Annotated in this window: 44 protein-coding genes and 1 tRNA gene (1 of these 45 running past the window's edge); 21 read left to right on the forward strand and 24 right to left on the reverse strand. The window is 64.4% G+C overall.

Going from position 1 to position 48,022, the window contains the following annotated elements:
- A protein-coding gene (glpX, locus tag NYR54_RS15715; RefSeq protein WP_261516648.1) for a class II fructose-bisphosphatase crosses the window boundary here: on the reverse strand, positions 1-670 show its 5' portion. 308 nt of this gene lie to the left of the window's left edge; the window shows 670 of its 978 coding nt (coding positions 1-670); its start codon is at positions 668-670; the stop codon falls past the left edge of the window.
- 168 nt (positions 671-838) lie between these two features.
- A complete protein-coding gene (locus NYR54_RS15720) occupies positions 839-1,162 on the reverse strand; it encodes a hypothetical protein (RefSeq protein WP_261516649.1) in 324 nt (107 codons plus the stop codon).
- 159 nt (positions 1,163-1,321) lie between these two features.
- On the opposite strand from NYR54_RS15720, the gene otsB reads away from it, so the two are divergent.
- From otsB to otsA, 3 genes are read left to right on the forward strand one after another with little or no spacing between them, the layout of a single operon-like run.
- Positions 1,322-2,113, forward strand: coding sequence for a trehalose-phosphatase (gene otsB / locus NYR54_RS15725; protein ID WP_261516650.1), 792 nt, complete (start codon positions 1,322-1,324; stop codon positions 2,111-2,113).
- 2 nt (positions 2,114-2,115) lie between these two features.
- Positions 2,116-3,897 (forward strand): glycoside hydrolase family 15 protein, encoded by a 1,782-nt coding sequence (locus tag NYR54_RS15730; protein ID WP_261516651.1) that lies wholly within the window; start codon positions 2,116-2,118, stop codon positions 3,895-3,897.
- The gene (otsA, locus tag NYR54_RS15735; RefSeq protein ID WP_261516652.1) at positions 3,894-5,279 is read left to right on the forward strand and encodes an alpha,alpha-trehalose-phosphate synthase (UDP-forming); all 1,386 of its coding nucleotides are present in this window, start codon (positions 3,894-3,896) and stop codon (positions 5,277-5,279) included. The genes NYR54_RS15730 and otsA overlap by 4 nt, the downstream gene beginning before the upstream one ends.
- A gap of 181 nt (positions 5,280-5,460) precedes the next feature.
- Here otsA and NYR54_RS15740 read toward each other — a convergent pair whose 3' ends face one another.
- Positions 5,461-5,643, reverse strand: a complete 183-nt coding sequence (locus NYR54_RS15740) for a DUF3008 family protein (RefSeq protein ID WP_261516653.1) — start codon at positions 5,641-5,643, stop codon at positions 5,461-5,463.
- Between the two features lie 122 nt (positions 5,644-5,765).
- On the opposite strand from NYR54_RS15740, the gene NYR54_RS15745 reads away from it, so the two are divergent.
- On the forward strand, positions 5,766-6,617 hold the full coding sequence (locus NYR54_RS15745) for an SDR family oxidoreductase (protein ID WP_261516654.1): 852 nt from the start codon (positions 5,766-5,768) through the stop codon (positions 6,615-6,617).
- Between the two features lie 31 nt (positions 6,618-6,648).
- Here the strand turns inward: NYR54_RS15745 and NYR54_RS15750 are convergent, their stop codons facing one another.
- Together NYR54_RS15750 and NYR54_RS15755 are read right to left on the reverse strand one after the other, a co-directional pair.
- A complete protein-coding gene (locus NYR54_RS15750) occupies positions 6,649-8,766 on the reverse strand; it encodes a 3-hydroxyacyl-CoA dehydrogenase NAD-binding domain-containing protein (RefSeq protein WP_261516655.1) in 2,118 nt (705 codons plus the stop codon).
- A complete protein-coding gene (locus NYR54_RS15755; RefSeq protein ID WP_261516656.1) occupies positions 8,766-10,154 on the reverse strand; it encodes an acetyl-CoA C-acetyltransferase in 1,389 nt (462 codons plus the stop codon). The genes NYR54_RS15750 and NYR54_RS15755 overlap by 1 nt, the downstream gene beginning before the upstream one ends.
- Positions 10,155-10,673: 519 nt before the next feature.
- On the opposite strand from NYR54_RS15755, the gene NYR54_RS15760 reads away from it, so the two are divergent.
- From NYR54_RS15760 to NYR54_RS15770, 3 genes are all read left to right on the forward strand, one after another.
- Positions 10,674-12,602, forward strand: a complete 1,929-nt coding sequence (locus tag NYR54_RS15760; protein ID WP_341484317.1) for an autotransporter assembly complex protein TamA — start codon at positions 10,674-10,676, stop codon at positions 12,600-12,602.
- A 23-nt stretch (positions 12,603-12,625) separates the two neighbouring features.
- Entirely contained in the window at positions 12,626-17,215 is a 4,590-nt protein-coding gene (locus NYR54_RS15765) for a translocation/assembly module TamB domain-containing protein (protein WP_423738627.1), read from the forward strand.
- A gap of 255 nt (positions 17,216-17,470) precedes the next feature.
- Positions 17,471-17,800, forward strand: coding sequence for a hypothetical protein (locus NYR54_RS15770; RefSeq protein WP_261516658.1), 330 nt, complete (start codon positions 17,471-17,473; stop codon positions 17,798-17,800).
- A gap of 32 nt (positions 17,801-17,832) precedes the next feature.
- Here the strand turns inward: NYR54_RS15770 and NYR54_RS15775 are convergent, their stop codons facing one another.
- Both NYR54_RS15775 and dusA read right to left on the reverse strand, forming a co-directional pair.
- The gene (locus NYR54_RS15775) at positions 17,833-18,066 is read right to left on the reverse strand and encodes a hypothetical protein (RefSeq protein WP_261516659.1); all 234 of its coding nucleotides are present in this window, start codon (positions 18,064-18,066) and stop codon (positions 17,833-17,835) included.
- A gap of 118 nt (positions 18,067-18,184) precedes the next feature.
- A complete protein-coding gene (gene dusA, locus NYR54_RS15780; RefSeq protein WP_261516660.1) occupies positions 18,185-19,231 on the reverse strand; it encodes a tRNA dihydrouridine(20/20a) synthase DusA in 1,047 nt (348 codons plus the stop codon).
- Between the two features lie 180 nt (positions 19,232-19,411).
- On the opposite strand from dusA, the gene gpt reads away from it, so the two are divergent.
- The 3 genes from gpt (at position 19,412) to NYR54_RS15795 (ending at position 22,160) form a co-directional block, all read left to right on the forward strand.
- A complete protein-coding gene (gpt, locus tag NYR54_RS15785) occupies positions 19,412-19,909 on the forward strand; it encodes a xanthine phosphoribosyltransferase (protein ID WP_261516661.1) in 498 nt (165 codons plus the stop codon).
- 97 nt (positions 19,910-20,006) lie between these two features.
- Positions 20,007-20,492: an NUDIX hydrolase gene (locus NYR54_RS15790; protein WP_261516662.1), complete on the forward strand. Its 486-nt coding sequence runs from the start codon at positions 20,007-20,009 to the stop codon at positions 20,490-20,492.
- Positions 20,493-20,603: 111 nt separating this feature from the next.
- The gene (locus tag NYR54_RS15795) at positions 20,604-22,160 is read left to right on the forward strand and encodes an inorganic phosphate transporter (RefSeq protein WP_261516663.1); all 1,557 of its coding nucleotides are present in this window, start codon (positions 20,604-20,606) and stop codon (positions 22,158-22,160) included.
- Positions 22,161-22,223: 63 nt separating this feature from the next.
- Here the strand turns inward: NYR54_RS15795 and NYR54_RS15800 are convergent, their stop codons facing one another.
- The 14 genes from NYR54_RS15800 to tpiA form a co-directional block, all read right to left on the reverse strand.
- Entirely contained in the window at positions 22,224-22,685 is a 462-nt protein-coding gene (locus NYR54_RS15800) for a type II toxin-antitoxin system RatA family toxin (protein ID WP_261516664.1), read from the reverse strand.
- 7 nt (positions 22,686-22,692) lie between these two features.
- Positions 22,693-23,661 carry a lipoyl synthase gene (gene lipA / locus NYR54_RS15805; RefSeq protein ID WP_261516665.1) on the reverse strand — a complete coding sequence of 323 codons (969 nt, stop codon included), beginning with the start codon at positions 23,659-23,661 and terminating at the stop codon, positions 22,693-22,695.
- Between the two features lie 99 nt (positions 23,662-23,760).
- On the reverse strand, positions 23,761-24,015 hold the full coding sequence (locus NYR54_RS15810) for a GlsB/YeaQ/YmgE family stress response membrane protein (RefSeq protein WP_261516695.1): 255 nt from the start codon (positions 24,013-24,015) through the stop codon (positions 23,761-23,763).
- Positions 24,016-24,096: 81 nt separating this feature from the next.
- Positions 24,097-25,560, reverse strand: a complete 1,464-nt coding sequence (gene lpdA / locus NYR54_RS15815) for a dihydrolipoyl dehydrogenase (protein ID WP_261516666.1) — start codon at positions 25,558-25,560, stop codon at positions 24,097-24,099.
- 10 nt (positions 25,561-25,570) lie between these two features.
- The gene (locus NYR54_RS15820; RefSeq protein ID WP_261516668.1) at positions 25,571-26,209 is read right to left on the reverse strand and encodes an SGNH/GDSL hydrolase family protein; all 639 of its coding nucleotides are present in this window, start codon (positions 26,207-26,209) and stop codon (positions 25,571-25,573) included.
- Positions 26,210-26,263: 54 nt separating this feature from the next.
- Complete coding sequence (locus NYR54_RS15825; protein WP_261516670.1) at positions 26,264-27,649, reverse strand: pyruvate dehydrogenase complex dihydrolipoamide acetyltransferase; 1,386 nt, start codon at positions 27,647-27,649, stop codon at positions 26,264-26,266.
- A 12-nt stretch (positions 27,650-27,661) separates the two neighbouring features.
- The gene (locus NYR54_RS15830) at positions 27,662-29,062 is read right to left on the reverse strand and encodes a pyruvate dehydrogenase complex E1 component subunit beta (RefSeq protein ID WP_261516671.1); all 1,401 of its coding nucleotides are present in this window, start codon (positions 29,060-29,062) and stop codon (positions 27,662-27,664) included.
- A 13-nt stretch (positions 29,063-29,075) separates the two neighbouring features.
- A complete protein-coding gene (gene pdhA, locus NYR54_RS15835) occupies positions 29,076-30,176 on the reverse strand; it encodes a pyruvate dehydrogenase (acetyl-transferring) E1 component subunit alpha (protein WP_261516672.1) in 1,101 nt (366 codons plus the stop codon).
- 213 nt (positions 30,177-30,389) lie between these two features.
- Positions 30,390-30,728 (reverse strand): FtsB family cell division protein, encoded by a 339-nt coding sequence (locus NYR54_RS15840; RefSeq protein ID WP_261516673.1) that lies wholly within the window; start codon positions 30,726-30,728, stop codon positions 30,390-30,392.
- A gap of 157 nt (positions 30,729-30,885) precedes the next feature.
- A complete protein-coding gene (gene eno / locus NYR54_RS15845) occupies positions 30,886-32,166 on the reverse strand; it encodes a phosphopyruvate hydratase (RefSeq protein WP_261516674.1) in 1,281 nt (426 codons plus the stop codon).
- A gap of 134 nt (positions 32,167-32,300) precedes the next feature.
- Entirely contained in the window at positions 32,301-33,131 is an 831-nt protein-coding gene (gene kdsA, locus NYR54_RS15850; RefSeq protein WP_261516676.1) for a 3-deoxy-8-phosphooctulonate synthase, read from the reverse strand.
- An 88-nt stretch (positions 33,132-33,219) separates the two neighbouring features.
- Positions 33,220-34,848: a CTP synthase gene (locus tag NYR54_RS15855; protein WP_261516677.1), complete on the reverse strand. Its 1,629-nt coding sequence runs from the start codon at positions 34,846-34,848 to the stop codon at positions 33,220-33,222.
- 132 nt (positions 34,849-34,980) lie between these two features.
- Positions 34,981-35,430, reverse strand: a complete 450-nt coding sequence (gene secG, locus NYR54_RS15860) for a preprotein translocase subunit SecG (protein WP_261516679.1) — start codon at positions 35,428-35,430, stop codon at positions 34,981-34,983.
- Positions 35,431-35,563: 133 nt separating this feature from the next.
- Positions 35,564-36,331, reverse strand: coding sequence for a triose-phosphate isomerase (gene tpiA, locus NYR54_RS15865; RefSeq protein WP_261516680.1), 768 nt, complete (start codon positions 36,329-36,331; stop codon positions 35,564-35,566).
- 129 nt (positions 36,332-36,460) lie between these two features.
- On the opposite strand from tpiA, the gene NYR54_RS15870 reads away from it, so the two are divergent.
- The 6 genes from NYR54_RS15870 (at position 36,461) to lexA (ending at position 42,712) form a co-directional block, all read left to right on the forward strand.
- Positions 36,461-38,347 (forward strand): peptidyl-prolyl cis-trans isomerase, encoded by a 1,887-nt coding sequence (locus NYR54_RS15870; RefSeq protein ID WP_261516681.1) that lies wholly within the window; start codon positions 36,461-36,463, stop codon positions 38,345-38,347.
- A gap of 4 nt (positions 38,348-38,351) precedes the next feature.
- Positions 38,352-39,368, forward strand: coding sequence for an anthranilate phosphoribosyltransferase (trpD, locus tag NYR54_RS15875; protein WP_261516682.1), 1,017 nt, complete (start codon positions 38,352-38,354; stop codon positions 39,366-39,368).
- 13 nt (positions 39,369-39,381) lie between these two features.
- A complete protein-coding gene (gene trpC, locus NYR54_RS15880; protein ID WP_261516683.1) occupies positions 39,382-40,200 on the forward strand; it encodes an indole-3-glycerol phosphate synthase TrpC in 819 nt (272 codons plus the stop codon).
- A gap of 6 nt (positions 40,201-40,206) precedes the next feature.
- Positions 40,207-40,719 (forward strand): cyclic pyranopterin monophosphate synthase MoaC, encoded by a 513-nt coding sequence (gene moaC / locus NYR54_RS15885; RefSeq protein WP_261516684.1) that lies wholly within the window; start codon positions 40,207-40,209, stop codon positions 40,717-40,719.
- A complete protein-coding gene (locus tag NYR54_RS15890) occupies positions 40,697-41,902 on the forward strand; it encodes a molybdopterin molybdotransferase MoeA (protein WP_261516696.1) in 1,206 nt (401 codons plus the stop codon). The genes moaC and NYR54_RS15890 overlap by 23 nt, the downstream gene beginning before the upstream one ends.
- A gap of 96 nt (positions 41,903-41,998) precedes the next feature.
- Positions 41,999-42,712: a transcriptional repressor LexA gene (gene lexA, locus NYR54_RS15895; RefSeq protein WP_261516685.1), complete on the forward strand. Its 714-nt coding sequence runs from the start codon at positions 41,999-42,001 to the stop codon at positions 42,710-42,712.
- 122 nt (positions 42,713-42,834) lie between these two features.
- On the opposite strand, the gene gor is transcribed toward lexA, so the two are convergent.
- The 3 genes from gor to rpiA all read right to left on the reverse strand — a co-directional run bounded on the left by gor (position 42,835) and on the right by rpiA (position 45,658).
- Positions 42,835-44,220, reverse strand: a complete 1,386-nt coding sequence (gene gor, locus NYR54_RS15900; protein WP_261516686.1) for a glutathione-disulfide reductase — start codon at positions 44,218-44,220, stop codon at positions 42,835-42,837.
- A 132-nt stretch (positions 44,221-44,352) separates the two neighbouring features.
- Positions 44,353-44,892, reverse strand: coding sequence for a DUF2059 domain-containing protein (locus NYR54_RS15905; RefSeq protein ID WP_261516697.1), 540 nt, complete (start codon positions 44,890-44,892; stop codon positions 44,353-44,355).
- Between the two features lie 55 nt (positions 44,893-44,947).
- Positions 44,948-45,658: a ribose-5-phosphate isomerase RpiA gene (gene rpiA, locus NYR54_RS15910; RefSeq protein ID WP_261516687.1), complete on the reverse strand. Its 711-nt coding sequence runs from the start codon at positions 45,656-45,658 to the stop codon at positions 44,948-44,950.
- A gap of 118 nt (positions 45,659-45,776) precedes the next feature.
- On the opposite strand from rpiA, the gene NYR54_RS15915 reads away from it, so the two are divergent.
- The 5 genes from NYR54_RS15915 to NYR54_RS15930 all read left to right on the forward strand — a co-directional run.
- Positions 45,777-46,481, forward strand: coding sequence for an HAD family hydrolase (locus NYR54_RS15915; RefSeq protein WP_261516688.1), 705 nt, complete (start codon positions 45,777-45,779; stop codon positions 46,479-46,481).
- A gap of 74 nt (positions 46,482-46,555) precedes the next feature.
- Positions 46,556-46,630 (forward strand) — tRNA-Val (locus NYR54_RS15920).
- 416 nt (positions 46,631-47,046) lie between these two features.
- Positions 47,047-47,238 (forward strand): hypothetical protein, encoded by a 192-nt coding sequence (locus NYR54_RS15925; RefSeq protein ID WP_261516689.1) that lies wholly within the window; start codon positions 47,047-47,049, stop codon positions 47,236-47,238.
- Between the two features lie 104 nt (positions 47,239-47,342).
- Complete coding sequence (locus NYR54_RS19370; RefSeq protein WP_423738625.1) at positions 47,343-47,642, forward strand: MerR family transcriptional regulator; 300 nt, start codon at positions 47,343-47,345, stop codon at positions 47,640-47,642.
- A 165-nt stretch (positions 47,643-47,807) separates the two neighbouring features.
- Positions 47,808-48,022, forward strand: a 215-nt coding sequence (locus tag NYR54_RS15930; RefSeq protein ID WP_261516690.1) for a hypothetical protein, incomplete at its 3' end; no start/stop codon positions are given.

Raw genomic sequence — 48,022 nt, forward strand, 5'->3', positions numbered from 1 at the left:
CCTCCGGCGCGCCGCCGATGCCCATATAGATGTCGATGCCCGTCTCGTCAGGATCGGTCGTGTGGATGACACCCGCCACGTCGCCGTCACCAATCAAACGGATGGCGGCCCCCGTCGCGCGCACGTCCTCGATCAGGCGCGCATGACGCGGCCGGTCCAGAATGCAGGCGGTGATCTCGGAAACAGGTACGCCCTTCGCTTTGGCGAGGTTTTCGATGTTCTCGGCCGCCGGCGCGTCGAGATCGACCGTGCCCGGCGGATAGCCCGGCCCGATGGCGATCTTCTCCATATAGACGTCCGGCGCGTAAAGCAGGCTGCCGCGCTCGGCAATGGCGATCACGGCCAGCGCATTGGGAAGGTTCTTGGCACAAATGGTCGTGCCTTCCAGCGGGTCGAGCGCGATATCGACCGCTGGCCCCTCGCCTACGCCCACTTCCTCGCCGATGTAGAGCATCGGCGCTTCGTCGCGCTCGCCCTCGCCGATGACCACGGTGCCGGCAATCGGCAGGCGGTTGAGCTCGGAGCGCATGGCGTCAACGGCGGCCTGGTCGGCAGCCTTCTCGTCGCCGCGCCCGCGCAGCCTCGCGGCGGCCACCGCCGCCCGCTCGGTAACGCGCACAAGTTCGAGCGTAAGAATCCGGTCAAGGCCGGCCTGGGAATTTTTGGGCATGAAGGTCATCTCAGGGTCCCGGGAGAAATCGTCGCGGAGCATCCGCGGATCATCATGAGAAACGTTCTGACAAAGAAGAACGGCGACGGCAAGAGCCGGGAAGGAAAGCTAGCTGATTGAATCGATTGAATATTCGCAGCGTTGGCTTATGCGCGGCCTCGACCCCCATCAGTGCCGCCGCATCCACCACCAGCGGTCCTCCAGCGGCCTCTCCGGCACACAGACATAGCCCACGAAGCAGGAGGGGGTATCGCGGGTCGCGATCCAGGCACGTTCGATTGTTTCGGCAAAAGCGCAGTGGCGCTCGCTGGCGACGTAACGGTCGTAGGTGTAGCGGCCCGTGGTCAGCACCACTGCGCCGGATTGCTGGACCAGCGCCCTCGCCTGGCCGCATGTCATCGTGCGCGCATCGGGGCGCCCCTGGGCAGCGGAGGCTCCGGCCGACAGCGCCAGCACCGTACCCGCCAAGGCCCAAACGGTCAAACTTCGCATGTTTCACCCTCAAACTCTTGCCGAAACGCTTCAAGCACTTTATGTCCGCGCAGCATTGGCCGACCTGTTTGCCGTGGCACTCTTCTTCAATTCGGGACGGCCATGCCTTAGCATCGTCACTGTCCTCGGCTCGATGATTCTCCTTGTTCCAGAGACGACATGGCCGGCCAACCAGCACCTTTGACAACCTTTGACCACACGGCCCTCGAACCGGATAACACAGCTCTTTTCCTGGATTTCGACGGCACGGTGGCGGATTTGGCCGAACGCCCCGACGCGGTTTCGGTTCCTGCCGCCACGCGCGAAATACTTGCACGGCTCGACAAAAGCACGCAAGGCGCGGTGGCGATCGTTACCGGGCGTCCCATCGACGAGATCGACCGCTTTCTGGACCCTCTGAAGCTGCCGGTGGCGGGCGTGCACGGGCTCGAACGGCGGGCGGCGGGCGGCCGCCGCACGGCAGCGGCGATCGATGAGGAGCAGCTTGCCATGGTCGGCATCAGGTTGCGCAGCTTTGCCGATGCCCATCCCGGCCTCATTTTCGAGGCGAAACAGGGATCGATGGCATTGCATTTCCGCCAGCGCCCGGAGCTGGCGGAAGCGGCCACGGCCACCGTTCACGAGGCTGTGAACGGGCATAAGGGACTGCAGATCCTGCACGGCAAGATGGTGGTGGAGGTCAAGAGCGGAACGGCCAACAAGTCCCATGCCGTCGCCGCCTTCATGGCAGAACCGCCTTTCCTTGGCAGGATACCCGTCTTCGCCGGGGACGACGTCACCGACGAGGATGCTTTCCGTGAAATTGCCCGTATTAGCGGCGTTTCCATAAAAATCGGCGGCGGCGCCACCGCCGCCATCTATAGAACCCCGGGAACCGAGACGTTCCGCAACTGGCTTGCCCGGCTGGCGGACAGCTTCGAGGCCCGCATTCTAGCAAAACAAGGTATTTGATCGTGACGACACTCAATCTCGGCGTGGTAGGCAATTGCAGCTTCTCCGCGCTCATCGACCCGAAGGCCAGCATCGTGTGGTGCTGCCTGCCCCGCTTTGACGGCGACCCGATTTTCAATGCGCTGCTTGCCGGAACGGAAGACCCCGCGGACGGCCTGTTCTCGATCAGGCTCGAAGGGCTGGCGGAGACGGAACAGCATTACGAGCCCAACACGGCCGTTCTCGTCACGCGGCTGCACGGCTCCTCCGGCTCGGTGGAGATCGTCGATTGCGTGCCGCGCTTCTTCTGGCGCGATCGCATCTTCCGGCCGCAGACGCTGGTGAGGCGAATCCGGCCCATCGCCGGCACGCCGCGCATTTCCGTGCATGTGCGCCCCACCTTCGCCTATGGCACGGTGCGCCCGCAGATCACGCGCGGCTCCAACCATGTGCGCTATATCGGCCCGGAGACCACGCTGCGGCTGACCACCGACGCGCCCATCGACTATGTGATCGACGAAACCCGCTTCAACCTCACGGCCCCGCTGGACTTCGTCTTCGGACCTGACGAGACGCTGTCAGGCAGCGTCTCCGATACGGCGCGCGATTTCGAGGAGCGGACGATACACTACTGGCGAGGCTGGGTGAGCAATCTCGCCCTACCGTTCGAATGGCAGGATGCGGTGATCCGGGCCGCCATCACGCTGAAGCTGTGCACCTACGAGCCGACCGGCGCCATCATCGCGGCGATGACAACATCGATCCCCGAGGCGCCCAACAGCGGCCGCAACTGGGACTACCGCTACTGCTGGCTGCGCGATGCCTTCTTCGTCGTGCGGGCGCTGAACAGCCTCGGTACCGTGCAGACGATGGAAAACTACTTCCGCTATCTGATGGACATCGTAGCGGATGCGGGCGGTGGCCATCTGCAGCCCGTCTTCGGCGTCGGGCGCGAGCGCCAGCTCACCGAGAACATTCTGGAAAACTTCGCCGGGTATCGCGGCATGGGCCCTGTGCGCAGCGGCAATCAGGCCTACGAGCACTACCAGCACGACGTCTACGGCAATGCCATTCTGGGCGCGACGCAGATCTTCTTCGACCGGCGCATTGAGATGAAGCCGACGCTGCACGACTTCCGCCTTTTGGAATCGGCCGGCGAACAGGCCTACCGGCTGCACAACCAGCCCGACGCCGGCATGTGGGAACTGCGCTCGCGCTCGCGCGTTCATACCTCGTCAAGCCTGATGTGCTGGGCGGCTTGCGACAGGCTGGCGCATATCGCGGCACAGATGGGAGAAAGCGCGCGCGTCCGGTACTGGAGAGAACGGGCCGATGAGATCAAGGAGCGCATCCTCGCCGAGGCATGGTCGGAAAAGCGCAAGGCGTTCGTGGAGAGCTTCGGCGGCGAGACACTCGATGCAAGCGTGCTTCTGATGGCCGAGGTGGGCTTTATCGATGCGCGCGATCCGCGCTTCGTCAGCACTGTCGACCAGCTCGAAAAGGTGCTGGCGACGGGCCCCCACATGAAGCGCTATGAGGCGGCTGACGACTTCGGCAAGCCCGAGGTGGCCTTCAACATCTGCGCCTTCTGGCGGCTCGACGCGCTGGCCCGCATCGGCCGGCACGAGGAGGCGCGCGATATCTTCGAGGCACTCTTGAAAGCTCGCAATCCGCTGGGCATGCTGTCCGAAGACACCCACCCCGTGACCGGTGAGATGTGGGGCAATTACCCCCAGACCTATTCCATGGTCGGAATCATCAATGCAGCCCGCAGGCTGTCGAAACCGTGGGAGACCGTCGTGTGAACAGGCTTGTCGTCGTCTCGAACAGGGTCGCTGATGTGCAAAGGAGCACGCAGGCCGGCGGGCTCGCCGTCGGCCTGGCGGATTCGCTGCGGCAACGCGGCGGCGTCTGGATGGGATGGGATGGACAGACACTAAAATATGAGGAGGAGCCGGAGCCGCGCATCCGGAAGATCGGCGCCGTTACGCAGGCGACGATCCCTCTCACCGAGCAGGATTATGCGGAATACTATCTCGGCTTTTCCAACAGCGTCCTGTGGCCGCTTTTCCACTACCGGCTGGACCTCGTGGAGTACAAGACGGCGTTTCTGGAGGGCTACCGCCGCGTCAACGCCAAATTCGCCAACGCCCTCGTTTCGATCCTGCAGCCCGAGGACGTCATCTGGATTCACGACTACCATCTAATCCCGCTTGCGGCCGAGCTGCGCCAGCGCGGCTGCAAGCAGCGCATCGGCTTCTTCCTGCACATCCCGTTCCCTCCGCCCGAAATTCTTGCCGCCGTACCGCGGCATCGCTGGCTGGTCGAGAGCCTGCTCGAATTCGACGTGATCGGCTTCCAGACCAACACCGACCTGGGCAACCTCCAGCACTATGTGGAGGACCATCTGGGCACCGAGATCACCGAGGGGCGCATAAAGGTGGGCGAGCGTGAGGTGATCGCCGGCTGCTTCCCCATCGGCATCGATGTGGACGCCTTCGTCGAGATGGCCGAGCGGCCCAACGACGAAGTGCAGATCGAGACGCACCGGCGCGAGATCCTGGGCCGCAGGCAGATCATCGGCGTAGACCGGCTCGACTACACGAAGGGGCTGCCCGACCGTCTGCGCGCCTTCGCTCGCCTGCTCGAGCTCTACCCGGAGATGCGCAAGTCGGTGGCCCTTATGCAGATCGCCACGCCGACGCGCGAGGAGGTGGAGGCCTATGTCGATATCCGCAAGGAGCTGGAGGCGCTATCGGGCGCGATCAACGGCCGCTTTGCGGATTTCAACTGGACGCCGGTGCGCTACATCCACGGCACGGTGCCGCGCGACGCGCTTGCTGCACTCTATCGTGCGAGCCAGGTGGGCTTCGTCACGCCGCTGCGCGATGGCATGAATCTCGTGGCCAAGGAGTATGTCGCCGCGCAATCCCCGGAAAATCCGGGGGTGCTGGTGCTGTCCAAGTTCGCGGGTGCGGCTGAGGATCTGCACGAGGCGCTGATCGTCAACCCCTATGACGTGGATGACATGGCGCGCAATCTCTGCCGGGCGCTCACCATGCCCCTCGAGGAAAGGCAGGAACGGCACAAGGCACTCATGGAACGCATCCGCAAGCATGACGCCAAGCACTGGCTCGACACGTTCATGGCCGCGCTGGAAAAGGGCGAGATCAAGAACGCCGCGTGAGGGTGCCTCCTCAGCGCTTCCCCTCCTCCTAATCCCGGAGGCGCGCAGCATCTTCCACTGTCATCCCGTAAGCCGTGTAGCTATCCGGACCCAGTAGAACCATCTCCGCCCTCTTCCTGATTCCCGGCTCTCGCTTCGTTCGGCCGGGATGACGGCAAAGAGACCTCCTGGCACCAAACATCTAGCTCTTCTTTTCCGGCAGGCCTTTACGCTTCGTCTCAGCCAGCTCCTCCAACTGCTTCTCGTTCATGGATTTTTCCATGCTCTTGGAGGCGCCCTTGAGCTTGGATTTGGGCATGTCGCCGCGCTTGGCTGCAAGCGCGGCACCAGCCGCCTTCTGCTGAACCTTCGACTTCGCAGGCATTGGTTTCTCCATACTGGTGGTGGCGGGAAATCCGCTGCCGAGGCTGAAAGTTCCGCCGCGCGGTGGAACATGGCCGCCTCCGCCTTGTTCGTGGATCGCAAGAACCGAATGAGGCGAGCGCCATGAGCGAGGAGACACTTCCCAAGCAGCACCAGGCACATCAGCCGGGCAAGGAGCATGAGATGCATCCCAGGCCGGACTATGAGCCGCGTTATCAGGGTTCAGGCAGGCTCGCCGGTAAGGTCGCGGCCATCACGGGCGGAGACTCCGGCATCGGGCGGGCGACGGCCGTGCTGTTTGCGCGCGAAGGCGCGAAGGTCGCCTTTCTCTACAAGGACGAGGAAGAGGATGCCGCCGAGACGGAGCGGCTGATCCGGAACGAGGGCAGCGAGGCCTTTTCCATGTCGGGTGACGTCGGAGACCGCAAGGTCTGCGAGCAGTTCATCGAGCAGATAATCGGCCAATTCGGCCGTCTCGACATACTGGTGAACAACGCCGCGGAACAGCACTATCAGGAGCAGCTTACGGACATTTCCGACGAGCAGCTCCATCGCACATACCAGACCAACATCTTCGGCATGTTCTACATAACGCGCGCGGCGCTGCCGCATATGGGCAAAGGCTCCACCATCATCTGCACGACCTCCGTAACGGCCTACAAAGGGCAGGACGTGCTGATGGATTACGCGACCACGAAAGGCGCGATCCTCGCCTTCGTCCGCGCTCTGTCAGGCAATCTCGCCTCCAAGGGCATCCGCGTGAACGGCGTGGCGCCCGGCCCGATCTGGACGCCGCTCATCCCCGCGTCCTTCCCGGCAGAGCAGGTGGCAAGCTTCGGCAAGAATGTGCCGCTCGGCCGCCCCGGGCAGCCAAACGAGGTGGCGCCTGCCATGCTGTTCCTGGCCTGCGAGGATTCATCCTACATGACAGGCCAGATCCTGCATCCCAACGGGGGAACGCTGGTCGGCGGATGAGTGCCCGGCGCAGGTTTGCCCCGACCGGCACCTACGTCTTCAGCCTTTCCCAGCCTTCATCGGGGGCAAACCGGTCACCGTACTTCTGGGCAAGGGCGTGCAATTTGGCGGTGATCTCATCCACGCCGCGTTCGCGTGCGTAGTGCAACGGACCCCCGCGGAAAGGCGCGAAACCGGTGCCGAAGATCATGGCCGCGTCGGCCACCTCCTCCTCTTCCACCACGCCTTCGCGCAGACAGCGCACGAGCGTATTGAGCATGGGGAGCACGAGCCGGTCCGCCGTCTCGGAATCGCGGGGTACTTGGGCGCCTTCGGCGATCTTCACCTCTTCGCGTTTCGGCTTGCCGTTTTCGTCATAGACGTACAGTCCCCTGCCCGCCTTGCGGCCCGTCTCGCCGGCTTCCACCTTCTGGACAAGCCAGTCCGGCACCTCGGGCATGGGATCGGGAAGGCGCTCCTTCAGCATCCGCGCCACCTCCAGGCAGATATCGAGGCCCACGCGGTCAGCAAGCTCCATCGGCCCCATCGGCATGCCGAAATCCCTCGCCGCACGGTCGATCACCTCCTTGGGCACGCCCTCGTCGAACATGAGGAATGCTTCGACTAGATACGGCGTCAAAGCGCGGTTGACCAGGAAACCGGGCGCGCTTCTGACGGGAGCCGGCAGGCGGGAAATGTCACCGCAAAAGGCGCGTGCGCGGCTGAGGGTTTCTTCCGACACCGCGTCGTGGGTCACGATCTCCACGAGCTGCATGCGCGTGACCGGGTTGAAGAAGTGCAGGCCGACGAAACGTTCGGCAAAAAGCAGCCCCTCACGCAGGCTCTCAAGCGGAATGCTAGAGGTGTTCGTGGCGAGGATGGCCCCGGGCTTCATGCGCGGTGCGATCTCCTCGTAGACCCTGCGCTTGACCCCCTCCTTCTCCGCCACCGCTTCGATGACCAGATCGGCCTGTCGCACGCCGACGCCTTCGAAATCCGGTGTCAGGCGGTCGAGCGCGTCGCGCCGTTCGAGGCTGGAATGGAGTCTCTTGTCGTAGAAGCTCGACGCCCGGCCGATCGCACGCGCGATGGCCTGCGGGTCCAGATCGGTGAGTGTGACGCGGAGGCCCCGCGCCGCGCACCAGGCGGCGATGTCTCCGCCCATCGTGCCCGCACCGATGACATGCACGCGGCTGATCCCACTTTCGCCCTTGGCAAGGCTTTTCAGCCGCTCGCGCAGGAAGAAGACGCGCACGAGGTTCTGCGCCGTCGGGCCCGTCAGCAGCTCCGAGAACGAGCGGATTTCGGCCCGCTGCATGGCCTTCGGATCGCCGCCATGCTCCTCCCACAAGCCGATCAGCCGGTATGGCGCGGGATAATGCTTTTCGGGCGCGTTCTTTTGGGCCTCGGCGCGCATCCTGTTCGCGGCCATCCGGCGCGCGGGGGCAAGGCTCATCACACCGGCCTTCAGGCCGGGGCGAGCAGGTTTCAGCTTGCCCGCAACGGCCGCCCGGACGGCGTTTGCGACGTGTCTCTCCTCAACCACCTCATCGACAAGACCCAGAGCCTTCGCCTTCCTGGCATGCACCGGACGGCCCGTCAGCATCATGGTCATCGCCTCGACGGGATCGATGAGCGAAGTGAGGCGGAACGTGCCTCCAAGCCCGGGATGGAGACCCAACAGCACCTCGGGGAAGCCGAGACTCGCGCCGGAAACGGCGATGCGGTGCCTACAGGCCAGCGCAAGCTCCAGCCCACCGCCCAGGCAGTGGCCGTGGATCACGGCTACCGTGGGGATCGAAAGATTCGCTAGCCGGTCAAGGAGCTCGTGGCCACGGGCGAGCCGGCTTTCAATCTCACTCGCGTTCGTGACACCGCGGAAATCGCGGATATCGGCTCCAGCGGCAAACCCGCTCTTCTTGGCCGAACGGATGACGAGGCCCTTCGCATTGAGACCTTTCAGGTCCTCCAGCACCAGATTAAGCTCGACCAGCACTTCTTCCGAAAGCGTGTTGGTGCTTTGTCCCGCCCGATCGAAGATCAGCCAGACGATGCCTTCGCCGTCCTTCGTATAGCGCCAATGCGTAAGGGTGCGCGCGGGCTCGCCTTTGGGTCCAAGTTCCATGTTGCGGCGCTCGAGTACGCGCCAGACCTTTCCCGAAACCGTCATCACACCGACTCCAGAAGCATGGCACCGCCCTGCCCTCCGCCGATGCACTCCGTGGCAATGCCGCGCTTGAGGCCCAGTCGGCGCATGGCGTTGACGAGATGCAGAACAATGCGGTTGCCGCTGGAGCCCACTGGGTGGCCGAGGCTGATCGCACCTCCGTCCACATTGAGCCGCTCGCGGTCGAGCGTTCCGAAAGGCTCCTCCAGTCCCAGCACCTCGCGGCAATATTCCTCATCCTCCCAAGCGGCAAGGCACGCCAGAATCTGGGCGGCGAAAGCCTCGTTGATCTCCCACAATTCGATGTCCTTAAGGGAAAGCCCGCGCCGCTTCATGAGAGCCGTCGAACACAGGGTTGGCCCGAGCCCCATGACCGAAGGGTCGAGCGCGGTCCACTCGCTGTCAACGATGCGGGCGATGGGCGTAAGCTTGTACTCCTTCACGGCCGCCTCGGAAGCCAGAATCACCCAGCTCGCGCCATCGGTGATCTGCGAGGAGTTACCGGCCGTCACTCGCCCGTACGGCCTTTCGAAAACCGGTTTGAGGTTTGCGAGCTTTTCCATGGACGTGTCGGGCCGGACGCCGTCGTCGTGATCGAAAAGCCTGCCGTCGCGACTGATGGCGGGAATTACCTCTCCCTTGAGGAAACCCTCGCGCTGCGCCCGTGCCAGCCGGCGATGGCTCTCCAGGGCATAGCTGTCGGCCGACTCGCGCGAAATCCCGAAAGCGTGGCCGATGATCTCCGCAGTCTGCCCCATGCTCAGATCGGTCAGCGGGTCGGTCAGCCCGCGCTCGAGCCCGATGACCGGCCTCGCCATCTCCGGGCGGAAGGCTCCGAGAGCGGTCGCCCGCTCCCAGGCCGTCTTGGCCGTCGCGAACCGGCCGAACCAGCCTGCCGCCTTCTGCGAAAGCACCAGCGGGGCGTGCGAGAGAGCCTCCGCGCCTCCGGCGAGAATGAGGTCGGCCTCGCCGCCCTCGATCAGGCGGAAGGCGGTGTCGATCGACTGCATGCCCGAGCCGCAATTGATCTGCACGGTGAAGGCGCGCATCGCCTCACCCATTCCGAGGCGGAGGGCCGCCACCCGCGCCGGGTTCATCTCGTCGGCGATCACGTTCACGCATCCGAGGATGACCAGATCGAACGCTTCCGGCGGGAAGGGTTGGCGGGCAAGCAGCGGGCGCCCGCACTGGACGGCGAGATCGACCGGCGTGAACGGCCCGGGCCGCCCGCGCGCCCTGAGGTAAGGGGTGCGGGCACCGTCGATGAGGTAGACCGGCGGCCTTTCCGGCGGCGCCTGCACGCCCGTACGCCGCACGGCCGTAGTGGCGGGCAGACGCCCGCCCGTGCGGCGCGGTGCGGGCTTTCTCCTTGCTCGTGCTGCTTCGGACATCGTGTGCCGCTCCTGCTTGGCCGTCATTCAGCGGAAGAATAGAAACCTTTGGACCAACAACGAATGAAAAAGAAATAGGATCATGCCTGCAAGTCCGGCGTTGCGGCAGCATCGATCGCGAACGCCGAAAAACCAAACGTGGTCGAGAGAAACGCTAGCGCGGCAAAGCCAAGCGTTGCACCCGGGGTAATGAACGCGGCAACAATACAAAGCACGATAGATGCCCGCTCGCCTCAGCTAGGACATCGATTCCAGCCAAGCACACAAGCCGTTGACGATCCTGACAAGCTTACCGCCGACCCGTGAGGTATGCCCATGCGGTCAAAGTCTCGGGCCGAGACATCGTCCAAAACGGCAATCGAATGGTAACAGACGCGGGTTAGGCTGCTTGATGGAGCCGAGGCTGTGCGTTACTGATTGCCCGGCTGCGACAGCCGTCAGGCTATTGCGGCTCCGTGCGGCGGACGGGGCATAGATGGACATGCGCAGCGCAAGGGGAATGCGCCGCCGGGAGGGACGTTGAATATCCGCCGCAATGCTGCCTGCCGAAAGGGATTGCGCATCGGGGTTGCCACCGCGGCCCTGGGGGTACTCTTTCTGCATGCACCTCAGGCAAATGCGCTCAACATTTTCGGGCTGCGGCTCTTCGAGCGCGAACAGCCTGAGGAAGTGGTGATCGGCACGCCGCAACCCTATACGGTGGAATTTGCCGTTACAGGCGATGACGGAACGATCGAGCGGGCCCTGAAGCAAGCCTCGCGCCTGTGGAACGACCGCGAGGCCCCGGCTTCAGGTGCTGCGGGCCTGATTGCGAAGGCACGAGGCGATTATCTTCGCCTTCTCGATGCGCTTTACGCGGAAGCCCGGTACGGCCCCATCATCTCCATAACGATCGACGGGCGGGAGGCCGATAACCTGCCACCGGACGCGGAACTGCGAAGGCCCGCAACGGTACGCATTGCCGTCGATCCGGGTCCGCTCTTCCATTTCCGTGAGGCCCGCATCGTCAACTCGGCTCCGCCGGCCGCCGATCCGCGCGATGCGGTCGACGATCCCGCCAAACGAGGCTTCCGCGCCGGAGAGCTCGCCGAAAGCGGCGCTATCATCGAAGCAGGCAGGCTTGCGAAGGAGGCGTGGCGCCAGCAGGGCCATGCCAAGGCGGAGGTAATCGAGCGCAGGATCGTGGCTGCCCACGACGCCAGCGTCATCGACGCTACGCTGACCGTGGCGCCTGGCCCCTATGCGGTTTTCGGTCCCGTGTCGGTGAGCGGCACGGACAGGATGAATGCCGACTATGTGGCGTGGATGACCGGCCTTCCCGTCGGCCGGGAATATGATCCCGACGATCTGAAAGAGGCTCAGGACCGGCTTGCGCGGCTCGACGTCTTCCGGTCGCTGCGGGTTCAGGAAGCCGATCAGGTCGGGCCGGGCGGCACGCTGCCCATCGAGGTGATCGTGCAGGAGCGTCTACCGCGCCGCTTCGGCGCAGGCGGCTCCTATTCGACGGTGGACGGCCTCGGCGTGGAGGCCTTCTGGCTGCACCGCAACCTGTTCGGACGGGCCGAGCGGCTGCGCCTCGAAGGAAGGGTCGCGGGAATCGGCGAGACGGTGGATCCGGAGGATCTGACCTACCGGGCTGGAATCACCTTCACGCGGCCGGGCGTCTTTACGCCGGACACGGATTTTTCCGCCTCCATCTTCGGCGACCGCGAAGTGCTGGACATCTACACCAGAAACGGCGTTACCGCCCAGACGGGCTTCTCGCACCGCTTCTCTGAAGAACTCACCGCCCGCCTCTTCGCCAATGCGGGCTACGGCCACTTCGAGGACGATTTCGGCGAACGCGAGTTCATCACGGCAGGCTTCCTGGGCGGCATCGCCTACGACACGCGCGACAACCCCGCCGATGCCACCAGGGGGATTTTCGCGGAACTGACGGTCGAGCCCTTCTACGAATTCAACTACGGCAATGCCGCCGCCCGCGTGGTCGCAGAAGCGCGCGCCTATTACAGCATCGATGATGACAGCCGCATCGTGCTGGCCGGCCGGATGAAGCTCGGTTCGATCTTCGATCCTCCGATCGAGGAAACCCCGCCCGACAAGCTGTTCCTCGCCGGAGGCGGCGGCTCGGTGCGCGGCTACGCCTATCGCAACATCGGCGTCGACATTCCCGGCGGCACGACGGGCGGCCGCTCGCTGATCGAAGTTTCGGGCGAAGTGCGCGTGCGAGTGACGCCGACCATCGGGCTCGTCGGCTTCGTTGACGCGGGCTATGTGGATGAAGAAGCCATACCCGAATTCTCGGGGGACCTGCGGGTGGGCGTGGGCGCGGGCCTGCGCTATCTCACAGGCTTCGGCCCCATCAGGCTTGACGTGGCGACGCCTCTCGACCCGGGGCCGGACGATCCGAGCGTGGCATTCTATGTTGGAATAGGACAGGCGTTTTGACCCGCATTCTCGTCATCCTCTGCCTGCTCTTTGCCGCCCTTCCCTTGCGCGCCCAGGAGACGACGCCGGAAAGCCCGGAGGAGGAGCGCTCGCTTTTCCTCTCCTTCATCGAGAACCAGCTATCGACGCCGAACCGCCAGATCCGCATCCGGGGCATCGAGGGTGTCCTTTCCTCCCGGGCGAGCATTCAGGAAATTACGGTGGCGGATCGCGAGGGCATATGGCTGCGCATTACCGGGGCCAGCATCGACTGGAGCCGGTCCGCGCTCATCTTCCGGCAGAGGCTCGAGATTTCGAGCCTGGAGGCGGAATCCATCGAGATGACGCGCCGCCCGCTGCCCGCGGAGAACGCCCTGCCCTCGCCCGAGGCCCGGTCCTTCGCAGTTCCGGAATTGCCGATCGCCATCAACCTCGACCGCGTTCAGGTGCCTTCCATTGCGTTTGGCGAAGCTGTCTTCGGCCTTGAGTCCACCCTCTCCTTCGAGGGCAGGATGAGGCTGGAAGAAGGATCGCTCGACACCGCGCTCGAGATCGAGCGCCTCGACGGGCCGGGCGGCCATCTTTCGCTTGAGGCGGCCTTCGACAACACCACAAGCCGGCTCGACCTCGACATGGCGCTTTCGGAGCCGCAGAACGGCGTCATCGCCAACCTGCTCAACATCGAGGGCCGGCCTCCCCTCGACCTGACCCTGGCCGGGGCGGGACCTGTGGACAATCTCGACCTGAACCTTGCGCTTGCCGCCGCCGGGGAACCTGCCCTTTCCGGAACGGCGCGGCTTCGTCAGCAGGCCGAAGGAATCGGCTTCACGCTCGACGCGGGCGGCCCCATTGCAAGGCTGGTGCCTGCCCGTTTCCGCAGCTTCTTCGGCGCCGAAACCACGCTGGAGGCTGCCGGGCTGGCAAGATCTGGCGGCGGCTTCGCGCTAAGCTCCCTCAATCTTGAGAGCGCGGCACTGCGCCTCGATGCCGCGGCGGAGACCGCGGAGGACGGCTTTCTGAGTCGGCTTACGCTCAACGCGGACATTGCCGATCCAGCAGGCGAGAGGGTGCTTCTACCGCTGCCGGGCGGCGAGACCTCGGTCGGGGCGGCGAGCCTCGCAATCGATTTCGGCAACGGCGGGGGTGATGCGTGGACCGCCTCGCTCAATGTCACGGATCTCGACACAGGAGGCTTTTCCGCCCGAGAAGCCACGTTTGACGTGAACGGCCTTGCTGCCGACCTCATGGTGGTGGACCGGCGTCGCATAACCTTCGATGCGGATGGCGTGGTATCAGGGATCATCGCCCGGCAGGCCGACGTGTCGGAGGCCCTTGGCGACACGATCCGCCTCAATGCAAGCGGCGACTGGCAGGCGGGCGAACCGCTGAACCTCGATAGCGCCACGCTTTCGGGAGAAAACCTTGCCGCAAGCCTCGCAGGCATGGTCTCGGACTTTGCGTTCGATGGCGAGATCGGCGTTCAAACGTCGAGCATCGCACCATTTTCAGGGATCGCGGGCCGCGATCTGGGCGGCAGCATAGACCTTCGTGCCACGGGCGAGTTGCGCCCGGTGAGCGGCGCGTTCGATCTGATGCTCGACGGCACGGCCAATGACCTTCGCCTGGACGTTTCGGCCGCCGACCCGCTGCTTGTTGGTGCAACACGGATCACCGGGCGCCTCGCTCGAACGGTCGACGGGTTCCTGGCCGACGGCTTCCGGATCGAAAGCGGGCGCGCCTCGTTCTCCGCTGACGGGACATTCGCAACCGAAGCGGCCGATTTCAACTTTGAGGCCGCCATTGCCGACCTTGCCCACCTCACCGAACGCGCGGGCGGACGGCTGACGGCGACAGGGCGTGCGCAAGGCAGCGCGGGCAATCTCGCGCTCAGCCTCGAGGCGGCCGTGCAGCGTGGCCGGCTTCTCGACAAGGAACTGACCGAGGCCGCCCTCAGCTTCGGCGGTACCTTGCAGAACAATGTGCTCGCGGGCCAGATGGCCGGCAGCGCCTTTCTCGACGGCGTGCGGGCGGAAATCGAGACGGATGTGAGGCTCAGCGCCGAAGAGCGGCAGCTTTCGGGCATTGCATTTACCGCGGGCGGCGCCCGCCTGACGGGCGAACTCGTTCAGGATGGAGAAGGCCTTTTCACGGGCAATCTTGCACTGGACGCGGCCGATATCTCGACAGCTGCCGCCCTTCTGCTGATCGAAGCTCAGGGCGCCGTTAATGCGCGCCTTGCGCTCGAGAATGACGCGGGACGGCAGCAGGCCCGGATCGATGCCACGGTGAACAATCTCGTTGCCGAACAGGTCTCTCTCGAAAGTGCCGAGATCGAAGTGGATGTCGCGGATCTGTTCGGCGTCCCGGCGGTTGCAGGCAGGCTGCAGGCCAGCGGCCTCGACACCGCCGGAATCGAAGTTGCCACTCTCGATGCGACGGCACAGACAAGCAACGGCGCGACCGCATTCCAGGGCCGCGCGCTGCTCGATAACGGAACCGAGATCACCACCCGCGGTGGTCTGGCGCCGGAAAATGGCGGCTATACCGTGACGCTGGAGGAGGCCGAGCTGGTTCAGGCCGGCGTGACGGCGCGTCTTATGGAGCCAACGCGGCTTACGGTGATCGGCGATACCGTTGCATTCGACAGGGTGGACCTCGATATCGCCGGCGGCCGCCTCACGGCCCAGGGCGAGATTGGCACGAGCCTTGACGTGACGCTCGCGCTGGAGGCCGTGCCGCTCTCGATCGCCAATGCTGTTCGCCCGGACCTCGCGCTCAGCGGCACGCTCGATGGCAATGCGACGCTCAGCGGCACGCGCGAGGCGCCGCGGGCCTCCTTCAAACTAACCGGCAATGAAATCGCCGCCACCGCCCTGCGCCAGGCCGGAATCGCCTCGCTTGGCATCGAGGCTTCCGGCACCACTACCGACAGCACGCTGTCCGTCAATGCCCGGATGTCGAGCCCCGGCGGCCTCAGCGCCACCGTGGAAGGAGACGTGCCTCTCGGCGACGGCGCAATCGATCTGGATATGGACCTTCAGTCTTTCCCGCTTTCGCTTCTCAACGCTCGCCTGCCGGATCTGGGCCTTGGCGGAACCCTGACCGGCTCGGCTCAGATCTCAGGAAGCCTCGCAGACCCGCGTGCGACCTTCACTGCCGAGGCGGCCGGGCTGAATGCGCGTCCGCTTGCCGCTTTCGGCGCCGCTCCTTTGAACGTGAACGCGGCCGGCCGCTTCGCCGCGGGTGAAGTTGTGCTCGACAGCCTGAACGCCGCGGGGCCGGGCGGCCTATCCGTCACGGCAAGCGGCCGCATACCGCTTGCAGGCCAGGCGCTCGCCGTCAACGCGCAAGGCACAGTCCCGCTCAGTCTCGCAAACCGGCTGCTTGCGGACCGGGGCGCGCAGCTTGCAGGCACGCTGACGGCCGACCTCGACATAGGCGGAAGCCTCGCAAACCCCGCCATCTCGGGCACCCTGCGCACCTCGGATGCCTCCGCGATCGATCCCATGACCAATCTGCGCCTGACCGGCATTGCCATCGACGCGGGAATTTCGCGCAATGTGATCACCATCAGGTCGGGCACGGCCGGCTTTGCACGCGGCGGCACGCTTGCGGTGTCCGGCTCCATCTCCATCGACGCGGCGGCCGGCTTCCCGGCCGATCTGACCCTTCGCCTGCAGCAGGTGCGCTACAGCGACGGGGAAATGGTCTCGGCCACGCTGGACGGCAGCCTGCAGCTTGCGGGCGCGCTTGCGCGCGATCCCCTGCTTTCGGGCGACATCGCCATCGATCGGGCCGAAATCCTCGTGCCGGACAGCTTCGGCGGCGGCCCCGCCCACGTCGATGTGCAGCATGAGAATCCGCCGCCAGGCGTGGCCTCAACGCTCAGGCGCGCCCGGGCGGACGACGGCACGCCGGTGCCGAGCGGGCGCCCGAGCGTGCTGCGGCTCGCCGTCAATGTGGAGGCGCCCGCCCGCATCTTCGTGCGCGGGCGAGGGCTTGACGCGGAGCTGGGCGGCTCGGTTCGCATTACCGGCCCGATCACCTCGGTCCAGCCTGTGGGCGGTTTCCGTCTCATACGCGGACGCCTCGCCATTCTCGCACAGCGCATCACCTTCGATGAGGGCACGGTGACGCTGATCGGTGATCTCGACCCCTTCCTCGACTTCGTGGCGCGCTCGGAGCGCAGCGACATCACCGTTCTGATCACGGTCAACGGCCGCGTGTCGGACCTCTCGGTCGACTTTTCCTCCCAGCCGGAACTGCCGGAGGACGAGGTGCTTGCGCGACTCATTTTCGACCGGGGCGTGGAAGAACTGTCACCGTTGCAGCTCGCACAACTTGCCGCGGCGGCAGCCGAGCTTGCCGGAGGCAGCAATGGTTCGCTTCTGGGCGGATTCCGCAATGCGGTCGGTCTGGACGAACTCGATATCGTGACCGACTCGGAGGGCGGTGCGGCCGTTCGCGCGGGCCGCTACATCCAGGAAAACATCTATCTGGGCGTCGAGGCAGGCTCGGCGGGCAGCACGCGCGCGACCATCAATCTCGACATTACGGAAAACCTGAAGGCCCGCGGCGGCTTCGGCACGCGTGGCGAATCGGATCTGGGCATATTCTTCGAGCGCGATTACTGATCCCCCCCCCCCCCCCCCGCAATCCGAGTGCATTGGTCACCTGGCATACGTCAAAAAAATGCCGGCACTGAGGCCGGCAAACGACACGCAATTGTGGGGTTGGGGGGCGGGGGGAGTGCGTGTCGTCAACCTTCAAACGCGTGAGTGAGCGAAAGGTTCCCGCAGCACAAGAAAATTCACATGGCGGATTCCGGCGGAGCGGAACCGCCCTGCCCGGCCATGTGTTAAGGTGCGAACCCAAGATGGAGCACCGCCATGGCTGACGAAACGATGAGGATCTACCGGCTAGTTCCGGATGCCGCGGAGACCGATCCCAATTGGGATCTCGCGGAACCTGCGGGCGAGGTGGTCGTCCGCGCTCGCTCGGCTGCCGATGCCCGGATCGTGGCCGCGGAGGCGGAGGTGGATTTCCTCGACACGCCCGCCAAGCCTGGCGACGGCGTATCCACCACCTTTGCCAGTGCCTTCCGGGACAACAAGCTTTACCGGGTGATCGAGGATGACGATAGCACCTTTCCGCGCGAGGGGCCACGCGCGGTTCTGGACGGGATTGCCCGCCGCAATTCGGTCAGGCATGGCGAATAGAGCGTGAGCCTTGCGGCCCGAAGGGCCGGGCCTCAGACCCGATCCTTCAACTGCTCCACGCCCTCCTGGGCGGCGCAGTGCGCACAGCAGAAAATGACGCCGTCCTTCTCGACGCCATGGCCGATCACACGGCAGCCGCAATGTGCGCAACGTGGGGCGACTGCGTGAATTGCGCATTCGAAACTGTCGAAGACATGCCTTTCTCCGGCCATTTCCACAGTGAACGCCTTGTCATATTCGTTCCCGCAGACTTCGCAGCGCGCCATTGGCTCTCTCCTTCATCCTTCGATGTGGCGAGAACCGTGCAGTCAAGCGGGTTGTTCCATAAGGGTTGGCGTCCGGTGCAGCGATGTTGCGGCGCCGAGTTTGGCGTTCAGCGGCGGGTCACGCCGCCTCTTCCTGCACGGAGAAGTCGATCTCGGCAAAGGCGCGGCGCAGCACCTCAGGCCCGGCGCCCGGGCGTGTAGCCTCCGAAGAGAGTATCTGGCGATAGCGGCGGGCGCCGGGGAAGCCGTTGAAGAGCCCGATCATATGCCGGGTGACGTGGCTCAGCCGGCCGCCGGAAGCGATGTGGCGCTCCGCATAGGCCGCCATCGTCTCGACCACCTCCGCAAGATCCGGCGGCGCGCCATCCTCGCCGTAGATGCGGGAATCCACCTCAGCCAGGAGGGCCGGCATCTGATACGCCGCACGCCCCATCATGGCCCCGTCCACATGGGTCAGATGCGCGATGGCCTCATCCAGAGATCGAATACCGCCGTTGATACCTATGAATTTATGCGGAAATTTGGCCTTCAGCCGGTAGACGCGGCCATAATCGAGCGGCGGGACGTCGCGGTTCTCCCGCGGGCTTAGGCCCTTGAGCCAGGCCTTGCGCGCATGGACCCAAAGCGCGTCGCAGCCGGCGGCGAATACCGCCTCGGCCAAGCGGTCGAGCGCTTCCTCGGGGTCCTGATCATCCACCCCGATCCGCGACTTCACCGTGACGGGCACTGCGACCTTCGCCTTCATCGCGGCCACGCAATCGCCCACCAGCTCCGGTTCCTTCATCAGGCAGGCGCCGAACGTCCCCGATTGCACACGGTCCGACGGGCAGCCGACATTCAGGTTGATCTCGCCATAGCCGAAATCCGCGCCGATCCACGCCGCCTCCGCAAGCTTCGCCGGCTCGCTGCCGCCGAGCTGAAGGGCGACGGGACGTTCGGCCGGATCGAAGCTGAGCAGCCGCCCGCGGTCGCCGTGAATGACGGCGTCGGCAACGACCATCTCCGTGTAAAGCAGCGCTTTCCGTGTGAGCTGCCGGTGCAGGAACCGGCAATGCCGGTCCGTCCAGTCCATCATCGGCGCAACGGAAAAGATTTTGTTTGCAGTCATTCTCTCATTCGACGCTCTTTGAGAGACCACATAGGCGGACTGGAGTTTGAATTCCATCCATTTGTCTCTTCCGTGCGCGCTAAAACGGCCACGGCTGCCGCAGAGTTGTCAACGTCCGGCACTCGCACGCTTCGCAAACATTGCACGCAAAGCGCCGGTCTTGCGCGCAGGCGGCCTTTCCGGCTAATTCCCCCTGCATTCCCGCGCTGCTTAAGCGAGCTACCGGAGTGCACAAGCATGGCCATGCCCGAAAAAGCCTTCCCCGTCTCCTGGGATCAGTTTCACCGCGACGCACGCGCGCTTGCCTGGCGGCTTGCGAGCGCCAACGGCCGCTGGAAGGCGATCGTGTGTATCACGCGCGGCGGCCTCGTGCCGGCAGCCGTGATCGCACGCGAGCTGGGCATCCGCCTCATTGAGACGGTGTGCGTGGCCTCCTACCATGACTACACGGAACAGGGGGAGCTCAAGATCCTGAAGGAGATTTCCCCCGCGCTCCTAGAGGACGAAGGGCGCGACATCCTCATCGTCGACGACCTGACGGACACGGGAAAGACGGCGGCCATCGTGCGCGCCATGGTGCCCAAGGCCCACTTCGCCACCGTCTATGCCAAGCCGAAGGGGCGGCCGCTCGTGGACACCTTCATCACGGAAGTCTCGCAGGACACCTGGATCTATTTCCCCTGGGACATGGGCTTTTCCTACCAGAAGCCGATCGCGGAAAGAGAGCCGCACTGAGCTTTGTTTCCCGCCTCAAGATCGCCTGTCTGTTGCCCATCGCAGCGGCCGATCTATCCTTGACCGAAGCGATTCCTAAAGAAGCGGACGAAAGGGCATGGGCTATCTGACGCGCGCGAGGATTCTGGAACGGTTGCGCCGGCTGTTCGGCGGCAACCCGCCCCGCGTGCAGGCAGCCGCCCTGCCCTGGCGGTACGGGCCGGACGGTATCGAGGTGCTTCTGGTCACGAGCCGCCGCAGGGGCCGCTGGGTCTTGCCAAAGGGGTGGCCCGAGGGCCGCGAAGCGCTCTTTGAAACGGCCGCGCGCGAGGCGCTCGAGGAAGCCGGCGTCAAAGGCAGGATCGGCAAAGCAGAGATCGGCCGCTATTATTACGGCAAGCAGGGGGACACCGGGATCAAGTGGCGCTGCGAGGTGGCCGTCTTCCCGCTCGAGGTCGAGCATGAGGCCAAGAAATGGCCCGAGAAGAAGAAGCGGACCCGCCGCTGGTTCAGCAATGAAGAGGCGGCGCGCATGGTCGAGGAAGCCGAACTTGCGGAACTTCTTGCCGCCTTCAAAGGTAATCCACGGAAAATCGCGGCCTGATACCGGATCGTCAGAACATATCGATGAGGGCAAGCTTGTGCCGAAGGGCGGTATTGCCTAGAGCCTTGGGCACCGAATGATAGCCGCACCCCACCAACAGACTGGCTGCCGATGGCACGGACCGCCGACCCGAAAAAACACACGCTCGACAAGGACCTCGACAAGCTGGTTCACGTCGAGGAGGCCACCAGCACCCTCGCCCGCGGGCTGGTCGCGCCCGGCCTCGGGCTGCTCTTTTTGGCGCTCGCCGCGCTTCTTGCCTCCATCGTCTCGCTAGGCGAACCGCGCGTCGTCATCATCGCAGTGGCAGCGGCCATAGGAGCCTATATGGCGCTGAACATAGGCGCCAACGATGTGGCCAACAATGTGAGCCCGGCAGTCGGCGCCAAGGCCATGACCATGGCCGGCGCGCTGGTGATTGCCGCCATTTTCGAAAGCGCCGGGGCGCTGATTGCCGGCGGCGACGTGGTGGGCACCATCTCCAAGGGCATCATTGCCCCCGAAAGCGTAGGCGATCCGGGTGTTTTCATCCGTACGATGATGGCGGCGCTGATTTCCTCGGCGCTGTGGGTCAATCTGGCGACCTGGATCGGGGCACCGGTATCGACCACCCATGCCGTCGTCGGCGGCGTGGCCGGAGCGGGCATCGCCGCCGCCGGCATTTCCGCCGTCAACTGGCCAACCATGGGGCAGATTGCGGCAAGCTGGGTGGTTTCGCCTCTCATGGGCGCTATCGTGGCCGCCCTGTTCCTCGCCTTCATCAAGACCGCGATCATCTATCAAGATGACAAGATCGCCTCGGCACGACGCTGGGTTCCGCTTCTGATTGCCGTCATGGCGGGGTCCTTCACGGCCTATCTGGCGGTGAAAGGCCTGGGCCAGCTCGTTCATGTGAACGTCGGCATGGCGACCGTTCTGGGGCTTGGCGCCTTCGCCGTCATATGGGTGGTCTCGCACATCCATGTACGGCGCCAGTCGGAGGGCATGGAAAACCGCAACCAGTCGCTGCGGCGCCTGTTCAGGATTCCGCTGGTTATCTCCGCGGCCCTCCTATCCTTCGCGCATGGAGCAAACGACGTAGCCAACGCCGTGGGGCCCCTCGCCGCCGTCGTCTTTACCGTACAGGCCGATACGGTGTCAGCGGAAGTCGTCATACCGCTCTGGGTGATGGTGATCGGTGCCTTCGGCATCTCGCTCGGCCTCGTTCTGTTCGGGCCCAAGCTCATCCGCATGGTGGGCGAGCAGATCACCAAGCTCAACCCCATGCGCGCCTTCTGCGTGGCGCTTTCGGCGGCCATCACCGTCATCATCGCCTCCGCTCTCGGCCTGCCCATCAGCTCGACCCACACCGCCGTGGGCGCGGTGTTCGGCGTGGGCTTCTTCCGCGAGTGGTATACGGCACACTCCAAGCGCCGCCGCGCCTATCTGGAGCGCAAGGGCATCAAGGTTCGCAACGCCCGCGCGGCAGCGGAAGGCAGAGGGCCGCTCACAGCCTTCTTCGAGGAGGACGAGAACGGCGCTCCCGGCGTATCGCGGGAAGAGATCGCCCGCCGCAAGCTGGTGCGCCGCGCCCATGTGCGCACGATCCTTGCGGCGTGGGTGACCACAGTGCCAGCGGCTGCGCTGCTCTCCGCCGTCATTTTCCTGGGCCTCAACGCGCTCGCCTGATAACCCGGCCATCGTCGCATATAAGGCGTGGGGGGAGGAGTGCGGCGCGCGGCAAAACTCTTCTCAGCCCTGACCGGCGAGCCCGTAGATCTCGTCCGCGCGGCGCTCGAAGGCTTCGGCGAACATGCGAAAGGCGCGATCGAACATCGCCCCCATCAGCATGCCCAGCATCCGGTTCTTGAATTCGTACTCGATGAAGAAATGCACGTCCGTCTGGCTCTCGCCGACGGGATCGAAGCGCCAGTAGTTCTGCAGAAAGCGGAAGGGCCCGTCGATATAGCGCACGTCGATCAACCGTTCGGCGGGTTTCAGAACCACCTGGCTGGTGAAGGTCTCGCGGATGGCCTTGTAGCCTACCGTCATGTCGGCCACGAGAATCGTAACGCCGTTGCGCTCCTTGCGAGTCCGGACCGTAAGCGATTCGCACATGGGCACGAATTCCGGATAAGACTCCACGTCCGCCACCAGGGCGAACATCTGCTCCGGCAGGTGCTTCACCCGGCGTACAGTCTCATGCTTGGGCATCGGCGTCCTATGCCGTCCGCGCCGAAAGCCGTGCCTCCCGCGCGGCCCTGAGCTTGGCAAAATCCTCGCCCGCGTGATGCGAGGAGCGCGTCAGCGGACTGGAGGAGACCATGAGAAAGCCCTTGGTGTAGGCGATGGTCTCGTAGGCCTTGAACTCTTCAGGCGTCACGAACCGCTTGACCGGATGGTGCTTGCGTGTGGGCTGGAGATACTGGCCGATGGTGAGGAAGTCGACGTCGGCGGAGCGCAGATCGTCCATCAACTGAAGGACCTCGTTGCGCTCCTCGCCGAGCCCGACCATGATGCCGGACTTCGTGAACATGGAAGGATCGAGCTCCTTCACCCGTTGGAGAAGCCGGATGGAATGGAAGTAGCGCGCGCCGGGCCTGACGGTGAGATATTTCGACGGAACCGTCTCCAGATTGTGGTTGAAGACGTCGGGCCTAGCCTCCACCACGATCTCCAGCGCCCCCTCCTTGCGCAGGAAATCGGGCGTGAGCACTTCGATGGTTGTGTCCGGCGCGGCTTCGCGGATGGCGTAGATCACCTCGGCGAAATGGCGTGCACCGCCGTCGTCCAGGTCGTCGCGATCGACCGAGGTTATCACCACATGGTTCAGGCCCATCTGGCGCACGGCCCTGGCGACGTTTTCAGGCTCGTTGGGATCAAGGGGACCGGGAATGCCCGTCGCCACGTTGCAGAAGGCGCAGGCGCGGGTGCAAATCTCGCCCATGATCATGAAGGTGGCGTGCTTCTTGTCCCAGCATTCGCCGATGTTGGGGCAACCGGCCTCCTCGCAGACCGTTACCAGCTTGTTCGACCGTACGATCTCGCGCGTTTCCAGATAGCCCTTTGAGACAGGCGCCTTCACCCGGATCCATGAGGGCTTACGCAGCACCTCCTGATCGGGCCGGTGCGCCTTTTCCGGATGCCGGGGACGTGGTTTCGCGGAGACGGTGTCGAGAACGGTGACCATCAGCCTAACTTTCCTTCGCGGCCCGCCCTCATATAGGGGCTGCCGCGGACAACAAAAGCCCGCCTGCCGAGCGGCAGGCGGGTCCCGCCGCAGCGGAGCTTACGTCCGGCCGCGAATGAGCCGGTAAAGCCAGATCAACAGGCACGCACCAATGATGGCGACGATGAGCTGACCGATGATGCCCCCGAACGTGCTGCCGATGATGGCAATCAAAATCGCATTCAGTACGACGGCACCCACCACGCCGAGAACGATGTTGGTCAGAAGGCCATGCTCAGCCTTCATGATTTTTTCGGCGATCCAGCCGGCAATACCGCCCATGATAATCGTCAAAATCCAACCTAGACCTTCCATCGAATTCTCCTCATCTGGGTTGCGGATCAGCACGGAAGCCCGTGCGACGGGCCCGATACCGGTCCCCCGGCCCATGGTCCGTCAAGCGTTCAAGGCGCGCCCATATGCGTCAAGTACGCTCTCTTTCATCATCTCCGAAAGCGTGGGATGTGGGAAGATGGTGTGCATAAGTTCCTCTTCCGTCGTTTCAAGGTTCATCGCGATGACGAAACCCTGAATTAGTTCAGTGACTTCCGCGCCAACCATATGCGCACCCAGAAGCTCGCCGGTCTTCTTGTCGAAGATCGTCTTGATCAGTCCCTGGTCTTCACCGAGCGCAATCGCCTTGCCATTGGCGCCGAACTGGAATCGGCCCACGCGGATGTCACGGCCCTGCTCCTTGGCCTTTTCCTCCGTCAGGCCAACGGAAGCGACCTGGGGGTGGCAATAGGTGCAACCCGGGATCCTGTTCTTGTCCAGCGGATGAACACCCGGCACGCCCGCGATCTTCTCCACGCAGATCACGCCCTCATGCTCGGCCTTGTGGGCAAGCATCGGCGGACCGGCAACATCGCCGATGGCGTAAATGCCCGGCACATTAGTACGCCCGAAGCCATCCACGGCGATCGCGCCGCGCTCAAGCTTCACGCCAAGCGACTCAAGGCCGAGATTTTCCACGTTGCACTGCACGCCCACGGCGGAGATCAGCCGGTCGGCGGTGATCTTCTCCACCTTGCCGCCCTTCATCTCCACATGAGCGGTTATCTGGTTAGAGCCCTTCTCGACCTTGGCGACCTTCGCCTCCACGTGGAACTTGATCCCCTGCTTCTCGAGCTGACGGCGCGCGATCTTGGCGATCTCGGCGTCTTCGACAGGCAGGATCTGCGGCAAAAGCTCCACGACCGTCACGTCCGCGCCCATGGCGCGGTAGAAGCTGGCAAACTCGATGCCGATGGCGCCGGACCCCATGACGAGAAGCGACTTCGGGATTTCCTTCGGTACCATGGCCTCGAAATAGGTCCAGATGAGCTTGCCGTCGGGCTCGATGCCGGGCAGCACGCGCGGGCGCGCACCCGTGGCGAGGATGATGTGCTTCGCCTTGTAGGTCCCCTCCCCGAGCGCGTTCTTCGGGGTGGGTGGCTGCGGCTCGAACGGCTTCTTCGCAGGCTTCGAGACAACGATCTCGCCCGGCTCGCTGCCCTTGGCGGCCCTGGAGATTTTCGCCTCGCCCCAGATGATGTCGACCTTGTTCTTCTTCATCAGGAAGCCCACGCCGCCATTCAGCCGGCCGGAGACCTTGCGCGAGCGTTCCACCACTGCGGCCGTGTCAACCGACACCGTGCCGTCGATCTTCAGCCCGTAATCCTTCGCGTGCTGGGCATAGTGCATGATCTCGGCCGAGCGCAGCAGCGCCTTGGTGGGAATGCAGCCCCAGTTAAGGCAGATGCCGCCCAGATGCTCCCGCTCGACGATCGCGGTCTTGAAGCCGAGCTGCGCGGAGCGCACGGCCGTCACATAGCCGCCGGGACCCGAGCCGATGATGATGACGTCGTAGGTTTCAGCCACGCGAAACTCCTTAAAGTCCAAGTATGCGGCGCACGACAGGCGCCAGCCCCTCGCCGATCGCGCGCGTGTTCGCGGCGTCGAGATGCACGCCGTCGATCGGCGTGGTTTTCGCCACCGAGCCCGCATCGAAGAAGGCACAGCCCGTGTCGCTGGCGAGCCGCTCATAGAGCGGCGCCAGCTTCCGCGATTCGGAAACGGCTCCCTCGAACATGGCCGCGAAGTCGGCATTGTCCGTCTCGCATACGGGCGGCGGAGAGACGAGCAGGATCTCGGGCGCCTTCACGTCGAACGGGTAATCGTGCCCGCGTATGATGTCGATGAGCCGCTGCATGCCCTGCTTGGCGCCGATCGCCCGGCCGCAGATGACCGGCTTCATGTCGTTGGTGCCGAGCATGATGATGACCAGATCGAGCGGCGAATGGGTCGACAGCAGCGTGGGCAGAATGCGCGCCCCGTTGCGGTCCGCGCCGGCCAGCCAGTCGTCGAACGCCGTGGTGCGGCCGCCGAGGCCTTCCGGGATCACCCGGGCGGCCTCACCAAGCCGCGCCTGCAGCACGGAGGGCCAGCGGTCCTCGTAGGCGTGCCGATCCTGGGTTTCCGCGTTGTGACCGAAGGTCAGTGAATCGCCGTAGCAAAGAATGGTTTTCATGGCACCTCGCGGAAAGCCCTCCCTTACTGAAGGCCCGGCAGGCCGGGCATTAGTTTAGACAAGCATGGCAATCGGATTTTCGATCAGGCGCTTGAAGGCGGCGAGAAGCTCCGCGCCCAAAGCGCCGTCGACGGCGCGATGGTCGGTCGAGAGCGTGACCGACATGATGGTGGCGGCCTTGATCTCCCCGTTGCGAACCACCGCCCTCTCCTCGCCCGAGCCCACGGCCAGAATCGTCGCATGCGGCGGGTTGATGACGGCGGCGAAGTCCTTGATGCCGTACATGCCGAGATTGGAAATCGCCGTCGTGCCGCCCTGATATTCCTCGGGCTTCAGCCTGCGGCTGCGGGCCCGGGCGGCCAGGTCTTTCATCTCGTTGGAAATGGCGGACAGCGTCTTCTCCTCGGCGCGGCGCACGATGGGCGTGATCAGTCCGCCGGGAATGGCGACCGCAACGCCGACATCCGCGTGCTTGTGCTTGACCATCGCGCTCTCGGTCCAGGACACATTGGCCTCCGGCACCGCCATCAGGGCCATGGCCATGGCCTTGATGATCATGTCGTTGATCGAGAGCTTGTAGGCCGGCCGCTCGCCGTCTTCGTCCTTCACCATAGGCGCGGCGTCGTTGAGCTGCTTGCGCAGGGCAAGAAGCGCGTCGATCTCGCAGTCCAGCGTCAGATAGAAATGCGGGATCGTGGACTTCGCCTCGACCAGCCGGCGCGCAATGGTCTTGCGCATGGAGTCATGCGGCACGAGCTCGTAGGAGCCCTCCTCGAACAGCTTCAGGACCTGTTCGTCCGACACGGGTTTCGGTGCCGGGGCCTCCGGCGCCTTGGCGGCGGGCACCACGCCCTTTTCGATTGCCGCTTCCACGTCGGCCTTCACCACGCGCCCACGCGGGCCGGAACCGGAGACGGCCGCAAGATCGATGCCGGCTTCCTTCGCCAAACGCCTGGCAAGCGGCGAAGCGAAAACGCGCTCGCCATCCTTTCCGACGACCGCCGGAGCCGCTGCCGGCTGGGCGGATGTCGGGGCAGGCTGGGCCGCCGTCTTGTCGTCACCCGCCGGCTGCTTCACAGGGGCCTCCTGGGCAGCCTCGGTCTTCTGCGGAGCCTCGGCTTTCTGCGAGGCCTCGGCCTTGGGTGCGGGGGCGGCGCTGCCCGCGCCGGCCGTCTTCGCCACCTCGGCCGGGTCTTCCCCTTCAGCCGCGAGTACGGCAATCAACGCGTTGACCTTCACGCCTTCCGTGCCTTCCGGCACGACGATCTTGGCAACCGTGCCCTCGTCCACGGCTTCCACTTCCATGGTGGCCTTATCGGTCTCGATCTCGGCGATCACATCGCCGGCCGAAACGCTGTCGCCCTCCTTGACCAGCCACCGGGCGAGGTTGCCCTCCTCCATGGTGGGTGAGAGGGCGGGCATGGTGATTTGGATCGGCATAGCTCCCCCCTCTCACGACCGGTAGGTGACGGCCTTCACCGCCTCGACCACTTCCGCCACGCTGGGCAGCGCGAGCTTTTCGAGATTGGCCGCATAGGGCATCGGCACGTCCTTGCCCGTGATCGTGATCACGGGGGCATCCAGATAATCGAAGGCGCGCTGCATAACCTGGCTGGCGATATGGTCGCCCACCGAGGACTGCGGGAAGCCTTCCTCGACGGTGACCAGCCGGTTGGTCTTCTTCACCGATTCGATGACCGTATCGAGGTCCATCGGCCGGATGGTACGCAGGTCGATGATCTCGACGTCGATCCCCTGACCCGCAAGCTCCTCCGCCGCCTTGACCGCATAGGTCATGCCGATGCCGAAGGAAACGATGGTGGCGTCCTTGCCCTGCTTGTGGATGCGAGCCTTGCCGATGGGCAGAACGAAGTCATCGAGCTTGGGCACCTCGAAGCTCTGCCCGTAGAGGATCTCGTTCTCCAGGAAGATCACCGGGTTGGGATCGCGGATCGCGGCCTTCAGGAGGCCCTTCGCGTCCGCCGCCGTGTAAGGCATGACGACCTTGAGTCCCGGGATATGGCTGTACCAGGCCGCATAGTCCTGGCTGTGCTGGGCGGCCACGCGCGCGGCCGCGCCATTGGGCCCGCGGAAGACGATCGAGGCGCCCATCTGGCCACCGGCCATGTAGAGGGTCTTGGCCGCCGAATTGACGAGCTGGTCCATCGCCTGCATGGCGAAGTTAAAGGTCATGAACTCGACGATCGGCTTGAGGCCGGCGAAAGCGGCGCCAATGCCCACACCCGCGAAGCCGTGCTCGGTGATCGGCGTGTCGATCACGCGCTGGGCGCCGAATTCCTGCAACAGCCCCTGCGTCACCTTATAGGCGCCCTGATATTCGGCCACCTCCTCGCCCATGATGAAAACGTCCGGATCGCGGCGCATCTCCTCGGCCATGGCGTCGCGCAGGGCTTCGCGCACCGTCATTGTGACCATTTCGGTGCCTTCGGGGATGTCCGGATCGGCGGGCATCGGCTGAGTGGCGGCGCAGGGCACCGTGGCGGGTGCGGCCGGCTCCTCCGCGCGCTGCTCCGCGTGGACCTCGGCCGGAGGCTGGGCCTGCGCGGGCGGCGCGCTGGCGGGCGCCTTGTCGAGGTCATCGGCACTTTCCCCATCGGCAAGCAGGAGCGCGATCGGTGTGTTGACCTTGACGCCTTCGGTGCCTTCCGCGACGAGGATCTTGCCGATGGTGCCCTCGTCGATGGCCTCGACTTCCATAGTGGCCTTGTCCGTCTCGATTTCCGCGATCACGTCGCCGGGGGCGACCTGATCACCTTCCTTCTTTAGCCATTTGGTCAGATTGCCCTCCTCCATGGTCGGGGAGAGCGCGGGCATGAGAATCTGTGTGGGCATAGGCGGCCTCCCCTTAAAGCAGAACGTCGGTGTAAAGCTCGGACACGTCCGGCTCGGGGTCGTTCTGGGCGAAGTCCGCCGCGTCGGCGACGATGTCGCGCACCTCCTTGTCGATGGCCTTCAATTCCTCCTCGCTTGCCCATTTCTTCTGGAGAAGCCGCTGGCGCACCTGCTCGATCGGGTCGCGCTCGGCACGCATCTTCTGCACCTCGTCCTTGGTGCGGTATTTCGCCGGGTCCGACATGGAGTGGCCGCGATAGCGGTAGGTCAGCATTTCCAGGATGATGGGACCCTTGCCCGAGCGGCACCACTCGACGGCCATGTCGCCCGCCGCCTTCACGGCGCGAACGTCCATACCATCGACCTGGATGCCCGGAATCTTGAAGGAGACGCCGCGCAGCGAAAGGTTGGTTTCCGCCGAGGCGCGGTTGATCGCCGTGCCCATGGCGTAGCGGTTGTTCTCGATAATGTAGACCACCGGGAGCTTCCAGAGCGAGGCCATGTTGAAGCTCTCATAGACCTGCCCCTGGTTGGCAGCGCCGTCGCCGAAATAGGTGAGCGACACATTATCGTTGCCGCGGTAGCGGTTGGCGAGCGCGAGGCCCGTGCCAAGCGGCACCTGAGCGCCCACGATACCGTGGCCGCCATAGAAATGCTTCTCCTTGGAGAACATGTGCATGGAGCCGCCCTTGCCCTTGGAATAGCCGCTCCTGCGCCCCGTCAGCTCCGCCATCACGCCGCGCGCGTCCATGCCCGTGGCGAGCATATGACCATGGTCACGGTAGCCGGTGATGATCTGGTCGCCCTCCTTCACCGCCATCTGCATGCCAACGACGACCGCTTCCTGCCCGATATAGAGATGGCAGAAGCCGCCGATCAGACCCATACCGTAGAGCTGGCCGGCCTTCTCTTCGAATCGCCGGATGAGCAGCATCTCGCGCAGCGCGTGGAGCTCCTGCTCCCTGGTGAACTCTTCTGGCGCGGGCACGCTCACCGCGGGCGTACCCGTCGCGGCCGCGGATACGGTTCCCGTGGCAGTCTTCCGGGTTCTCGCCGATGAACGTTTGGCCGTTGATTGCCGTTTCGTGGTGGTTTTCCTGGCGGCTGTCGCCATATACTCACTCCCTGGAAAGCGTCACTGGGCGGACGCGAGGCTTCGGCAGACCGGCCCCATATTGCCGCAGGACCAGTCTACAGTCCATGGCGTCAAGGGCGCCGGCCCGCACCCGTCGCGCGCGACGCTATCACGGCAAACGGCTTTATGCCACGCGTAAAATCGCATGGCTGCCATGCGTTAAGTGCTTTCGGCTGCTTGATTTTTTTAAGATTAACCAGAATCCGGTTTATTTCGATCGCCCTTGGTTAAGATGACGATCTCGTTCTCGCGCGCAAGGATGAGGGCGCGACGGACCTGCTCATCCAGCATGTCCTTTTCGAGCGAGCCGTCCTGCAGCAGTGACAGCCGCTCCTCAAGTTCCTGCCGGGTCTTTTCGAGAACCGCCAGATCCGCCTCGAGCCGGTCGATGCGCACTTCCAGCCGCGCCTTGGCATTGAGGCCGTAATCGCCCTGATAGGCGTGAAAGCCGAAATAGGAAAGTACGACGACCGTGATCGCCGGAACGATCAGCTTGCCCGTGTTGCGGCGTTTGTGATGGCGGGTCCACATGCGGCGTAAATCCTTGCCTCCGCATCTGGACACATCTTGCTTAATGGAGGGTTAGGATGGAGCGGCCGGAACCCGATATTTCGATACCAGGCGTCTTCCGGGGCTGGCACCGGGGCATGAGCGGGCGGCCCAAGGGACCGCCGCTCATCATCCTGAACTACTGGCGCTGGCGCAAAATGGCCCCTCCCGCGTAGCGGGCCTGCTTGCCCAGCTGCTCCTCGATGCGGATAAGCTGGTTGTACTTCGCCGTACGGTCCGAACGGGCGAGCGAACCCGTCTTGATCTGACCGCAATTAGTGGCGACGGCAAGGTCGGCGATGGTGGAATCCTCCGTCTCGCCGGAGCGGTGCGACATGACGGCCGTGTAGGCGGCCTTGTGCGCGGTCTCCACCGCTTCGAGCGTCTCGGTCAGCGTTCCGATCTGATTGACCTTCACCAGGATCGAATTCGCGATCCCCATATTGATGCCGTCCCTGAGACGCGCGGCATTGGTGACGAACAGATCGTCGCCCACGAGCTGCACCCGGTCGCCGATCAGATCCGTCAGCACCTTCCAGCCCTCGAAATCGTCCTCGGCCATCCCGTCCTCGATCGAGATGATGGGATAGTCCCCGACAAGGGCAGCGAGGTATTCGGCCTGGGCCTTGGCGTCGCGCGTCTGGCCCTCGCCTTCATAGACATAGTTGCCGTCCTTGAAGAACTCGGTGGCCGCGCAGTCGAGCGCGATGGCCACCTGCTCGCCCGGCTTGTAGCCAGCCTTCTCGATGGAGGCCATGATGAAGTCGAGCGCGGCCTTGGCGTCCTTCAGGCCGGGAGCGAAGCCGCCCTCGTCGCCCACATTGGTGTTGTGACCGGCGGCCTTGAGCCCCGCCTTCAGCGTATGGAAGATTTCGGACCCCCAGCGCACGGCCTCCCGCAGGCTTTCCGCGCCCACCGGCATGATCATGAATTCCTGGAAGTCGATGGGGTTGTCGGCGTGCACACCGCCGTTGAGGATGTTCATCATCGGGACGGGCAGGATGTGCGCGGACGCGCCGCCCACATAGCGGTAAAGCGGCAGCCCGGAGGCCGCTGCCGCCGCCTTCGCCACCGCCAGGGAGACGCCGAGAATGGCGTTGGCGCCCAGCCGGCCCTTGTTCGGCGTGCCGTCGAGCTCCACCAGCGTACGGTCGATGTGGATCTGCTCCTCGGCCTCCATCCCGCCGATGGCCTCGAAGATTTCACCGTTCACCGCCTCCACGGCCTGCAAAACGCCCTTGCCCAGATAGCGCGTGCCGCCGTCACGCAGCTCCACCGCCTCGTGGGCGCCGGTGGAGGCCCCGGAGGGCACAGCCGCGCGGCCGATCGAGCCGTCCTCAAGCACCACATCGACCTCGACGGTCGGATTGCCCCGGCTGTCGAGAATCTCGCGGGCGATAATATCCGTGATAGCAGTCATGGTTTCGGCCTCGTTCAATGGGCATGCGAAGATGGGGCGCTTCTATCCGGATAGAGGCCGCAGCGCAATTTCCCTTGGGGCACTTCGAGAAGGCAGAACCGGCTGCCGGTTCGCCCGCCGTGAAGCCGGCCTCTTCAGCAGCCCTTGGCAATCCGGTCGAAAGCGATCAGCCGTTCAAGCAATTCCGGCATCTTCTCGAGCGGCACCATGTTGGGGCCGTCGGAGGGCGCGTTGTCCGGGTCCTGATGCGTCTCGATGAAGACGCCCGCCACGCCCACTGCCACCGCCGCGCGCGCCAGCGGCTCCACGAAGCGGCGGTCGCCGCCGCTCGCATTGCCTTGCCCGCCCGGCTGCTGAACCGAATGGGTGGCGTCGAAAATGACGGGCGCGCCGATCTCGGCCATGATCGGCAGGGCGCGCATATCGGCGACCAACGTGTTGTAGCCGAAGGAGACGCCGCGCTCGGTCACCAGCACGTTGCTGTTGCCGGAGGCCGTGATCTTGGCCACCACGTTCCGCATGTCCCAGGGGGCGAGGAACTGGCCCTTCTTCACGTTCACGGCCTTGCCGGTCTTGGCGGCAGCAACCAGCAAATCGGTCTGGCGGCAGAGGAAGGCGGGAATCTGCAGAATATCCACGACATCCGCCACCACACCGCATTGTTCCTCCGTGTGGATGTCCGTGAGGACGGAGACGCTAAGCTCCTTGCGCAGATCGGCGAAGATGGGAAGCGCCGCCTCCAGCCCCACACCGCGTTTGCCGGAAAGGGACGTGCGATTGGCCTTATCGAAACTCGTCTTGTAGACGAAGCCGATCCCCAGCCTGTCCGTGATTTCCTTGAGCCGGCCAGCCATTTCGAAGGCATGGTCGCGGCTTTCGAGCTGGCAGGGTCCGGCGATCAGCGCGAGCGGCGCGTCATTGGCGAAGATGGCGTTGCCGATCTCGACGCGCGGATTGGGTTCCACCTTTGAGCTCCTCTGCAGGGGTATTACAGCACTGCCCGCGCCCCTTATCCGAGATTTCCGGCCTATCGCAAGCCGTCAAGCAGCCCACTTACACCAGCCGCGACTGCTCCACGGCGGCGGCAATGAAGGAGGCGAAAAGCGGGTGCGGCTCGAAAGGCCGGCTCTTCAGTTCAGGATGATACTGAACGCCGATAAACCACGGATGATCCGCATATTCTATGGTCTCCGGCAGGACGCCATCGGGCGAAAGCCCGGAGAATGTCAGGCCGCAGGCCTCCAGCTTCTCGCGATAGCCGATGTTGACCTCGTAGCGATGGCGGTGACGCTCGGAAATCTCCTCGCATCCGTAGATCTGGGCGATCTTGGAGCCGGGCGCGAGCCGCGCCTGATATGCGCCGAGGCGCATGGTGCCGCCCAAGTCTCCCGACGCGGTGCGCTTCTCCAGCATGTTGCCGCGCAGCCATTCGGTCATCAGGCCGACCACGGGCTCGTCCGTCGGGCCGAATTCGGTCGAGGATGCGTTCTGGATGCCGGCTAGCGAGCGGGCCGCCTCGATGCAGGCCATCTGCATGCCGAAGCAGATGCCGAAATAGGGCACCTTGCGCTCACGCGCGAACTTGGCCGCAAGAATCTTCCCTTCCGAACCCCGCTCGCCGAAGCCGCCTGGCACAAGAATGCCGTGCACCTTCTCAAGCCAGGGCGCGGGGTCTTCCTTCTCGAAGATCTCCGATTCGATCCATTCGAGATTCACGCGAACCCGGTTCGCTATGCCACCATGCGTCAGCGCCTCGCTCAGCGACTTATAGGCATCCTTGAGGCCGGTATATTTGCCGACGATGGCGATCGTCACCTCGCCTTCCGGGTTGTGGATGCGGTTTGAAACCTCCAGCCAGCGCTCCATGCGCGGCTTGGGAGCCGGGTCGATCCCGAAAGCGGCGAGCACCTCCGAATCGAGCCCCTCCTTGTGATAGGCGAGTGGCACGTCGTAGATGTGCGCCACGTCGAGCGCCTGGATGACGGCGGATTCGCGCACATTGCAGAACAGCGAGAGCTTGCGCCGCTGCTCCTTCGGAATTTCCCGGTCCGCGCGGACAAGCAGGATATCAGGCGCGATGCCGATCGAGCGCAGCTCCTTCACCGAATGCTGGGTCGGCTTCGTCTTGAGTTCGCCCGCCGCCGGAATCCACGGCATCAGCGTCAGATGGATGTAGACGGCGCCGCCGCGCGGCAGCTCGTTGCCGAGCTGGCGGATGGCCTCCAGGAAGGGCATGGCCTCGATGTCACCCACCGTGCCGCCAATCTCGCACAGGACGAAATCGAACTCCTCATTGCCCTCGAGGATGAACTTCTTGATCTCGTCGGTGACGTGCGGGATCACCTGCACTGTGGCGCCGAGGTAGTCGCCCCGCCGCTCCTTTTCGATGATGTTCTGGTAGATACGGCCGGTGGTGATGTTGTCCTGCCGGTTCGCCGAGCGCCCGGTGAAGCGCTCGTAATGACCGAGGTCCAGGTCGGTCTCCGCTCCATCGTCGGTGACGAACACCTCACCATGCTGGTAAGGCGACATGGTGCCGGGATCGACGTTCAGATAAGGGTCGAGCTTCCTCAGCCGCACGCGGTAGCCACGCGCCTGAAGCAGCGCGCCGAGGGCCGCCGAAGCTATGCCTTTGCCAAGTGAGGAAACCACGCCGCCGGTTATGAAGACATATCGCGCCATGGGACTCATCGCTTAACCGGATGCGGCTGATTCCGCCACAATAAAATGCGCTCAGCCTTCTCAAATCTGAGCATAACTTCAGTACTGCCTGCCTTGGAAACCGTCTCTACGCAAAACCGCCGACAAGCGGGGCTATTGCCCCGTCGGCACCTGCGATTCAGGCGTTGCCTGCCCTTCCTCGGGTGCGGAAGGAGCGGCTTCCTCCGCCGGTGATGGGACGGAGCCTTCGCTATCCGCCGGAGCGCTTTCTGCCGGCGCAGGCGCGGTCGTCCCGCCGCCCAGCTCATCCAGAATGCCGGCGCCGCCGCCATCCTGTGGCAGGGTCTCCTGCGGCAGACGGTCGAATATATCCGTCGGCTGGCCCTGATAACGGGCAAGGAGCGACAGGCCGAGAGAGGTCGCGAAAAAGGCCACCGCCAGGATTGCCGTCGTGCGGGTGAGCGCGTTTGCTGCACCGCGCGCCGACATGAACCCGGCACCGCCGCCAATGCCCAAGCCTCCGCCCTCGGAGCGCTGCATGAGAATCAGACCGACCAGCGCAATCACGACAAGCAGATGAATGACAATCAGGATTGTAGCCATGAGTTCCTTCCGGCGCTCGGGGACGCGGTACAGCCAGTCCGCGGACGCGGCTCATTACACGGCTTTGGCCGCTTTTCCAAGTCCAACCTCAAATAGGGATCCGGTCCTCCAATGCAAGCATCGGGGCGTCAAGTCAAACCAGACGCGCGGCCGCGGCAATCGACAGGAAATCGGCCGCCTTCAGGCTCGCCCCGCCAATGAGCGCGCCATCCACATTGGGGACCGACAGCAATTCGCGCGCATTGCCGGGCTTCACCGACCCGCCATAGAGGATACGCATGGCACGCGCATTTTCCTGCCCGATCCGGCCTTCGAGCTCCCGGCGGATATGGGCATGGGCTTCAGCCACATCGTCTGCCGTCGGCGTCAGGCCCGTGCCAATCGCCCACACCGGCTCGTATGCGATCACGGTGCTGGCGGCGGTGGCTCCTTCGGGGACGGAACCCGCAATCTGCCGGGAAAGGACGGCGAGCGTTTCTCCGGCTTCCCGCTCGGCCTTCGTCTCGCCGATGCAGACAATGGCCATGAGACCCGCCCGCCAGACGGCCTTCGCCTTTGCCGCGACCTCGACATCGCTTTCGCCATGGTCCGCGCGGCGTTCCGAATGCCCCACGATCACATAGGCCGCACCGCAGTCGGCCAGCATCTCGGCGGCGATATCGCCCGTATGGGCGCCGCTTTCCTCCGCGTGGCAATCCTGGCCGCCGGCGGCTACCGGCGTGCCACGAAGCGTCTCGCTCGCTCGCGCAAGCAGGGTGGCGGGAACGCAGATGACGCCATCAGCAGATTCGCCCGCAGCTTCCGCGAAGCCTTCCCCTATCGCCCTCAGTTCGCCCAGCCAGGCGCTGGTCCCGTGCATTTTCCAGTTGCCCGCGATCAGAGGGCGGATTCCCGGCGTCATGACAGCCTCCGTGGTTTAAGATCGTTGCGCGGCGGCCTGTTCACTATCAAAAAGGCGCCACAAAGCAATCGACAGCAGCGCCACGGGACGCTATTCCCGGAAGCTGCAGAAGAACAGCTCGGGAATGCCATGCTCGACAGCCTCAGAAAAGCCGCCAACACATGGGTCGCCAAACTTCTTCTCGGTCTTCTGGTGGTGAGTTTTGCCATCTGGGGCATTTCCGGCCAGCTTTTCACCGGCGTCGGGAATGACGTGCTGACGGCCGGCCGCACCTCCGTCTCCATGCTCGATTTCCGGCTCGCTTATGACCGCCGCGTGCGGGAGATCTCGAACAGCCTCGGCACCCGGCTCACCCGGCAGCAGGCCGCCGCGCTCGGCGTGGAGGATCAGGTGCTGGCGGAGCTCGCCGCGGGCGCGGCACTCGACGAAACGGCGCGGCGGATCGGGCTTGGCGTGTCTCAGGACAGGCTGGCGCAGCTTGCCGCCTCCGACCCCGCGTTTCGCGGCGCGAACGGGCGGTTCGACCGCAGTCAGTTCGAATATATCCTGAGGCAGATCGGGATGAGCCCGCAGGCCTATCTTGCGAACCAGGAAAAGGCCGTCATGCGGTCGCAGATCGTGGACGCGGTGGCTGAGGGCGTGACGCCGCCCGATCTTCTTCTGCGCAACGTGGCGCTCTATCGCGGCGAGGACCGCACGGTCGAATATGTTGCCCTGCCCCGCTCTCTGGTCGAGCCCATCGAGCCGCCGCAGGAGGACGTGCTCAAGAGCTGGTTCGAGGAGCGCAAGAACGATTATGCCGCTCCCGAATACCGGCGCATTGACTATGTGAAGCTTGAGGCGGAGGATATCGCCGATCCCTCCGTCATCTCCGACGAACAGGTCAAGGCCGCCTACGAGCAGCAGAAGGCGCGCTACACCAAGCCGGAGCGGCGCACCATCGAACAGCTTACCTTCTCCGACAAGGAAGCCGCCGCAGCAGCGCGCGAGAGCCTGCGCGCCGGTACCACCTTCGAGGATCTGGTCGAAAGAGAGGGGCGCACGCTCGAGGATGTGAGCCTCGGTTCCCTAGCGCGCGGCGAAATCGCCGACGATGCGATTGCCGAGGCGGCCTTCTCCCTGGCTGAGGGCCAGGTGAGCGATGTCGTCGACGGCGTTTTCGGCCCGGTGCTTCTGCGGGTGAGCAAAATCGAGCCTGAAACGGTGACGCCGCTCGAGGAGGTGCGCGATGAAATCCGCCAGGAGCTCGCACTCGAAGAGGCAAGCCGGCTCGTGATCGACACTTATGATGCCTATGAGGATGCGCGCGCGGGCGGCGCAACCCTTCAGGAGGCCGCCGAGCAGCTGAACCTGACCGTGCGCACGATCGAGGCGGTGGACAGCGAAGGCCTGGGCCCAGATGGCACGGCGGTCACGAATATTCCCCGCGTGCGGGAGCTCATCCAGGAAGCCTTCCAGACGGAGGTGGGCGTCGAGAATTCGCCGATCGCGATCGGCAGCAACGGCTTCCTGTTCTACGAGGTCAGCGAGGTGATCCCCGCGCGCGAGCGCACCTTCGAAGAGGTCCACGACAAGGTGCTTGCCGACTGGACAGAAGCGGAGGCCGTCGCGCGGCTCAGCGCGCGCGCCAAGGAGCTGGAAAAGGAACTGGAAGACGGAAAATCGCTGGATGAGATCGCGGCCGAGATCGGCCAGGAAAAGCTCGTCAAGCGCGGCATCAAGCGGGAGGCGAACGACCCGGATATCGGGCGAGCGGGCGTGGAGGCCGTCTTTGCCGAGCCGAAGGGCGGCGTGGGAATCTTCCCCAACCCGACCGGCCAGGGGCAGTATCTCTTCAAGATCACCGAGGTGTTCGAGCCTGCTTCGGCTTCCGCCGAAAGCCTGCCGGACGAGGTTGTCGAAAGCATTACCCAAGGCATCGAAAACGATCTGCTCGACCAGCTTGTCGCAAGGCTTCAGGCCGAGCATGAGGTGACCGTGAACCGGACCGCGATGCAGCAAGCGCTGAACTTCTGAAGCCATGCCCGACCTCAAGACCCATATCGCCAAGGTGGCGGCAGGAACCGCGCTCAGCTTCGCCGAGGCGCGCGAAGCCTTCGAGATCATCATGTCGGGCGAAGCCACGCCCAGCCAGATCGGCGGGTTCCTGATAGCGCTGCGCGTGCGCGGCGAGACGGTGGACGAAATCAGCGGCGCCGTCGATACGATGCGCGCGAAGATGCTTCCGGTGGCGGCGCCCGAAAACGCGATCGACATTGTGGGCACCGGCGGAGACGCCTCCGGCACCTACAATGTTTCCACTTGCGCGGCCTTCATCGTGGCCGGATGTGGTGTACCCGTGGCCAAGCACGGCAACCGCGCCCTCTCCTCGCGCTCCGGCGCGGCCGACAGTCTCGCGGCCCTTGGCGTGAACATAGAAATCGGCCCCGACCGGATCGCGGCCTGCATTGCGGAGGCAGGCGTGGGCTTCATGTTCGCGCCCAACCATCACGCGGCCATGCGCCATGTGGGACCGACACGCGTGGAGCTCGGCACGCGCACCATCTTCAATCTTCTGGGCCCGCTTTCCAACCCGGCAGGCGTGAAGCGGCAGCTCGTCGGCGTCTTCTCGCCGCAATGGGTAGAGCCGCTGGCGCAGGTGCTGAAGCAGCTTGGTTCCGAGAGCGTCTGGGTCGTGCACGGCGACGGGCTGGACGAGATGACCACGACGGGCACCACCACGGTCGCGGCACTTGAAGACGGCAAGATCCGAACCTTCGAGCTGACACCGGAGGATGCGGGCCTTCCGCGCGCCGACCCAGCCCAGCTCAAGGGAGGCGACGGCGCTCAGAACGCGAAGGCGTTGCGAGCGGTGCTGGAAGGCGAGAAGAACGCCTATCGCGACATAGCCCTTCTGAATGCCGCGGGCGCCCTCGTCGTCGCGGGCAAGGCGGCGGGCCTGAAACAGGGCGTTGCCCTGGCGGCCGAATCGATCGACAGCGGCCGGGCGCTTGCCACGCTCGAAAAGCTGGTCGAAGTTTCGAACCGCGCCTCCTGAATGGCAGCGTCCCATGACCGACATCCTACGCAAGATCGAAGCCTATAAGCGCGAGGAGATCGCAGCTGCGAAAGCCGCCCTGCCGCTTGCGGAAGTCAGGGCCCGCGCCCGCGATGCCGAGCCCCTGCGCGGCTTTGCTGCGGCACTTGCGGCAAAGCTGGCCGAAGGCAGCTTCGCGCTCATCGCCGAAGTCAAGAAGGCTAGCCCCTCGAAGGGACTCATTCGCGCGGATTTCGATCCGCCCGCGCTGGCGCAGGCCTATGAGCGCGGGGGCGCTGCGTGCCTTTCGGTACTGACCGACCGGCCGTCCTTCCAGGGCGCGCCGGAATATCTCAAACAGGCGCGGGCGGCTGTCCGCCTGCCGGTCCTGCGCAAGGATTTCCTGTTCGAGCCCTATCAGGTCTATGAAGCCCGCGCATGGGGCGCCGATGCGATCCTCATCATCATGGCGAGCGTGACGGACGCTGAAGCCCAGGCCCTTGAGGAAGCCGCCGCAGAGCTGGATATGGACGTGCTGGTCGAGGTGCACGACGAAGCAGAGCTTGAACGCGCACTGAAGCTCTCTTCGGCCCTTGTCGGCATCAACAACCGCGACCTGCGAACGTTCGAGACGCGGCTCGAGACCAGCGAGCGGCTCGCCCCGATCGTTCCGGAGGGCCGGATCGTGGTGGGCGAAAGCGGCATCTTCTCCCATGCCGACTGCCAGCGGCTGGCGAAGGCCGGCATTTCGACCTTCCTCGTGGGCGAAAGCCTGATGCGCCAGGACGACGTGGAGCAGGCCACCCGGGCGCTTCTGGGGCTTGCACCGGCCGCCGCTCCGGCCGGAGGTTAGTCTAGGATGAGCGCCGACGGGGAGAAGAAACTCACCCATCTTGCCGCCGATGGCAGCGCGCAGATGGTGGATGTCGGCGGAAAACCCGAGACCGAACGCACGGCCATAGCCGAGGGCGCGGTCGTCATGGCTCCCGAAACGCTTCAGGCCATCATCAGCGGCAACATGAAGAAAGGCGATGTGGTCGCGGTGGCGCGGATTGCCGGCATCATGGCAGCCAAGAGAACGCACGATCTCATTCCCCTCTGCCATCCGCTAGCGCTGACCAAGATCGCGGTGGACATAGAGCCGGACGAGACGCTGCCCGGCCTGCGCGTTCAGGCATTGGCGCGCGTTACCGGAAGGACCGGGGTGGAGATGGAGGCGCTGACGGCCGCTTCTGTCGCATGCCTTACGATCTATGATATGGCCAAGGCGCTCGACAAGAAGATGGTGATCACCGGTCTCCGGCTTCTGGAAAAGACGGGCGGCCGGTCCGGAATCTGGCGTGCGGAAGATGTCCCTGCTGCCGGTCGATGAGGCACTGGAGCGCGTGCTGGAAGGCCTTCGCCCGCTGCCGGCGGAGGACGTGCCCCTTGAAGAGGCCGTAGGCCGCTCGCTGACGGGGTCCCTGCGCGCGTTGCGCACCCAGCCGCCCTTCGATGCCTCGGCCATGGACGGCTATGCCGTCCGCTCGGACGACGTCAGGGAAGTGCCGGCGGAGCTCACGGTGATCGGCGTTTCGGCTGCCGGGCAGCGATTCACGGGGACGGTCGGGCCCGGAGAGGCCGTGCGCATCTTCACCGGCGCGCCCGTGCCGGAAGGGGCCGATGCCATTCTCCTCCAGGAAAACGCTGAACCGGTTGCGGACCGGCGCATCCGGGCGCTCGAACCGGTTGCGCCGGGACGGCACATAAGGCGCGCCGGGCTCGACTTCCGCGAGGGCGACGTGGTGCTCGAAGACCGGCGCATTCTCGATCCCGCCGCCATATCGCTGGCGGCGGCCGCCGGCCACCCGCGCCTCACCGTAGCCCGGCGCCCGCTCGTTGCCGTGATCGCGACCGGCGACGAGTTGGTTCCTCCGGGTACCCTGCCCGGCCCCGACCAGATCGTGGCCTCCAACAGCTTCGGCATCGCCGCGCTCGCCCGCCAGGACGGCGCAGACGTGCTCGACCTCGGCATCGCCCCGGACCGCAAGGAGGCGATCGCGGAGACCTTGCGCAAGGCGCTCTTAGCCTCGGCCGACCTGATCGTCACGCTGGGCGGCGCGTCCGTGGGCGAGCACGACCTCGTGCGGGCGGCCCTCGCCGAAGCAGGCGCACAGCTTTCCTTCTGGAAAATCGCCATGCGGCCCGGCAAGCCTCTCATGTTCGCCCGCCTGGGCAAGGCGCGAGTTCTGGGACTGCCCGGCAATCCGGTTTCAAGCCTCGTCTGCGCGCATCTCTTCCTGCGGCCGATGATTGCCCGTCTTTCGGGCCGAATCTATGCGCCCGATCTGCGTCCTGCCGTGCTTGCGCGCCCCATGAAAGCCAATGACGGGCGGCGCGACTATGTGCGCGCTACGGTCGCCAGCGGCCCCGGAGGCCTCATCGCGACCCCCTTCGAGCGGCAGGATTCCTCCATGCTCACCACACTCGCCGCCGCCAACGCCCTTATCGTACGCGAGCCCCATGCGCCCGCCGCCGAGGCAGGCGCGCGCTGCCAGGTGCTCGTACTGCGTTAACCCTCCATCAGCCATATCTTTTTATTGTTGCAGAACACAACTGGAACATATAGTGTATGTTCTGGTTTTGTTTATGGCTGATTCCGGGTTGGTGCCATGCTCACGCGCAAACAGCACGAGTTGCTGCTCTTCATTCATGAGCGGCTTAAAGAGACAGGCATTCCGCCATCCTTCGATGAAATGAAGGATGCGCTGGACCTGGCGTCGAAGTCCGGCATCCACCGGCTGATCACCGCGCTCGAGGAACGCGGCTTCATCCGCCGCCTTCCCAACCGGGCGCGGGCGCTGGAAGTGCTGCGCCTTCCCGAATCGATCGCGCCCGGGCTTGGCGGCCCGCGCCGCTTCTCGCCCAGCGTCATCGAGGGCGGGCAAGGCAGGCAGGCGGTTGCGCAGGCAAGGCCGGCCGCCGGCAACGATGACGTGCCAGCCACGGTCTCGATCCCGGTGATGGGGCGGATTGCGGCCGGTGTTCCTATCGAGGCCATCCAGCATCAGACCCATGAGATCGGCGTTCCGCCGGACATGATCTCCGGCGGTGAGCATTTCGCGCTTGAGGTCAAGGGCGATTCGATGATCGAGGCCGGCATTCTGGACGGCGATACGGTCATCATACGCCAGACGCAAACGGCCAATCCCGGCGACATCGTCGTCGCACTTGTGGATGACGAGGAGGCAACGCTGAAGCGCTTCCGCCGCAAGGGGGCTTCCATTGCGCTGGAGGCGGCCAATCCCGCCTATGAAACGCGGATTTTCGGCCCCGACAGGGTAAAGGTGCAGGGTCGGCTCGTCGGCCTCATCCGCCGCTATTGACCCGCGCCGGCGCGGCAGGCGCGTCGTGGCTCACGCGCCCTCCGCCTGAGCCGTCCAGCTGGGTGAGAAACAGGATGGATTCACCCCGGCGGGGAATGGTTCAAGCCCGACCGCGAACGGTCCTATCCAACCCGCTCGCCGTTCCGCACGCGGTAGGTCGGCTGATACATGGTCACCAGTTCTTCCGCGGCGGTGGGATGAACGGCCATGGTGCGGTCGAAGGCGTCCTTGGTCAGTCCAGCCTTGACGGGGATGGCCAGAAGCTGGGCCATCTCGCCGGCGTCCGGCCCCAGCACATGAGCGCCAAGCACGCGGCGCGAGGCGGCGTCCACCACCAGCTTCATGATCATCTTGTCCTGCCGCCCTGCAAGCGTATGGCGCATGGGGCGGAAGCTCGCGCGGTAGATTTCCAGCTCCTCGTAGCGCTTGGCCGCCGCCTCTTCGGTCATGCCCACCGTGCCGATTTCAGGCTGCGAGAAGACCGCCGTGGCGATATCTTGATGATCCACCGGTGTCGGATTGCCCTTGAAGACGGTTTCCACGAAGCACATGGCCTCGTGAATGGCGACCGGCGTAAGCTGCACCCGGTCGGTCACGTCTCCGATGGCCCATATGTTTTCCACATTGGTGCGGGAATAGGCGTCAACCAGAATCTCGCCGCGCGCACCGGTCTTCACTCCCGCGGCATCCAGGCCCAGCTCTTCGGTGTTCGGTATCCGTCCGATTGCGAGCATGACCTTGTCGAAGGTCTTGGTGCTGCCTGACTTGAGCCGCACATCAAAGCGCCCGTCGTCGCGCTTCTCGACGGCCTCGAAAATGTCCTGGCAGAGGATGCGTATACCCTTCGCTTCCATCGCCTCGTGCAGGCCGCGCCGTAGGTCGCCGTCGAAACGGCCGAGGATTTCCTTGCCGCGGTAAACGAGCGTCGTCTCGACGCCGAGCCCGTGGAAGATGTTGGCGAACTCGACCGCGATGTAGCCACCCCCCTCTATGGCGATGCTGCGGGGCAATTCCTCGAGATCGAAGGCCTCGTTGGAGAAGATGCAATGCTCGTTCCCCGGCAGCGCCGCGTGCGGGTTCGGGCGGCTGCCGGTGGCAATCAGGATGGTCTCCGCCGTAACCGTGCTGCCGCCCACCTGCACCGTGTGCGGGTCTAGAAGGACCGCCCGGGCCTCGAAGATGCGCGCACCAGCATTCTCCAGCCCCTTTCTGTAGAGCGCCTCGAGGCGGGCGATCTCCAGGTTCTTGTTGGCCACCAGAAGCGGCCAGTCGAAGCGCGTTTCGCCGACGGTCCAGCCATACCCGGCCGCATCCTGAAAGTGCTCGGGAAACTGCGAGGCGTAGACGAAGAGCTTCTTCGGGACACATCCGCGGATGACGCAGGTGCCGCCGAAGCGGTATTCCTCGGCGATGGCCACGCGCTTGCCCATGGAGGCGGCGAGCCGGCCAGCCCTCACGCCGCCGGAGCCGCCGCCGATGACAAAGAGGTCGAAATCGAATTTCGGCATGGCTTTCCCTTCCGCTTCTGTTGGCCGGCTCCTCTCAGCTATGACTTCACGGACCAAAAGAAAAGCCCGGCGCGAGGCCGGGCTTCGATGTCTCGGTTTTCAGGTGCATGGCAACGAAGGCCGGCCTAGGACCTACTGGCTGTCGGCCGAGCCTTCCTCCTCGCCCAGCTGTTCGATCGTCTCGTCCTCGACGGCAGGCGCCTGCGAGCCCACGGCGGCCTGTAGCGTTTCAGTCACGCTGTTGGCGAGATCGCGGATGATGCCGCGGCGCCAGATTTCCGCGGCGCGGAACACCTCGCGCGTGACGATCGGTCCTTCGGAGAGAAGCTTCTTGCCCGTAGGCGAATTGTAGAATTCGGTGATGTTCTGCAGGTCCTCCTGGGTAAAGACGCGCGCATAGGCAAGCGCAGCCTCCCGCTCCAGATCCGCGCGGCGGCTCGCCAGTTCCAGCGCCTTCTCGTCCACCGTGGCGTTGATCAGTTCCTCCAGATTCGGGCTCTGCTGGATGAGCTCGACTTTGAGGCCCTGCGCGGCCCGGGGGAGAATATTGTCGAACTCGTCAGTGGCGTTGATGGCATCGACGGCAGCGCGCGCGGCCTGCAGATGTTCCTCCGGTATCTCCTGGGCGCTGACCGGAACGCACAGCACCGACAAGGCCATTATGGCGGTCATTGCGAGCGCACGAGCGTCTTTGGCCAATGTCATCTTCTTCCACTCCATCGTGTCTTTATGTCCTGTCATGGGTTGCCGCATCGAGGGTCCTCACGCCGTCCGTGCCCGCAACGATTGCGAGATCCGCAAGGCCAATGAAGAGTCCGTGTTCGACAACGCCAGGGATTTCCTTGAGAGCGTCCGCAAGGGCTCTTGGCTCGGGAATGCGGCCAAAAGATGCGTCGACAATGAAATGTCCGCCATCGGTGACGAACGGGCCGTCTCCCGCCATCCGGGTCTTCAGCGTGCCCGACAGGCCGAGCCGTCCCGCCGCCCGCTCGATGGCGAGCCTGGTCGCTCCGAGGCCGAAGGGATTGACCTCCACGGGCAGCGGAAAGCGGCCGAGCTCCCCAACCAGCTTGGTCTCGTCGGCGATCACGATCATGCGGCGCGAAGCCGCGGCCACGATCTTCTCGCGCAGAAGCGCCCCGCCTCCCCCCTTGACGAGGACCAGGCCGGGGCCGATCTCGTCCGCGCCGTCGACGGTGAGGTCCAGTTCGGGCAGTTCGTCCAGTGTGGAGAGCGGGACGGACAGCTCCCGGCAAAGCCGGGCCGTACGCTCCGACGTGGGCACGCCGACAACACTCAGGCCTTCGGCGACCCGCTCCGCCAGAAGCCGCACGAATTCCTCTGCGGTCGAGCCAGTGCCGATACCGAGTTTCATGCCGTTTTCGACATGGTCGAGCGCCGCACGTGCGGCCTTTATCTTCAGTGTTGTCGCGTCCATGTGCATCCCTGCCCGCCTGCGGCTGTCTAGCCCGTTTCGGCCCGTCCCGCAAATGGCTTCCTTGTGGAGGCAGCGCCGAAGGTCTATCCCCTTTCCCAGAAGTCAACAGGAATACGTCATGGCAGCGCCAATTCTCGTCTTCGACCTCGATGGAACTCTGATCGACACCGCACCCGATCTGCTCGACAGCCTCAATCACTGCCTGCGTGCAGCACGCGTGCCGGAGGCAAAAGCCGAGGAGATGCGCATGCTGGTCGGCTCCGGCAGCCGGGCCATGATCGCCCGCGCCTTTGCCAATCACGGCCGGCCGCTCACCGAAAGCGAGCTCGATTCGCTGCAGGCGCTTTTCCTCGAACACTATGCCGCGAGGATGCCCGGCCGCTCGCGCCCTTTTCCGGGCGTGATCGAGGCTCTGGCGCGCTTTCGCGAGGCGGGCTTCATCGCCGCCGTCTGCACTAACAAGCTTGAGCATCTGTCGCGGAAGCTCATCGGGAAACTGGAACTGGATGGGGCTTTTGAGGTCATATGCGGGGCGGACACCTTCCCTTACCGCAAGCCGGATCCCCGCCACCTCACCGACACCATCCTGCGCGCCGGCGGCGATCCGGAACGCGCGCTCATGATCGGCGATTCGCGCACGGACATCGACACGGCAAAGACGGCGGGCATTCCCGTGGTGGCGGTCGATTTCGGCTACACGGACCAGCCGGTCCACGTCTTCGAGCCCGATCGTATCATCTCGCATTTCGACGAACTGACGGTGGATCTTGCCGAAAGCCTTATCGCAGCGGCCGCGGGCCAACCCGCATCTCACGCGATGTGATGTAGGACAGCGCCTTGACTTAGCCCCCGAGCCACCCTTATATCGCCGCGCGTTCACGGCACTGGCCGGTGAGCGGGCGCGTAGCTCAGCGGGAGAGCACACCCTTCACACGGGTGGGGTCGTAGGTTCAATCCCTACCGCGCCCACCATTTTTTTATGTAAGTATGATTGAAGCACGTCCCTCGCCTCGGTGAGGTCGGCTGGCCGGTCGTGCCGGGAAACGGGCCTGCCCTGCCCTTCAAAGCGCGTACAATGTTGGTGTGCGGAGTGGTTGTACCGGCCGCTGCGGGAGGCAATTTGCAGCCTGATAGCGGGCAATAAAAATCCCGCCGAAGCAGATTCAGCAGTCCTATTGCGGCGCCACAGCGTTGTCTCGCACGCATGGCGAACTCCGGTTCCGCTCGCGAATCGGGGTTGGAGGGACACGATCATGGTCCAGGCGGCCTGCCGGCCGTCCGTCCGGACCTCCCTCCTTTCCACAAGATTTTCTTTTTTACTACTCGCGGATAGGTTGCGCGAGATTGGTAAATATGCTGCCTTCCCTCGGCTCTGGGGAGGGTTGGGGATGCGCATGCTGCTTACCATTGATCTGTCGATTGATGAGGCGATCGCGCTCAAGCGCTTTCGCAATGGCCAGGAACTGCCGTCGCTCGAGGCCGCCGCTGCGCGTGCCTTACGCGAATATCTCAGCAGAACCGGCCACCTTAAGCTGTTCGCCAAATTTGACGAGGACAGCGAAGTGGCGGGAACGGCGTAGGGCCGAGCTGCTTCGGCGCGGCCTGAAAAAGTGACTGTCTGGACCATATCTTAACGGTTGGCTGCGCTACAATATGAGCATGAGCGAAGCTGGCCAGGAAAACCGTGATTGCGGTCTTTACGGCCGATCAGGCGTCTCGCCTCACTGGTGTGAGCAGGCGTCAGCTTGGCTCGTGGGATCGTAACGGCTTTTTCAAGCCGAGCATCGTTTACGGCGAGCGCGGCGCCTACGCTCGCCTCTACTCGTTTCGCGACCTTCTATCTCTTAAGGTGCTTAATCAGCTCCGCAACAAAACGCGTGTGAGCCTGGATCATCTGAGAGAGGTCAAACGTGATCTCTCCCATCTGGGCGAATATATGAGGGGTTCCAGTATCGGTTGGCAGCGTCCTCGAGAAAGCCGGTGATGAAGTGACCCTGTTTGACAACAGCGGCCTTGCAAAAGGATCTCCTGATCCCGTCGTATGCGCTGCCGCCGAGTCTCACGAAGCCATCCTTGTCGCGGCGGATTACGGCATGAAGAGGTCGCCATAGGACATGGCATAGCCAAGGCGAGATTCAAGACAATGGGCTTGATCCGATTCGAATGCCGGAAGCCCAATTGCGCCGCCAGGATTGAAGTCGCTTTATCCCTCATCGAACATGAGTGGCAAAAGGTTGTTGAAGGCCAATGTGCAAGGCTCTTCATCGCCATCGGTGAAGCAACAATCGATGATGTCCCGAGAGGTGGTGTAGCTTATGCGATCGCCGTGCCTTCCGGACTGTGCCGGATCAGCTTGCCGCAGCG

It is taken from the genome of Chelativorans petroleitrophicus, assembly GCF_025398195.1.
GTDB classification, from domain to species: domain Bacteria; phylum Pseudomonadota; class Alphaproteobacteria; order Rhizobiales; family Rhizobiaceae; genus Chelativorans; species Chelativorans petroleitrophicus.

Excerpts from the sequence above, each read along its gene's own strand:
- NYR54_RS15720 (WP_261516649.1), bottom strand. The coding sequence starts at position 1,162 with ATGCGAAGTTTGACCGTTTGGGCCTTGGCGGGTACGGTGCTGGCGCTG.
- otsB (WP_261516650.1), top strand. The coding sequence starts at position 1,322 with ATGGCCGGCCAACCAGCACCTTTGACAACCTTTGACCACACGGCCCTC.
- NYR54_RS15740 (WP_261516653.1), bottom strand. The coding sequence starts at position 5,643 with ATGCCTGCGAAGTCGAAGGTTCAGCAGAAGGCGGCTGGTGCCGCGCTT.
- NYR54_RS15745 (WP_261516654.1), top strand. The coding sequence starts at position 5,766 with ATGAGCGAGGAGACACTTCCCAAGCAGCACCAGGCACATCAGCCGGGC.
- NYR54_RS15750 (WP_261516655.1), bottom strand. The coding sequence starts at position 8,766 with ATGACGGTTTCGGGAAAGGTCTGGCGCGTACTCGAGCGCCGCAACATG.
- NYR54_RS15755 (WP_261516656.1), bottom strand. The coding sequence starts at position 10,154 with ATGTCCGAAGCAGCACGAGCAAGGAGAAAGCCCGCACCGCGCCGCACG.
- NYR54_RS15770 (WP_261516658.1), top strand. The coding sequence starts at position 17,471 with ATGGCTGACGAAACGATGAGGATCTACCGGCTAGTTCCGGATGCCGCG.
- NYR54_RS15775 (WP_261516659.1), bottom strand. The coding sequence starts at position 18,066 with ATGGCGCGCTGCGAAGTCTGCGGGAACGAATATGACAAGGCGTTCACT.
- dusA (WP_261516660.1), bottom strand. The coding sequence starts at position 19,231 with ATGGAATTCAAACTCCAGTCCGCCTATGTGGTCTCTCAAAGAGCGTCG.
- gpt (WP_261516661.1), top strand. The coding sequence starts at position 19,412 with ATGGCCATGCCCGAAAAAGCCTTCCCCGTCTCCTGGGATCAGTTTCAC.
- NYR54_RS15790 (WP_261516662.1), top strand. The coding sequence starts at position 20,007 with ATGGGCTATCTGACGCGCGCGAGGATTCTGGAACGGTTGCGCCGGCTG.
- NYR54_RS15795 (WP_261516663.1), top strand. The coding sequence starts at position 20,604 with ATGGCACGGACCGCCGACCCGAAAAAACACACGCTCGACAAGGACCTC.
- NYR54_RS15800 (WP_261516664.1), bottom strand. The coding sequence starts at position 22,685 with ATGCCCAAGCATGAGACTGTACGCCGGGTGAAGCACCTGCCGGAGCAG.
- lipA (WP_261516665.1), bottom strand. The coding sequence starts at position 23,661 with ATGGTCACCGTTCTCGACACCGTCTCCGCGAAACCACGTCCCCGGCAT.
- NYR54_RS15810 (WP_261516695.1), bottom strand. The coding sequence starts at position 24,015 with ATGGAAGGTCTAGGTTGGATTTTGACGATTATCATGGGCGGTATTGCC.
- NYR54_RS15820 (WP_261516668.1), bottom strand. The coding sequence starts at position 26,209 with ATGAAAACCATTCTTTGCTACGGCGATTCACTGACCTTCGGTCACAAC.
- NYR54_RS15825 (WP_261516670.1), bottom strand. The coding sequence starts at position 27,649 with ATGCCGATCCAAATCACCATGCCCGCCCTCTCACCCACCATGGAGGAG.
- NYR54_RS15830 (WP_261516671.1), bottom strand. The coding sequence starts at position 29,062 with ATGCCCACACAGATTCTCATGCCCGCGCTCTCCCCGACCATGGAGGAG.
- pdhA (WP_261516672.1), bottom strand. The coding sequence starts at position 30,176 with ATGGCGACAGCCGCCAGGAAAACCACCACGAAACGGCAATCAACGGCC.
- NYR54_RS15840 (WP_261516673.1), bottom strand. The coding sequence starts at position 30,728 with ATGTGGACCCGCCATCACAAACGCCGCAACACGGGCAAGCTGATCGTT.
- eno (WP_261516674.1), bottom strand. The coding sequence starts at position 32,166 with ATGACTGCTATCACGGATATTATCGCCCGCGAGATTCTCGACAGCCGG.
- NYR54_RS15855 (WP_261516677.1), bottom strand. The coding sequence starts at position 34,848 with ATGGCGCGATATGTCTTCATAACCGGCGGCGTGGTTTCCTCACTTGGC.
- secG (WP_261516679.1), bottom strand. The coding sequence starts at position 35,430 with ATGGCTACAATCCTGATTGTCATTCATCTGCTTGTCGTGATTGCGCTG.
- tpiA (WP_261516680.1), bottom strand. The coding sequence starts at position 36,331 with ATGACGCCGGGAATCCGCCCTCTGATCGCGGGCAACTGGAAAATGCAC.
- NYR54_RS15870 (WP_261516681.1), top strand. The coding sequence starts at position 36,461 with ATGCTCGACAGCCTCAGAAAAGCCGCCAACACATGGGTCGCCAAACTT.
- trpD (WP_261516682.1), top strand. The coding sequence starts at position 38,352 with ATGCCCGACCTCAAGACCCATATCGCCAAGGTGGCGGCAGGAACCGCG.
- trpC (WP_261516683.1), top strand. The coding sequence starts at position 39,382 with ATGACCGACATCCTACGCAAGATCGAAGCCTATAAGCGCGAGGAGATC.
- moaC (WP_261516684.1), top strand. The coding sequence starts at position 40,207 with ATGAGCGCCGACGGGGAGAAGAAACTCACCCATCTTGCCGCCGATGGC.
- NYR54_RS15890 (WP_261516696.1), top strand. The coding sequence starts at position 40,697 with ATGTCCCTGCTGCCGGTCGATGAGGCACTGGAGCGCGTGCTGGAAGGC.
- lexA (WP_261516685.1), top strand. The coding sequence starts at position 41,999 with ATGCTCACGCGCAAACAGCACGAGTTGCTGCTCTTCATTCATGAGCGG.
- gor (WP_261516686.1), bottom strand. The coding sequence starts at position 44,220 with ATGCCGAAATTCGATTTCGACCTCTTTGTCATCGGCGGCGGCTCCGGC.
- NYR54_RS15905 (WP_261516697.1), bottom strand. The coding sequence starts at position 44,892 with ATGACCGCCATAATGGCCTTGTCGGTGCTGTGCGTTCCGGTCAGCGCC.
- rpiA (WP_261516687.1), bottom strand. The coding sequence starts at position 45,658 with ATGGACGCGACAACACTGAAGATAAAGGCCGCACGTGCGGCGCTCGAC.
- NYR54_RS15915 (WP_261516688.1), top strand. The coding sequence starts at position 45,777 with ATGGCAGCGCCAATTCTCGTCTTCGACCTCGATGGAACTCTGATCGAC.
- NYR54_RS15925 (WP_261516689.1), top strand. The coding sequence starts at position 47,047 with ATGCGCATGCTGCTTACCATTGATCTGTCGATTGATGAGGCGATCGCG.